Origin of the sequence: Acidisoma cellulosilyticum (genome assembly GCF_020621385.1) — a bacterium.
Taxonomy (GTDB): domain Bacteria; phylum Pseudomonadota; class Alphaproteobacteria; order Acetobacterales; family Acetobacteraceae; genus Acidisoma; species Acidisoma cellulosilyticum.
The window spans coordinates 113,382-156,169 of record NZ_JAESVA010000012.1; the positions used below are offsets into that span (position 1 = coordinate 113,382).

Annotated in this window: 40 protein-coding genes and 1 tRNA gene (1 of these 41 only partly in view); 22 read left to right on the forward strand and 19 right to left on the reverse strand. The window is 62.7% G+C overall.

The annotated features are described in order from the left end of the window. Positions 1–860, reverse strand: partial view of a transcriptional regulator FtrA gene (ftrA, locus tag ACELLULO517_RS23970; RefSeq protein ID WP_227309971.1) — the 5' portion only. The gene continues 106 nt to the left of window position 1, outside the view; only the first 860 of its 966 coding nucleotides appear in the window; the start codon lies at positions 858–860; the stop codon falls past the left edge of the window. 87 nt (positions 861–947) lie between these two features. Between ftrA and ACELLULO517_RS23975 the strand changes: the two genes are divergently transcribed. The 9 genes from ACELLULO517_RS23975 to ACELLULO517_RS24015 all read left to right on the forward strand — a co-directional run bounded on the left by ACELLULO517_RS23975 (position 948) and on the right by ACELLULO517_RS24015 (position 8,029). After that, the gene (locus tag ACELLULO517_RS23975; RefSeq protein ID WP_227309972.1) at positions 948–1,340 is read left to right on the forward strand and encodes a rhodanese-like domain-containing protein; all 393 of its coding nucleotides are present in this window, start codon (positions 948–950) and stop codon (positions 1,338–1,340) included. Positions 1,341–1,390: 50 nt separating this feature from the next. Beyond that, on the forward strand, positions 1,391–1,663 hold the full coding sequence (locus tag ACELLULO517_RS23980; RefSeq protein WP_227309973.1) for a BrnT family toxin: 273 nt from the start codon (positions 1,391–1,393) through the stop codon (positions 1,661–1,663). Next, entirely contained in the window at positions 1,629–1,922 is a 294-nt protein-coding gene (locus ACELLULO517_RS23985; RefSeq protein WP_227309974.1) for a helix-turn-helix domain-containing protein, read from the forward strand. The genes ACELLULO517_RS23980 and ACELLULO517_RS23985 overlap by 35 nt, the downstream gene beginning before the upstream one ends. 184 nt (positions 1,923–2,106) lie before the next feature. Further along, positions 2,107–2,310: a 50S ribosomal protein L35 gene (gene rpmI, locus ACELLULO517_RS23990; RefSeq protein ID WP_114729229.1), complete on the forward strand. Its 204-nt coding sequence runs from the start codon at positions 2,107–2,109 to the stop codon at positions 2,308–2,310. A 17-nt stretch (positions 2,311–2,327) separates the two neighbouring features. After that, positions 2,328–2,708: a 50S ribosomal protein L20 gene (gene rplT / locus ACELLULO517_RS23995; RefSeq protein ID WP_227309975.1), complete on the forward strand. Its 381-nt coding sequence runs from the start codon at positions 2,328–2,330 to the stop codon at positions 2,706–2,708. 100 nt (positions 2,709–2,808) lie between these two features. After that, complete coding sequence (pheS, locus tag ACELLULO517_RS24000; protein WP_227309976.1) at positions 2,809–3,876, forward strand: phenylalanine--tRNA ligase subunit alpha; 1,068 nt, start codon at positions 2,809–2,811, stop codon at positions 3,874–3,876. Positions 3,877–4,055: 179 nt separating this feature from the next. Then, positions 4,056–6,518 carry a phenylalanine--tRNA ligase subunit beta gene (gene pheT / locus ACELLULO517_RS24005; RefSeq protein ID WP_227309977.1) on the forward strand — a complete coding sequence of 821 codons (2,463 nt, stop codon included), beginning with the start codon at positions 4,056–4,058 and terminating at the stop codon, positions 6,516–6,518. 75 nt (positions 6,519–6,593) lie between these two features. Then, on the forward strand, positions 6,594–7,400 hold the full coding sequence (locus tag ACELLULO517_RS24010) for an SDR family NAD(P)-dependent oxidoreductase (RefSeq protein WP_227309978.1): 807 nt from the start codon (positions 6,594–6,596) through the stop codon (positions 7,398–7,400). Further along, positions 7,397–8,029 (forward strand): TetR/AcrR family transcriptional regulator, encoded by a 633-nt coding sequence (locus tag ACELLULO517_RS24015; protein ID WP_227309979.1) that lies wholly within the window; start codon positions 7,397–7,399, stop codon positions 8,027–8,029. The genes ACELLULO517_RS24010 and ACELLULO517_RS24015 overlap by 4 nt, the downstream gene beginning before the upstream one ends. A gap of 205 nt (positions 8,030–8,234) precedes the next feature. On the opposite strand, the gene ACELLULO517_RS24020 is transcribed toward ACELLULO517_RS24015, so the two are convergent. The 3 genes from ACELLULO517_RS24020 to ACELLULO517_RS24030 all read right to left on the reverse strand — a co-directional run bounded on the left by ACELLULO517_RS24020 (position 8,235) and on the right by ACELLULO517_RS24030 (position 10,708). Then, positions 8,235–8,414 carry a hypothetical protein gene (locus ACELLULO517_RS24020; protein WP_227309980.1) on the reverse strand — a complete coding sequence of 60 codons (180 nt, stop codon included), beginning with the start codon at positions 8,412–8,414 and terminating at the stop codon, positions 8,235–8,237. 307 nt (positions 8,415–8,721) lie between these two features. Next, a complete protein-coding gene (locus ACELLULO517_RS24025) occupies positions 8,722–9,231 on the reverse strand; it encodes a DUF1993 domain-containing protein (RefSeq protein ID WP_227309981.1) in 510 nt (169 codons plus the stop codon). 184 nt (positions 9,232–9,415) lie between these two features. Further along, positions 9,416–10,708 carry a DUF2254 domain-containing protein gene (locus ACELLULO517_RS24030; RefSeq protein ID WP_227309982.1) on the reverse strand — a complete coding sequence of 431 codons (1,293 nt, stop codon included), beginning with the start codon at positions 10,706–10,708 and terminating at the stop codon, positions 9,416–9,418. A 128-nt stretch (positions 10,709–10,836) separates the two neighbouring features. Between ACELLULO517_RS24030 and gshB the strand changes: the two genes are divergently transcribed. The 4 genes from gshB to ACELLULO517_RS24050 all read left to right on the forward strand — a co-directional run bounded on the left by gshB (position 10,837) and on the right by ACELLULO517_RS24050 (position 15,463). After that, positions 10,837–11,781: a glutathione synthase gene (gene gshB, locus ACELLULO517_RS24035; RefSeq protein ID WP_227309983.1), complete on the forward strand. Its 945-nt coding sequence runs from the start codon at positions 10,837–10,839 to the stop codon at positions 11,779–11,781. Between the two features lie 17 nt (positions 11,782–11,798). Next, entirely contained in the window at positions 11,799–12,641 is an 843-nt protein-coding gene (locus ACELLULO517_RS24040) for a lysophospholipid acyltransferase family protein (protein ID WP_227309984.1), read from the forward strand. A gap of 78 nt (positions 12,642–12,719) precedes the next feature. Continuing rightward, positions 12,720–13,874 carry a mechanosensitive ion channel family protein gene (locus tag ACELLULO517_RS24045; RefSeq protein WP_227309985.1) on the forward strand — a complete coding sequence of 385 codons (1,155 nt, stop codon included), beginning with the start codon at positions 12,720–12,722 and terminating at the stop codon, positions 13,872–13,874. A 215-nt stretch (positions 13,875–14,089) separates the two neighbouring features. Next, positions 14,090–15,463, forward strand: a complete 1,374-nt coding sequence (locus ACELLULO517_RS24050) for a sugar porter family MFS transporter (RefSeq protein ID WP_227310012.1) — start codon at positions 14,090–14,092, stop codon at positions 15,461–15,463. A gap of 121 nt (positions 15,464–15,584) precedes the next feature. Here the strand turns inward: ACELLULO517_RS24050 and ACELLULO517_RS24055 are convergent, their stop codons facing one another. From ACELLULO517_RS24055 to ACELLULO517_RS24105, 11 genes are all read right to left on the reverse strand, one after another. Beyond that, positions 15,585–16,508 (reverse strand): LysR family transcriptional regulator, encoded by a 924-nt coding sequence (locus tag ACELLULO517_RS24055; protein WP_227309986.1) that lies wholly within the window; start codon positions 16,506–16,508, stop codon positions 15,585–15,587. 63 nt (positions 16,509–16,571) lie between these two features. Continuing rightward, the gene (locus tag ACELLULO517_RS24060) at positions 16,572–16,988 is read right to left on the reverse strand and encodes a RidA family protein (RefSeq protein ID WP_227309987.1); all 417 of its coding nucleotides are present in this window, start codon (positions 16,986–16,988) and stop codon (positions 16,572–16,574) included. 11 nt (positions 16,989–16,999) lie between these two features. Further along, positions 17,000–18,256: a flavin-containing monooxygenase gene (locus tag ACELLULO517_RS24065; RefSeq protein WP_227309988.1), complete on the reverse strand. Its 1,257-nt coding sequence runs from the start codon at positions 18,254–18,256 to the stop codon at positions 17,000–17,002. A 243-nt stretch (positions 18,257–18,499) separates the two neighbouring features. Then, positions 18,500–19,255, reverse strand: a complete 756-nt coding sequence (locus ACELLULO517_RS24070) for an anti-sigma factor (RefSeq protein WP_227309989.1) — start codon at positions 19,253–19,255, stop codon at positions 18,500–18,502. After that, on the reverse strand, positions 19,252–19,932 hold the full coding sequence (locus tag ACELLULO517_RS24075; protein WP_227309990.1) for a sigma-70 family RNA polymerase sigma factor: 681 nt from the start codon (positions 19,930–19,932) through the stop codon (positions 19,252–19,254). The genes ACELLULO517_RS24070 and ACELLULO517_RS24075 overlap by 4 nt, the downstream gene beginning before the upstream one ends. A gap of 54 nt (positions 19,933–19,986) precedes the next feature. Further along, on the reverse strand, positions 19,987–21,471 hold the full coding sequence (locus tag ACELLULO517_RS24080; protein WP_227309991.1) for a cobyric acid synthase: 1,485 nt from the start codon (positions 21,469–21,471) through the stop codon (positions 19,987–19,989). 180 nt (positions 21,472–21,651) lie between these two features. Further along, the gene (gene parC / locus ACELLULO517_RS24085) at positions 21,652–23,874 is read right to left on the reverse strand and encodes a DNA topoisomerase IV subunit A (RefSeq protein WP_227309992.1); all 2,223 of its coding nucleotides are present in this window, start codon (positions 23,872–23,874) and stop codon (positions 21,652–21,654) included. Positions 23,875–23,940: 66 nt separating this feature from the next. Further along, the gene (recO, locus tag ACELLULO517_RS24090; protein ID WP_227309993.1) at positions 23,941–24,705 is read right to left on the reverse strand and encodes a DNA repair protein RecO; all 765 of its coding nucleotides are present in this window, start codon (positions 24,703–24,705) and stop codon (positions 23,941–23,943) included. 24 nt (positions 24,706–24,729) lie between these two features. Further along, positions 24,730–25,254, reverse strand: coding sequence for a molybdenum cofactor biosynthesis protein B (gene moaB / locus ACELLULO517_RS24095; protein WP_406566291.1), 525 nt, complete (start codon positions 25,252–25,254; stop codon positions 24,730–24,732). A gap of 10 nt (positions 25,255–25,264) precedes the next feature. Next, positions 25,265–27,124 (reverse strand): lytic transglycosylase domain-containing protein, encoded by a 1,860-nt coding sequence (locus tag ACELLULO517_RS24100; protein WP_227309994.1) that lies wholly within the window; start codon positions 27,122–27,124, stop codon positions 25,265–25,267. A 111-nt stretch (positions 27,125–27,235) separates the two neighbouring features. After that, positions 27,236–28,117, reverse strand: a complete 882-nt coding sequence (locus tag ACELLULO517_RS24105; RefSeq protein ID WP_227309995.1) for a uracil-DNA glycosylase — start codon at positions 28,115–28,117, stop codon at positions 27,236–27,238. A gap of 150 nt (positions 28,118–28,267) precedes the next feature. Between ACELLULO517_RS24105 and ACELLULO517_RS24110 the strand changes: the two genes are divergently transcribed. The 7 genes from ACELLULO517_RS24110 to ACELLULO517_RS24135 all read left to right on the forward strand — a co-directional run bounded on the left by ACELLULO517_RS24110 (position 28,268) and on the right by ACELLULO517_RS24135 (position 35,432). Then, positions 28,268–29,995: a tetratricopeptide repeat protein gene (locus ACELLULO517_RS24110; protein ID WP_227309996.1), complete on the forward strand. Its 1,728-nt coding sequence runs from the start codon at positions 28,268–28,270 to the stop codon at positions 29,993–29,995. A 13-nt stretch (positions 29,996–30,008) separates the two neighbouring features. Continuing rightward, entirely contained in the window at positions 30,009–30,902 is an 894-nt protein-coding gene (locus ACELLULO517_RS24115) for a 4-(cytidine 5'-diphospho)-2-C-methyl-D-erythritol kinase (protein WP_227309997.1), read from the forward strand. 34 nt (positions 30,903–30,936) lie between these two features. After that, a tRNA-Gln gene (locus ACELLULO517_RS24120) sits at positions 30,937–31,011 on the forward strand. A 1,264-nt stretch (positions 31,012–32,275) separates the two neighbouring features. Beyond that, positions 32,276–32,410 carry a hypothetical protein gene (locus ACELLULO517_RS28775; protein ID WP_264481641.1) on the forward strand — a complete coding sequence of 45 codons (135 nt, stop codon included), beginning with the start codon at positions 32,276–32,278 and terminating at the stop codon, positions 32,408–32,410. Next, the gene (locus ACELLULO517_RS24125) at positions 32,403–32,813 is read left to right on the forward strand and encodes an MbcA/ParS/Xre antitoxin family protein (RefSeq protein ID WP_227309998.1); all 411 of its coding nucleotides are present in this window, start codon (positions 32,403–32,405) and stop codon (positions 32,811–32,813) included. The genes ACELLULO517_RS28775 and ACELLULO517_RS24125 overlap by 8 nt, the downstream gene beginning before the upstream one ends. A gap of 750 nt (positions 32,814–33,563) precedes the next feature. Beyond that, complete coding sequence (locus ACELLULO517_RS24130; protein ID WP_227309999.1) at positions 33,564–34,169, forward strand: hypothetical protein; 606 nt, start codon at positions 33,564–33,566, stop codon at positions 34,167–34,169. A gap of 357 nt (positions 34,170–34,526) precedes the next feature. After that, entirely contained in the window at positions 34,527–35,432 is a 906-nt protein-coding gene (locus ACELLULO517_RS24135; RefSeq protein WP_227310000.1) for an alpha/beta fold hydrolase, read from the forward strand. A gap of 136 nt (positions 35,433–35,568) precedes the next feature. Here ACELLULO517_RS24135 and ACELLULO517_RS24140 read toward each other — a convergent pair whose 3' ends face one another. The 4 genes from ACELLULO517_RS24140 to ACELLULO517_RS24155 form a co-directional block, all read right to left on the reverse strand. Further along, positions 35,569–36,774: an MFS transporter gene (locus ACELLULO517_RS24140; RefSeq protein WP_227310001.1), complete on the reverse strand. Its 1,206-nt coding sequence runs from the start codon at positions 36,772–36,774 to the stop codon at positions 35,569–35,571. Next, positions 36,774–37,595 carry an exodeoxyribonuclease III gene (gene xth, locus ACELLULO517_RS24145; RefSeq protein WP_227310002.1) on the reverse strand — a complete coding sequence of 274 codons (822 nt, stop codon included), beginning with the start codon at positions 37,593–37,595 and terminating at the stop codon, positions 36,774–36,776. The genes ACELLULO517_RS24140 and xth overlap by 1 nt, the downstream gene beginning before the upstream one ends. 1,560 nt (positions 37,596–39,155) lie before the next feature. Further along, entirely contained in the window at positions 39,156–40,235 is a 1,080-nt protein-coding gene (gene dinB / locus ACELLULO517_RS24150) for a DNA polymerase IV (protein WP_227310003.1), read from the reverse strand. Between the two features lie 87 nt (positions 40,236–40,322). After that, positions 40,323–41,291 (reverse strand): 2-dehydropantoate 2-reductase, encoded by a 969-nt coding sequence (locus ACELLULO517_RS24155; RefSeq protein ID WP_319796449.1) that lies wholly within the window; start codon positions 41,289–41,291, stop codon positions 40,323–40,325. An 84-nt stretch (positions 41,292–41,375) separates the two neighbouring features. On the opposite strand from ACELLULO517_RS24155, the gene ACELLULO517_RS24160 reads away from it, so the two are divergent. Together ACELLULO517_RS24160 and ACELLULO517_RS24165 are read left to right on the forward strand one after the other, a co-directional pair. Beyond that, positions 41,376–42,110 carry a hypothetical protein gene (locus tag ACELLULO517_RS24160; protein WP_227310005.1) on the forward strand — a complete coding sequence of 245 codons (735 nt, stop codon included), beginning with the start codon at positions 41,376–41,378 and terminating at the stop codon, positions 42,108–42,110. Further along, the gene (locus tag ACELLULO517_RS24165; RefSeq protein WP_227310006.1) at positions 42,107–42,682 is read left to right on the forward strand and encodes a hypothetical protein; all 576 of its coding nucleotides are present in this window, start codon (positions 42,107–42,109) and stop codon (positions 42,680–42,682) included. Before ACELLULO517_RS24160 ends, ACELLULO517_RS24165 begins: the two co-directional genes overlap by 4 nt. The last annotated feature ends 106 nt before the right edge of the window (positions 42,683–42,788 follow it).

The following is a 42,788-nucleotide window of genomic DNA, read 5'->3' on the forward strand; positions in this document are numbered from 1 at the left end:
GCGGCCACCTCCTCGATGGGCAGCGGCGTCGTTTCCAGCAGGTCGCGCGCGCGGATCAGCCGGGCGGCGAGCAGCCAGGCGCCGGGGCTTTGGCCGGTCGTCTCGATGAAATGCCGGTGCAGGGACCGCAGGCTGAGCGCCGCTTCGGCGGCGAGACGGGAGATCGGCCAGTCTTCGTCCAGCCGGGCGAGAACGGCATCGAGCAGGGGCGCGATGCGGCTGCCGCTGTGGCGCTCGGCTGGCATCGGGGCCTCGACATATTGCGCCTGCCCGCCCTGGCGATGGGCGGGCAGCACCAGGCGCCTTGCCACCTGATTGGCTTTCGCCGGTCCCCAATCCCGCCGCACCAGATGCAGGCAAAGGTCCAGCCCGGCGGCGCTGCCGGCGGCCGTCAGCAAAGACCCTTCATCGACATAAAGCACGTCCGGCATGAAGCGGATCGTGGGATGCTTTGCCTGTAACGCGCCCGCATAGCGCCAATGGGTGGTGGCCCGCTTGCCGTCGAGCAGGCCGGTCGCGGCCAGCACGAAGGCGCCGGAACAGAGGGAGAGCAGGCGCGCGCCGCGCTGATGGGCTGCGACCAGGGCGTCGCAGAGCGCTGGCGGCACAGGTTCATCCACACCGCGCCAGCCGGGGATGATGATGGTGCCGGCCTGTTCCAGCAGGTCGAGCCCGCCATCGACGTTGAGCGATAGGCCGCCCATCGCCCGCAATGGCCCAGGCTCGATCCCCGCGATCGCGAAGCGGTACCAGTCCGCCCCGAATTCCGGGCGGGGCAGACCGAAAACCTCGACCGCGCAGCCGAATTCGAAGGTGCAGAGCCGGTCATAGGCCAGCACGACCGCAAATGTATTTGGCATGAATTCGATGGTCATAGGCAATTCTGCCAATCACGGCGTCTTTCCGCCAGTGGCAATCTAGGGGCCGAGAGAGAAGGAGATACCGCCATGAATGCCGTGACCGAAACCCCCGCTGCGTCGTCAGCCGAGGCCGCCCGCCATTTCGCAGGGCGGCTGGCGCTGGAGACCGATTGCGCCGATGTCGAGGCAGCACTGCGCAGTGGCGCGCCCGGATTCGTGCTGCTGGATGTGCGCGGGCCGCAGGCTTTCGCGAAGGCCCATGTGCCGGGAGCCGTGAATCTGCCGCATCGGGAAATGACGGCCGAGCGGATGGCCGCCTGGCCTGACGGCATTCTGTTCGTGGTCTATTGCGCCGGCCCGCATTGCAACGGGGCTGACCGGGCCGGCTTGCGGCTGGCGCAGCTGGACCGGCCTGTGAAGCTGATGCTGGGCGGCATGACCGGCTGGGTGGATGAGGGGTTTGCTTTTGGAGCGGGTTAGGAGGGGGTTGCTCTTCTTTCAATTTATACGGAAATTCCGTATATAGTATTATGGCAGATCGCTTCGATCCCGCGAAAAATAGCGTCAACCAAGCCAAGCACGGACTGCCGCTGAGTTTTGGCGATGAGATATTGAAGGACGAGAGCCATCTGATCCTGCCCTCGATTCGTCCGCAGGACGGGGAGGAGCGGTTCAAGGTGATTGGGCTGGTGGGGGATCGCCTGTTCACGGCGGTCTTTGTTCGGCGAGACGATGTGCTGAGATTTATCTCCGTCAGGAGGAGCAATAATGCAGAAGAACGAGCCTATCGCTTTGCCGGCTGACCCGAAGGATGCAGACGATTTCGACGTGAGCGTCGAAGCTATGGAGCGCGGCCAGCGCGCCCGGCTGATCCGCGTGACGCGAACAAAGCTGGGCCTGTCCCAGTCAGAATTCGCGGCGCGCTTCAAGGTGCCGGTCGGCACGCTGCGCGATTGGGAGCAGGCGCGCGTCACGGCGCCGGATTTCGCGATCGCTTATCTGCGCGTGATCGCCAGACACCCGGATATGGTGGCCGAGGTCTTGGCTGGAGAAGCAGCCTAGCGGCCGTCCCGCCCGCGCAATCCAGCCGCCCGAGCCTCTCCGCTTGCGGCAGGAACGGGGGTTCGCTATACGCCGCCCCTCGTTCGTCTGTGGTCCGGGCCTGAAATGGGCATGCCCGGCCGCGACGCCTGATCGACGCCGCAGATCGCGGTCCCTCGGCCAGGGTAATTTGAAGGAGACCAAAATGCCCAAGATGAAGACCAAGTCGTCGGTCAAGAAGCGGTTCAAGATCACCGCGACCGGCAAGGTTCTGGCTGGCCCCGGCAACAAGCGCCATGGCCTGATCAACCGCTCTCAGAAGATGAAGCGCACCAACCGCGGCTCCCAGACGCTGACCGAAATGGACGGCAAGACGGTGAAGCAGTGGGCCCCCTACGGGCTGGCGTGAGAGAGGGAATCAGATAAATGGCACGTGTTAAACGCGGCGTAACTACCCACGCCCGCCACAAGAAGGTCCTGGATCAGTCCAAGGGCTTCGTTGGCCGCTCCTCCACCAACTATCGCATCGCGCTTGAGCGCCTGGAGAAGTCTCTTCAGTACGCTTACCGCGATCGCCGGAACAAGAAGCGCGAATTCCGCGCGCTTTGGATCCAGCGTATCAACGCTGCCGTCCGTGAACAGGGCATGACCTACAGCCAGTTCATCTTCGGTCTGAAGCAGGCGAATATCGAGCTGGACCGCAAGGTTCTGGCCGCGATTGCCTTCGACGACGCCGTGAGCTTCGCTGGCATCGTCAGCCAGGTTAAGGCCGTCCTCGAAGCGGCCCCCGCCGCCGCCGCTGCTTGATCGCAAACGCCCCCTGGCGGGGCGTCGTGTGACCCAAGTGACTTGAATGAGAGGGCTGCCGCAGCAAACGGCAGCCCTTTTCTTTTTTTCGGAGCCTTCCATGTCCGACGATCTCCTCGTCCTGCAAGCGGAAGCCGAGGCAGCCATTGCCCAGGCGTCCGACCCCCGCGCGCTTGATGCGGTGCGCGTCGCCTTTATGGGCAAGCAGGGGCGGATCACCGGCCTGCTGCGCAGCCTGGGTCAGGTCGCGGCTGAGGATCGCAAGGCGCGGGGTGCCGCCGTCAATGCGCTGCGCGACAGGCTGGACGGCGTGCTGTCCGCGCGCCAGGGCGTGATCGACCAGGCGGCGCTCGCGGCCCGGCTGACGGCCGAGCGCATGGACGTGACGCTGCCGCCGGCGCCCGACGCGCGGGGCAGCATCCACCCGATCAGCCGGACGATGGAAGAGATGGCGGCGATCTTCGGCGCCATGGGTTTCACGGTCGCCGAGGGGCCCGAGGTCGAGGCCGATTGGTATAATTTCGGGGCGCTGAACATCCCGGCGCACCACTCCGCGCGCAGCGACATGGATACCTTCTATCTGCCGGGCGACCATGAGGGTTACCCGCTGGTGATGCGCACGCATACCAGTTCGGTGCAGATCATCTCCATGCTGTCCGAGCCGCCGCCGCTGCGGCTGATTGTGCCGGGCCGCACCTATCGCGCCGATCACGACGCGACGCATAGCCCGATGTTTCATCAATGCGAGGGGCTGGTGATCGATCGCGGTATCACGCTGGCCCATCTCAAAGGCTGCCTGACGGATTTCCTGCGCAGCTTCTTCGGCATTTCCAACCTGCCGGTGCGCTTCCGCGCCAGCTACTTCCCCTTCACCGAGCCCTCGATGGAAGTCGATATCGGCTGGAACCGCCGCACCGGCGAATTGGGCGGCGGCGGCGATTGGCTAGAAATTCTGGGCAGCGGCATGGTGCATCCGAAAGTGCTGGCCAATTGCGGTATCGACCCGCGCGAGTGGCAGGGCTTTGCCTTCGGCATGGGCATCGAGCGCGTGACGATGCTGAAGCACGGCATTTCCGATCTTCGTCTCTTCTACGAAAGCGATATCCGCTGGCTGAAGCATTACGGGGCCTCGCCCTTCCAGCCGGCCACGCTGCACGAGGGAGTGTGAGGTTATGACCACGACCCTGTCTCCCAATAAAGCCGTCATCCGCACACTCGTTGCACGGACCTACCCGTTCGGGCGCCCCGACGCCGTTCGGGCGCCGCAGCGGGTAGATGCGCGTGACGAGCACGCGCACGACAGTAAAAAATGCGCGCGCGGCGAATCTGGCGGGGAGCGATAAGACCATGAAATTCACCCTGTCCTGGCTGCGCGAGCATCTGGATACCGATGCGTCCTTGGAGACCATCACCGACAAGCTGACCGGCATCGGGCTGGAGCTTGAGGGGATCGAAAACCCCGGTGCGGCGCTGGCGCCCTTCCGGATCGGCCATATTATCGAAGCCGTGCAGCACCCGAACGCCGACCGTCTGCGCGCCTGCGTGGTGGATGCGGGTGAGGGGCCGGTCTCGGTCGTCTGCGGTGCGCCGAATGCCCGCACCGGCATCAAGGTTGTGTTCGCACCGGTCGGTGCCACCATCCCCACATCAGGGCTGGTGCTGAAGGCCGGTGAAATTCGCGGCGTCGCCTCCAACGGCATGCTGTGCTCGGCCCGCGAACTCGGCCTCGGCGACGATCATGACGGCATCATCGAACTGCCCGAGGATGCGCCGGTCGGCGCGCGTTTCGTGGATTACAAAGGTCTCGACGAGCCGGTGATCGAAATCGCCGTCACGCCCAATCGCGGGGACGCGCTGTCCGTGCGCGGTGTCGCGCGCGATCTGGCCGCCGCCGGTATCGGCGTGCTCAAGACCTGGGTGCCGGATGCCATGCCGTCCAACGGTCCGAGCGCGATCACGTGGAAGATCGAGGGAACGGAAGCCTGTTCCTGGGTTCTGGGCCGCACCGTGCGCGGCGTGAAGAACGGGCCGAGCCCGGCCTGGCTGCAGGATCGTCTGCGCGCCATCGGCCTGCGCCCGATCAGCGCGCTGGTCGATATCACCAATTTCTTCACGATCGACCTCGGCCGTCCGTTGCATGTTTTCGATGTAGCCAAGGTCAAAGGCAATCTGCTGACGCTGCGCAGCGGCGCGGGCGAGAGCTTCCTGGCCCTCAACGGCAAGGAAGTGACCGTCACCGCCGAGGACTGCGTCATTGCCGATGCCGAAGGCGTCGTCTCGCTCGCCGGTATCGTCGGCGGGGAAGCCAGCGGCTGCACCGAAACCACGACCGACGTCTTCATCGAATGCGCCTATTTCGATCCGATTGCCGTCGCCCTCTCCGGCCGCCGCCATCAGGTCGCGAGCGATGCGCGCGCGCGCTTCGAGCGCGGTATCGACCCGGCGCTGATGCCCTCCGCGCTTGAGGCCGCAACCCAGATGGTGATCGAACTCTGCGGTGGCGAGGCGTCCGAGCCTGTCGCGGCCGGTGCTGAACCCGCATGGCGGCGCACGGCGAAACTGCGCTTCGACCGTCTGAAAAACTTCGCGGGCGCCGATATTGCCCGCGATGAAGCTGAGGGGATTCTCCGCCGCCTCGGTTTCGGTCTGGCCTCGGGCGATGATGACAGCATCACTGTGCATGTTCCGTCCTGGCGCAATGACATCGCCGGCAAGGGCGTTTTGGAGCCCGCGCGGGTGCTGAGCGCCGATGTGCTGGCGCGGGTTTCGGCCGGTGTGCTTGAGATCGAACCTGAGGTCGATCTGGTCGAGGAAGTGCTGCGCATCTGGGGGATCGACCGGGTGGAACCCGTCTCCCTGCCGCCGCTGGGCGCGGTGCCGGCGGCGTCCTTCACGCCGCGCCAGGGCCGTGCGCTGGCGATCAAGCGCCTGTTCGCCAGCCGTGGTCTGAACGAGGCCGTGACCTTCAGCTTCGCCGATCACAAGGTTGCGGCATTGTTCGGCGAGGCGCCGGAAAGCCTGCGGCTCGTCAATCCAATTGCCTCCGATTTGGATCAGCTGCGCGCAACGCCGCTGATCACTCTGTCGCTCGCGGCCCAGCGTAACGCGGCGCGGGGTTTCGGCGATCATGGCCTGTTCGAAGTCGGACCCGCCTTCCATGAGGGCGTGCGAGGCGGGCAGCAGGTGGTGGCCGCCGGGCTGCGTCTGGGGGAGACGCCGCGCCATTGGCTGGAACCCGCGCGGGGTGTGACGGCCATGGACGCCAAGGCCGATGTCTGGGCGGCGCTGACCGCGCTGAGCCTGCCGCTGGAAGCGCTCAGCGTCACGACAGACGCGCCGGGCTATTACCATCCCGGTCGTTCCGGCGTCGTGCGCCAGGGGCCGAAAGTGGTGCTGGCACGCTTCGGCGCGCTGCATCCGACCCTGATCCGCGCGCTTGATCTGCCGCAGCATGCTGTCGCCTTCGAGATCTTCCTGGATGCGATCCCCGAACCCAAGCGCCGCAAGAAGGCAGCGCCCGAGCTCTCCGCCTTCCAGCCGGTGCGGCGCGACTTTGCCTTCGTCGCGGCGAGCGACACAGCCGCCGAGACCGTGTTGCGCGCGGCCCGTGGGTCGGTGCGCGATCTGGTCACCGGTGTCACGCTGTTCGACGTCTATGAGGGCGAGAAGATGGAGCCCGGCCGCAAGTCCTTGGGTGTGGAAGTCGTCTTCCAGCCAAAGGACCGCAGCCTGACGGATGCCGAGATCGAAGAGGCCTCGGCCAAGGTTATCGCGGCCGTGACCAAAGCGACTGGCGCCACGCTGCGCTAAACGCTGGGGCGGTAGACCTTCACAAATGACCGGCGGTCACTTATGGTGACCGTCAGTCATGATTGTGAGGCGGCGATGAATTCGGACAAAATCAATCCGGGAAAACTGGCGCTGATTACCGGCGCCTCCAGCGGTCTGGGTATTGCGCTCGCCGAAGATCTGGCGCGGCGCGGCTATGACCTTATCCTGACCGCGCGGTCTGCGGCGCCGATGCAGGCGCTGGCCGCGCGCCTGCGACAAAGTCACTCTATTGCTGTGACGGTGGAGACGGCTGACCTCTCCCAGCCCGGCAGCGTGCAGTCTCTGGCGACGAGGCTGAACGGGCAGGGGCTTCAGCCGACGATGCTGATCGCCAATGCCGCCTTCGGTCTGAATGCGGCTTTCGTCACCCATGACGCAGACCGGCTGAACGCTATGCTGCACCTCAATATCGTCTCCCTCGCCGAACTCGCGCATCTCTATGGCGGGCGCATGAAGGCGGCGGGGGCAGGACATATCATGTTCGTCGCCAGTATCGCTGCCTTCCAGGCGACGCCGCTGCTGGGCGCCTATGGCGCGTCCAAGGCCTTCGTCCTGTCGCTAGGGGAATCCCTGCATGTGGAACTGGCGCCGACGGTGGGCGTGACGGTCCTTTGCCCCGGCTACATGGAGACGGGCTTCGGCGCGGTCGCGGGGTTCGAGCCGGACGGCATGGCGCGACGGACGGCGCTGCCGGCTGGCAAGGTCGCGACGATCGGGGTGGATGCCATGCTGCGGGGCCAGCCGGTGGTCGTCGCGGGCGCGGCCAATAAGGCTCTGGTCGGGCTCGCGCGTCATATTCCGCGGATGACGGCGGCGCGGATCGCCTATCGCGCCAGCGGCGGGGCTGCGCACAAGGCATGACGCGCCGCGCCTATGACATCGCCGCCAAGGAACAGCGGCGGCAGACGATTCTAGAGACGGCGGCGACCCTGTTCGAGACGATGGGCGGCGGCTTGCCCTCCGTCGCGCAGATCGCGGAAGCGGCCGGGCTCGGCAAGGGGACGATCTATATCTACTACCGCACCAAGGAGGAGATTTTCGCGGCCCTTTTGCTGGAATCCTGGACGCCGGTCCTGGCGCTTCTGAACCAGGAGATGGTGCGGCCGAACCAGACCCTGGCGCAGCGGGTGGAGGGGTTCGTGACCCGCTTCGTGAGGTATGTCGATGCACATCCCGCCTTGCTACGCCTTGATGGTCTGAGCAAGGAGGTGCTGGAGCGGAACATGACCCGCGACGCGCTGATCGCCCATAAGCAGGCGTTTTTGGAACGTTTGGACGCGGCCAGCCGCGACCTTGAAACAGCGCTTGGCCTGCCGTCAGGGCGGGGCTTTCAGCTTCTCACCCGTTGCCACGCGCTGACGCGGGGCCTGTGGCAATCCTTCGGCGATCCGATCGCCGATTGCGCGACGGATGGGCGGCCGAACCCCGTCTTCGCCAAGGAGCTATACGAGGCGCTGCTGGAATATTGGCGCGGCGCTCTGTGGGTTTAGATCTGGCAGTTTAGAGTCCGTCAGGTTTAGGTGGAAACGCCACCAAATCTGTCGTGCGCGGGCCTAGCCGGCCGCACCCCGACCCGCGCATCTACCCGGCGGAGCAAGCGATCGGCCGGCTGGCGCCGCGGCGGGTAGGTCCGGGGCGCGTAGCCCGCGCAACAAGTGCGCGGATGACAAATTATCTATTAAAACCTGACAGGCTCTAGAATGGACGTCTGACGGTGCGCGGTTGCGGTACTTGCCGCGCATGCTGTCGGGCGCGGTCATGCCGAGCGCGCGATCCCAGCATGTTATGCACGGCGACCCAGCATAGAATGCCCAAACCGGCGGGAATGCCGAAAAAGGCAATCACGCCGTACCAGTTTCCCCCAAGCCAGCTCATGTCCTGTGTCCTTCCAAAACGGGCAAAAGCAACCGGGGCAGGTATCGACAGCAAAGCGAGCGACGTCTTTTTATTGTGACGAGTGTGAACCGTTTTCCGGGGCAGGGGAAGCAAATTGCCCGTGAAGCGGCGGCTTCACCGCTTCGGTCGCGGCAATGTCGAAAGCTTGGCCGGCCAGTCGCGGCCGGCCGCAACCCGACCCGCGCATCGACACTGCGTGAAGGCAAGCGGCCGTCCGGGCGCCGCGCCGGGTAGGTCCGCGCAACGCGTGCGCGGATGACCAACTATTTATTGAAACCTACCAGGCTTAGATGCCGGCGAGATAGGTCATCTTGCCGATTTCGACGCCCTGCTGCCGCAGCAGGCCATAGGCCGTGGTGACATGGAAAAAGAAATTCGGGATGGCGAATTGCGTCAGATAATCCCCGCCGGTCTTGAAGACATGCGGTTCGCCCCTTGTGGGAATGGTGACGCTACGACCCTCGCTGGCATTGATTTGCTCCGGGGTGAAGCCCTCCACATAGGCGATCACTTTGGCGATGCGACCTTTAAGCTCGTCAAAATTGGTCTCGGTGTCGGGATGGCTCGGGGGCGTTTCGCCGCTGAGGCGGGCGGCGGTCGCCTTCGCAGCATCCGCTGCGCTTTGCACCTGGCGCGCCAGATTGAACATGTCGGGCGCCAGCCGCGCTTCGATCATCGTCGCCGGGTCGATACCTTTCTCAGCCGCATGGGCGGCGGCCTTGTCCAGGATGCTGGACAGATTGTGCAGCATGCGGACCATCATGGGGATGGACGCGTCGTAGATTGAGAATGCCAAGAGACCTGCTCCGTTACGAGCGGCTGGTTTAGTCTCAAACGCCGCTGCCGGAAAGCGCGGCCCAGGCTGCAACGCGGCCGACGAAAAGGGGGAAAGATGCGCGACCTCGCTGCTAGGACAGCCTTCGTCACGGGCCCTATAGGCTTCGGCCCTGCTTGATCGCGCGCTGAAGGGTGGATTGGCTCTATCCGGCCATCCTGGCCGCCGCCGTGACGGCCGCTTCCTCCCCCACCCGGCGGAGGCGCAATTTCTCGGCGTCCAGCGTCAGCACGGCCTGCGCACGGCTGGCGGCCTGTTCGGCCTGATGACGCGCTGCCGCCTGGAAATCCGCATCGCCGATGCGGCCGAGGGCATTCAACCCCTTCTGCAAGCGCAATTGCACTTCGATCATGCCGGCGCCGTCACGGCCGATTGCCATGAAGGCGTCCTCGAACAAATCGGCTGTCGCCAGCGGCGGCACATGCACGCGGGGATGTTTGATCGCCTCATCCGCCGTCTCGTCCGGGTTCTTGGACCAAAGCGTCATCAGCCGTACCAGGCGGCCGATGACGTCGATCGCGGTTCCCGGATCATTGACGGCGGGCGACAAAGCGCGGGAGGCGACTTCGCTGAGCACGACAAGGCCAAAGCGCGGATCCTGGTCGAAGCTCCGCTCATGACCGATGGAGAAAGCCTGGGTGATGCTATGGATATGGCCCGCGACCGCGTCGCCTGGCTGATGCGCATTGACCCAGGCGAGAACCGTGTCCGCGTAGATGAAGGCGCCGGGATTGGCGCGGACATAGATCTCCGCGTCCAGCGCTTCCGCCGCATGCGACAGAGCCAGCATGTCGATATGCAGGAGATAGCCGAGGTCATCGGTGCAGATGGCGATGGCGCCTTCCGGCACCGCGCGCTCGGGGGCCGCCAATCTCTGGCCGCCGAGATAGGGATTGTCGAGACGCGCCTGCAATGCCGCCCGCGCGGCCTTCTCCACCCGGCTCGTCGTCTCCCCGACCCGGCCGAGCCCGGTCAGATGGTCGATCCAGCGCAGCAGCGAGACGACGACCAGGATGATGACGCCGATGGTGACGATGAACAGGATGGCGCGACCGCGATCTCCGTAAGCCCCCGTCTGCAGGACGATGATGCCGACGATGCTGAACAGGAAGGAACCCATGAAGGCCGAGAGCGCGTTCTGCGTGACGCTATCCTCCATCACCAGCTTGGTCGCGCGCGGGGAGACATTGCTGGTGGCCGAGCCATAGGCCGAGGTCACGACGCTGAGGGAAAAGGTCGTCACCGACAGCATGCTGGACGCCATGATGTTGAGGATCGTGCCGACGGAGCTTGCGCCGATATTGGGCAGGTTAAAGGGCACGAAGCGCTGTGCGACGGCGCCAAGGATCGCCGCCAGAACGCCGAGCACACCCAGCAGTGTCGCGCGTAGCCAAAGCCGCCGCAGCATGATGGTCAATATCCAGAGCCAGCGGGGCATCGTCTCTCCTTCATCGCTGCCGTCCGTTTCTCACTGGCACGGATCGCGCAGTCGCGCGAAGGGCGCTCCTCTAGGCGGCCGGGCGGCTGCAATCTATGCTGCCATTTCCTGTCCCGAGGTGAGTGCCTATGCCGAGCGCGCTGAAAGTTGCGGTCCAGATGGACCCCATCGAGTCCGTCAATATCAATGCCGATTCGACCTTCGCGCTGATGCTGGAGGCCGAGCGTCGCGGCCATCAGCTTTGGCATTACGAGGTGCGGCATATGGCCCAGCGCGGCACCCGCATCTCGGCCCGCGCCCATCGCGTCGCGGTGCGCCGCACGCCCGGCGACCACTTCACCTTCGGGCCGAGGGAAGACCTCGATCTTTCGACCATGGACGTGATCCTGATGCGCCAGGACCCGCCCTTCGACATGGCCTATATCACGGCCACCCATATGCTGGAGCATATCCACCCCAAGACCCTGGTGGTGAATGACCCGGCGGCCGTGCGCAATGCGCCCGAGAAACTGCTGGTGACGCATTTCCCGGACTTGATGCCGCCGACGCTGATCACCTGGGACCGCACGGCGATCGCCGAATTCCGCACGGAATTCAAGGACATCATCATCAAGCCGCTGTTCGGCAATGGCGGTATCGGCGTCTTCCGCGTGCGTGAGGATGACGAGAATTTCGGCTCCATCCTCGACAGCCATTTCGTCCGCACGACCGAGCCGTTGATGATCCAGCGCTACGAGCCGGCGGTGCGTCAGGGCGATAAGCGCATCATCCTGGTCGACGGCCAGCCGGCGGGCGCCGTCAATCGCGTGCCGGCGGCCGGTGACGCGCGGTCGAATATGCATGTCGGCGGGCGCCCCGAGAAGTCGGTGCTGACGGTGCGCGAGCAGGAGATCTGCGCGCGGATCGGGCCTTATCTGAAGGAAAACGGCCTGATCTTCGTCGGGATCGACGTCATCGGCGACTATCTGACCGAGATCAACGTGACATCCCCCACCGGATTGCAGGAAATCGCCCGCTTCGACGGCGTCAAGATCGAAGAGACGATCTGGGACCGGATCGAGGCGCGGCTTTAACCGGCCCTGACCAGACCATGGCCGAAACGCCGGGCCGGGCTGGCCGCACGGTAGAGTTGGACGGGGTTTGGCCCGCATGGCCGCGGGTGGCGGGGGCGGTGCGCGTGGTGCTGCGCGTGCTGGCTATCCTGATCTGGACCGTCATCTGCGGCCTGCCGCAGGCGGTGCTGATCTTTCTGCCGGGCCCCGGCAAGGTTCGGGTGCCGCTGCTCTATTGGCGCGGCTGCTGCTGGTGCATGGGAATGACGGTGCGGGTGACGGGCGCGCCGATGGTGCATGACATGCCGGTCGTCTTCGTCGGCAATCATACTTCCTGGCTTGATATCCCGGTGCTTGGCGCGGCTTTGCCGGCCTGTTTCATCGCCAAGGGCGAGGTCGGGAAATGGCCCGTCATCTCCATCATCTCCCGCCTCGGCCGCACGATTTTCGTCAGCCGCAAGGTGGCCGGCGCCGCGCGGGAGAATGCCGATATTCGCGGCCGGCTGACGCAGGGCGACAGCCTGATCCTGTTCCCGGAAGGGACCACGTCGGACGGTGCGCGCGTTATGCCATTCCGCTCGGCCTTTCTGGCGGTCGCGGAATCCGAGGTGCCGCATCGGCTGCAGCCCTTTACGCTGGTCTATGACCGGTTGGATTTCCTGCCGGTGCGGCGGGCCGACCGGTCGCTGTTCGCGTGGTTCGGCGACATGGAGTTGGCGAGCCATTTCAACCAGATCGCCCGTCACCGCGGCCTGCGGGCGACGATCGTGCTGCATCCGCCGATCGACCCCAAAAGCGGGCTGAGCCGGAAGCGGCTGGCGCAGCAGACCTGGCATCAAGTGGCAGTGAGTGCGGCGGAAATCCGCCGCAACAGGGATTAGCAGCCCTCCCTATCCCGCCATGTTTGCCGTCGATACCTCACGTCTGACCATGCTTCAGGCCGGCAAAAAGGAGTGACGATGGCAGACGCATCCGGCGCAAGCAGCTTGGCACCGCACGAGGAAACGCTGCGCCAGGTTTTTGACCAAAGCATCGCGATCGGTCCTGCCTGGATACCGGGCTATGTCTGGAGCACGATCATTCTCGTGCTTGCCGGATTGCTGGGCCTGGTGCTGCATCGGATCACGCTGAGGCTGTTCAAACGCTTTCGGGCGCCGCGCAAGGTCCGCACCTTTTTCGAAGTCTTCATCGAACACACGACCGGGCCAAGCCAGGTCGCCTATGTGCTGTTCTTCATCGGCGCGGCGCTGCCGTCTCTCAGCTTTTCAACGCGGACGACGCTGACGATCGCGCATTTCCTGTTGATCGGGTTCGTGCTTCTCGTCGGATGGACCTCAATCCGGGCGCTTGAGATCTTCGCCTCGCTTTACCTCGGTCGTTTCAAGACCGATGTGGACGATAATCTTCTGGCGCGAAAACACCTGACGCAGGTGCGCATTCTGAAACGCGCCGGCGATATCCTCATCGGTGTCGTGACTGTCGGCATCGCGCTGATGACTTTCGATCAGGTGCGGCAATATGGCATCAGCCTGTTCGCTTCTGCCGGCGCGGCGAGCTTGGTGCTGGGTCTTGCCGCGCGCCCGCTGCTGACCAACCTCATCGCCGGCGTGCAGATTGCCATAACCCAGCCGATCCGCCTGGAAGATGCGGTGATCGTCGAAGGCGAATGGGGATGGATCGAGGAGATTACCAGCACCTATGTCGTCGTTCGCCTGTGGGACTGGCGGCGCATGGTGCTGCCGATTTCCTATTTCCTGGAAAAGCCCTTTCAGAACTGGACGCGGGAATCATCGGCGCTCATCGGCTCTGTCTATCTCTATGTGGATTATTCCGTGCCTGTTCAAGCCGTTCGCGATAAGCTGGCGGAAGTCGCGGCGGACAGCGCGCTCTGCGATGGGCGGGTCGTCAATCTTCAAGTCAGCGACGCGAAAGAACACGTGATTGAGCTGCGGGCCTTGGTCAGCGCGCGCAATGCGCCGCAGACCTGGGATTTGCGATGCGAAGTGCGAGAGAAACTGATCGCCTTTTTGCAGGCTGATTATCCGGGTGCGCTTCCGCATATGCGTGTGCAGTTGGATCGTGACGCAAGTCATGTTGCAGTGCAGCAAAAGTAATTAACGGACCATGCTGCAGTGCAGCAAATTGTGCGATGCCGCAAAAGCTAAGTGGTCACAATACCTTAGCAATTATTTGTGAGAGCAACCCCATTCGCCCGCATAGGTATATTGTCCGCGCAGAGATTGGGAGGCTTCTTGACTGGGTCTAGAGCCTAAAGTTCGTATCTTTGAGGGATGGGAATCGTAGCATGAGTGTAGCGACATCCCCCGCAATGGCGGCGAAAGCCGGCGGCGGGGATCATAGTTTCTTTACGGCCGGCATGGCCGCTTTGGCCGGTTTGATGTTCGGCCTCGACATCGGCGTTATTTCCGGCGCTCTCGACTTCATCGGCAAGGCCTTCGGCGCCGATGACAGCGCCAAGGAATGGATCGTCAGCAGCATGATGTTCGGCGCCGCCGTCGGCGCGCTTGCTGCCGGCGTTTTGTCCTTCCGCCTCGGCCGTAAGGTTTCGCTGATCCTGGGTGCGATCCTTTTCGTCATCGGCTCGCTGTTCTGCGCCGCCGCCTGGTCGGTCGAAAGCCTGATCATCGCCCGCGTCGTGCTGGGCCTGGCCATCGGCATCGCGACCTTTACCGCGCCGCTGTATATTTCCGAGATCGCGCCGCCGGAGAAGCGCGGCTCCATGATCTCGACCTATCAGCTGATGATCACCATCGGCATTCTGGCCGCCTTCGTCTCGGATACGCTGTTCAGCTATTCCGGTGCCTGGCGCTGGATGCTGGGTATCGTCGCCGTTCCCGGTGCGCTGTTCCTGATCGGCGTGACGCGCCTGCCGAACAGCCCGCGCTGGCTGCTGATGCGCGGTAAGAACCGTGAAGCGCGCGAAGTGCTGAACCAGCTGCGCGGCAGCCAGGCCGTCGTCGATGCCGAATACCGCGACATCGAGGAGCAGCTGCGCCGCCCGCAGGCCGGTTGGTCGCTGTTCCAGCAGAACCCCAACTTCCGCCGCTCGGTCTTCCTCGGCGTCGTGCTGCAGGTCGTGCAGCAGTTCACCGGCATGAACGTCGTCATGTATTACGCGCCGCGCATCTTCCAGGCGGCCGGCTTCCAGGGCCATATGGCGCTGTGGGGCACGGCGATCGTCGGTCTGGTGAACGTGCTCGCGACTTTCATCGCCATCGGCTTCGTCGATCGCTGGGGCCGCCGTCCGGTGCTGCTGACCGGCTTCGTCGTCATGTTCGTCGGCATGGGCGTGCTCGGCTATATGCTGCATATCGGCACGACCACGCTGCCGGCGCAGATCTTCGCCGTCGTCATGCTGCTGATCTTCATCACCGGCTTCGCGATGTCGGCTGGTCCGCTGATCTGGGTGCTCTGCTCCGAAGTGCAGCCGACCAAGGGCCGCGACTTCGGCATCGCCGCGTCCACGCTCACCAACTGGGTTGCCAACTTCATCGTCGGCATCACCTTCCTGACCATGCTCAACAGCTTCGGCTCGGGCCTGACCTTCGGTATTTATGCCGCGCTCAACCTGCTCTTCTTCTTCTTCACGATCTTCTTCGTGCCGGAGACCAAGGGCGTGACGCTGGAGCATATCGAAGCCAACCTGATGGCCGGCAAGCCGCTGCGGAATATCGGCGCATAAGCAGCACCGCTTAAACCAAGACGCCAGGCCGGCGGCGCAAAGCCGGCCTACGAAAATCCTGTTGCCTTGGGAGGGCCGGCTCAGAAAAACTGGGCCGGCTCTTTTTCTTGGGCGGTCGCCGTCAAGGTGATGTCATGCCCGGAATATAGGAATCGGAAATACAGGCCCGGCAATGCGCTTCGAATTCGGATAGCAGCCTGGTCTTGCGCATCGTCGCAAGCACGGCCGTGCCCATGACCATCGGCTGGTGGTCCCCCGTCAGTCGCAGACGCAGGAGCCGCCGCCCGTCGAGTGCCAGGTCCGAGCGCGGCCGGACATTGGCCAGCGTATAGCCATAGCCGTTGGCGACCATGGTTCGCACCACGTCCTGCTGCGCCGACCGGGACTGGATGCGCGGCACCAACCCGCGTTTCGTGAACAAGGACAGGAAGTAATCGCGGCTGATCGGCAGATCGAGCAGGATCAGCGGTAGATCGGCCAGTTGCTCCAGCGTGACGGTCGATTGCTCTGCCAAAGGATGCATCGCGCCGACCATGACGTAGGGCGGCAAACGCGTGAGCGGCGTGAACGTCACCCCGTCCGGAATCTGCAGATCGTAGGTGACGGCTATATCGATCTCGGCCCGCAGCAGAGCGTCCAGCAACCATTCCAATCCAGCCTCGATCTGCTGGATTTCGGTCTTTGGGAAGGCCGATAGAAAGGTCTGGGCAAGCTCGGGCATGATCATGGGGGCCATGGTGACCATGCAACCGACCGCGAGTTTGCCCGCTACCTGCCCTGCCGCTTCAGACGCGACGGCATAGAGCGCTTCCGCCTGCGTCAGCAGGTGTTTCGCTTCGACGAAAAGACGCTGTCCGACAGCCGTCAGGGACAGACCCTGCGCATGATGGCGGATGAACAGCTGCACGCCGAATTCCCGTTCGAGCGTGCTGATGGCAGCCGAGATCGACGGCTGCGAAATGCCGATTTTCTCGGCGCCGAGGGTGATGGACCCGGTTTCGGCCGCCGCCGCGAAATACTGCAATTGCCGGAGCGTGTATCGCATGTCGTCTGGCTTTCTCCGCTGGCCGCCATCCGCCATATCACGCCCCGGCCAAGCCAGCCTGCGTCAGTCGTCCGGCAGGACGGCGGTGGCGTCGATTTCGACCAGCCAGGTCGGGCGGGCGAGGGCGACCACCACAAGCCCGGTGCAGACCGGATGCACACCGCGAATATACTCGCCCATGGTGCGATAGACCGGCTCGCGGTGACGGATATCCGTCAGATAGACGACGAGCTTGCAGACATGCTCCATCCCGCCGCCGGCTTCCTGCATGAGTTGGCGGATATTCTGCATGACCTTGTGGGTCTGCGCGACTGGATCGCCGATGCCGACATCCTCCGCCGTATCGAGATCCTGCGGGCATTGGCCGCGCAAAAACACCGTGGCACCGCGCGCCACGACGGCCTGGGCCAGATCGTTGTCGAGCTTCTGCTCCGGATAGGTCTTGGCCGTGTTGAACGGACGGATGCGCTTATGAATCATGATTTGTCCTTTCAAGCCGTCTGCGGCGCCGCGTCGTTACCGGCGCGGTCCGCAATATGCTGCGCCAGATAGGCCGCGTCATTCCATACGCCCCAGATGAAGGAGGAGGAGCGATGGGACAGCCAGGGCAGACCAAGCACATAGAGGCCGGGAATGGCGGAGACGCCGCGCTTATGGATCGGCCGACCGGTTTCCGTGGCAAAACCCTCGACCTGCGCCCAGCTGAAATCCAGCGCATAGCCCGTGGCCCAGATGATCGTTGTGATACCCGCATCCGTCAGCGACATCGCCCGAACAGGATCGGTGACGCAGTCGGGATCGGGACCGATCTGACGCGCCTCCGGTTCCTCCGGCAGATCCAGCCCCTCCCGCTGCGCATAGGCGTCAGCCTCGTTCAGGACAGAGAGATAGTCGGCATCGCCGCGCGCGATATTCTGCGCGAGATCGTCCGCGAAATGCATCACGCCCTGCGCGAAATGCTGGGCGCGACCGACCAAGGTCATGCCGCGCTCGGCCAGGCGCCGGAAGTCTATCGTCTGCCCGCCATAGGCGCCGCTGACCGCGATGGTGACATGTTCCATGCCCGGCGTCGGCGTCTCGGCGCTCCATTTGCCGAGCGCGCCCAGCCACCAGCAGAAATCGCGGCCCCGATAGCCGCGCGGCGGCCGGTTATGCGGCCCGACGGAGAGATAGACGCGCCGGCCGGAGCGCTGCAGTTCATCCGCGATCTGCGTGCCGGATGACCCCGCCCCGATGACGAGTACGGCGCCCGCGGGCAATTGGTCCGGGTTGCGATAGCGGCTGGAATGCATCTGCAGAACCGGCACATCGGCCGGCACCAGGCCAGGGATGAGCGGCCGCTGGAAAGGGCCGGTCGCCGCGACGACGTTTCTGGCCGCGATGGTGCCCGCCGAGGTTTCGACCGTGAAACCTGGGCCGTCGGCCTTCCTGTGCAGGGAAGTGACGGCGACATCGTCGCGGATCGGGGCTTTGATGGCCTGGGCATAGGCGACGAAGTAATCGACGATCGCCTGTCGCGGCGCGAAGGCGTCCGGATCGATGTCAGGGAAGGTCATGCCCGGAAAGCGGTCATGCCAGGCCGGGCCATTGGCGACCAGCGAATCCCACCGTTCCGACCGCCAGCGCTCCGCGATCCGGTGACGTTCGAGAACCAGATGGGAGAGGCCCTGCTTGCTCAGATGCTCGCTCATCGCAATGCCGGCCTGGCCGGCCCCGATGACGAGTGTGTCCACAGTCTCGACGGACATGAGCTTGTCCCTTTGGGATGGCTTGGGGTTCAAGGCGCGATGATCGCGAGGTTTGTCCCATAGCGCGGAAGCTCATCAAAGTATTAGTTTTTGTCGTTCTGCTTCGGTTTTTCTGAGGCAGGGCGCGGGGCGCCTTTTGCCTGGGCGGGTTTTGCCCGCTCCATCGGGTAGGTCCGCGCAACGAGTGCGCGGATGACTATCTAAACGGCCGACTTTTGCGTCGGCCGCGCCGGCGTTGCTACGTCAACCGTTGCCGGTGGCGGCATAGGCCGCCATGTGACCCAGCCAGAGCACCGGGCCCTGTGGCAGGCCGGTGGGTGAGCCGCCCTTCTGTTCCAGGCTGACCATGATCTCCATCGGTGCCTTGACGGTATTGGGCAGCGTGATGGTGCGGCCGTCAGCCGTGATCAGGCCCAGCGGCCTGGGCACTTTCTCGCCGTCCGGCAGGCCCCAGAGTTCGAGATCCTTGCCGCTGGCGACGGCGATATGCTGCAGCGGCTTGAACTGGACGGAATTATCCGGCCCGGCCGAGGCCAGCCATGTCGGCGCGCCACCATTCGGCGCCACCAGCACGGCGGCGGCCAACGGCACGTTCGGGGCAGGGGTCTGCAAGGCCGAATTGCGCACCACCACGACGATCGCCAGGGCAGCGGCCAAACCGAAGCCCAGCGCGGTCGTCGTCCGCCAGAAATCGAGACGGCGCAGCAGTCTGGCACGCGTATGTACGGCCGCGCGCGGTGCGACAGCCGGCGCTTGATCCGCCAAGGGCGAAATGCCGCAGCTGGCGGCGACGCGCGGCCAAAGACCGGCAGGCGGCGCCAGTGGCGACACCATGGCGGCCAGCGGGCTCAGCCGGTTTTCCCATTCGGTGATGGCGTCATTCAGCACGCTGTCCTCATCGGCGCGGCGCTGAACCGCCTCCCGCTCGGCGCCGTCCAGGACGCCCAGCACATATTCGGCGGCGAGGAGATTGCGATCGTCGTCCTGAAAACCGCTCATGTCTCAAGGCACCGCTTGAGGCTGGCCAGCGAGCGTCTGATCCAGGACTTGATGGTGCCGAGCGGCGTGCCGGTTTTTTCCGAGATGTCGTTATGGGTCAGGCCATCCGTGAAAGCCTGAACCAGAAGCAAACGCCGGTCGGGCTCCAACTCCCCCAGACAGCGATGCAGGGCAGCGCCCTCATCGCTGCTGACAAGCCGGGCCAGCGCGTCGGGGCTGTCGTCTTCCTGCTCCGGCGGCTCATAGCCCGGCTGTTCCCGCACGCGGCGCCGCGTGATGTCGAGCGCGCGGTAGCGGACGATGCTGGTGAGCCAGGCGCCGGCGGCGCCACGGGCAGGGTCGAAACGCACGGCCTGATTCCAGACCTGCACGAAGGCGTCATGCGTGGCGTCCGCGGCCAAGGCCGGGTCACGCGTGATGCGCATCGCCAGACCATGCAACCGAGAAGATTGGGCATCGTACAGGGCGCGAAACGCCGTCCGATCGCCGGTGGCGCAACGCAGCAGCAGCGCCGTCAGCATATCATCGCCCCGGTCAGCCGTTTCGCTAATCTGGGTCGACAGAGGATGCCACTCCCGCACAGGCCGCGCTTGATGCGCGTATTGCCAGGGGCGACTATTGCCAGTCCGGCTGCTGGACGCAAGCCGGCTGCGCGCGTCGAGGGCGAGTAAGGCCATAGGCCGGGACATCCTTCGCGTATTCTTCCAGGCCGAAGCGGGCCTTCCCTTGTGTTACGAAGGGAGCAGCGTGCCGGATGCCGCGAGGTTCTGTATCTTCGGAATATCGCAATGCTGTGCGAGATGGTCTGCAAGTGCATCCAAAACCGCCTCAACCGACGAGGCATGGGCGCGGTCTGAGGGCGGGGCACCGAAACGCGTCAGCCAGGCCGATCGCTGCCGGTCATCGGCGAAAAAGCCGTGGACGTAGCTGCCGATCACACGTGCGTCATCGGAGATGGCGCCGTCGCTGCGACCGTCTGTGAACGTCAAAACGGGATGCGCGGTCGCGGGACCGGTGGTGACACCCATATGCATCTCGTAGCCGGATAGCGGCAGACCATCTGCGACCGTGTGGCCGGCGATGCTACGCAGCTGCTTCGGGCCTTGCAGCACCGTCTCGACATCAAGCAGGCCGAGACCGGGAACCAGTGCCGGCGGCCCTTCGATCCCGTCCGGGTCAGCGATCGTCCGGCCCAGCATCTGATAGCCGCCGCAGAGACCCAGAACATGGCCGCCGCGCCGGGCATGGGCCAGGATATCACTGTCCCAGCCATAGGCGCGCAGGGCCGCGAGATCGCGGATCGTGGTCTTGGAGCCTGGCAGGATGACGAGGGCGATATCGGGCGGCAGGGGCGCGCCGTCCCGCAGCATGAGCAGCGTGACTTCGGGTTCTGCCGCCAGCGGATCGAGATCATCAAAATTGGCGATGCCGGGCAGGACGGGCACGGCGATGCGCAGCTTGCCGCCTGTGGGGGTGAGGCTGGCGCGGCTGCCGAGGTCGGCCGCGTCTTCCGCCGGCAGGCGATGCGCGGCCGTGAAATGCGGGACGAGGCCGAGCGGCGCCCAGCCGGTGCGATCGGCGATGAAGCGCATGCCGTCGTCGAACAGGCTAAGGTCGCCGCGCATACGGTTGACGATGAAACCGCGGATGAGTGCGCGGTCATCCTCGTCCAACACGCTGTGCGTGCCGACAAGACTGCCGATGACACCGCCACGATCGATATCGCCGACCAGAATGACCGGCAAGCCGGTGGCGCGGGCGAAGCCCATATTGGCGATGTCATGGGCGCGGAGATTGACCTCCGACGCGCTGCCCGCCCCTTCGACCAGAACGATATCGGCCTCGGCGCGGAGTTTTGCGAAACTGTCCAAAACATAAGGCAGAAGCTGCGGCTTCAGCGCCTGATAGTCCCGCGCGCGGGCCTGACCCCAGACGCGGCCCTGGACGATGATCTGCGAACCGGTCTCGCTCTGCGGCTTAAGCAGGATCGGGTTCATATGGACCGAAGGCGGCACCCGGCAGGCGAGCGCCTGCAGCGCCTGGGCACGCCCGATCTCGCCGCCATCCGCCGTCACGGCCGCGTTGTTCGACATATTCTGCGGTTTGAAGGGCCGCACGCGGAACCCCTGGCGCGTCAGCAGACGGCAGAGGCCGGCGACCAGCGTGGATTTGCCCACGCTCGACCCCGTGCCCTGGATCATGAGGGCAGCGGTCATTGAAACCACAACCATAAAAACATCGTCATGCGCGGGCTTGACCCGCGCACCTACCCGTCGCGGCACCCAGACGGCGTGAGGGCGCCGCCGCGGGTAGGTCCCCGGGACAAGCCCGGGGATGACGGAGGAAGGAGGCGCGGGCGACCAAGGGGAGGGGCGAGGATGACGGTGTCTTTACCCTCACGCGCCGAAGCGGCCATTCTTCGGGAAGCCCACGGGCGGCTGACGGCCGGTCTGCGCGCGACCGCCGAGCCAATCCTTGAGATTGGTCTCGGTCCGCGTGCGCTCGCCCGATTTCCAGGCGAGGCCGTCCGCCAGCTTGAAGATGCGGACATCGGCGACCCCGCCGTCCTTATATTTCTGCAGCTGCACGCCAAGGCCCTTGGTCATTTCCGGAACCTCAGCGAGCGGGAAGACCAGCATCTTGCGGTTTTCGCCGACGATGGCGAGGTGATCGCCGCCACCCACCGGTATGGCGAGCGCCAGTTCCTCGCCCGGTTTCACGGTCAAAACCTGCTTGCCGGCCTTGCGCTCGGACAGAAGGTCGTCGGCGCCGACAATGAAGCCACGGCCGGGGGTGGAGACCAGCAGGAAGCGGTTGCCGGCATTATGCGCGAACAGGGTGACAACCTCATCCTCATTGCCGAATTCGGCGAGCAGGCGGATGGGCTGGCCGTCGCCACGGCCACGCGGAATCTCATTCGCCCGCAGCGTATAGGCGCGGCCGTTGGTGGCGAGCAGACAAAGCTTGTCGGTCGTATCGCAGGGCAGCATCAGCCGCAGTTCGTCGCCTTCCTTGAAGCGCAGTTCGGCATCCGGCGCGACCGAGCCCTTCATGGCCCTGATCCAGCCCTTCTGCGACAGGATGACGGTGATCTGCTCCTTTTCGACCAGCGCCGCGTCGTCGATGGTGATGGCGGCGGGCGCATTGCCGATCAGGCTGCGGCGCGCGCCGAGCACGCCCTGTCCGTAGGTCGAGCGGATCTTTTCGAGTTCGGACACGATGCGGTTCCAGCGCAGCTTCTCGTCACCGAGCAGCGTGCGAAGGTCCTTTCCTTCCTTGGCGAGATTTTTGTGCTCTTTGCGGATCTCGATCTCTTCCAGCCGGCGGAGGGAGCGGAGGCGCATATTGAGGATGGATTCGGCCTGCAGGTCGGTCAGCGTGAAGGTCTTCATCAGGCTGGGCTTGGGTTCGTCCTCCTCCCGGATGATGCGGATGACCTCATCGAGATTGAGATAGACCGCCAGATAGCCGTCGAGGATTTCCAAACGCCGCTCGATCGCGGCCAGACGATGCTGCGAGCGGCGGACCAGGACTTCATGCCGGTGATCCAGCCAAGCGCGCAGCACGTCGCGCAGCGACATCACGCGCGGCGTGCGCGTGCCGTCCAGCACATTCATATTGAGCGGAAAGCGGGTTTCCAGCGCCGAAATGCGGAACAGGCTTTCCATCAGCATCGCGGGCTCGACCGTGCGGACCTTGGGCTCCAGCACGACCCGCACGACGTCGGTGCTTTCGTCGCGGATATCGGCCAGCAGCGGCAGCTTTTTGTCTTCCATCAGCTGGGCGATCTGCTCGATCAGCCGGGATTTCTGCACCTGATAGGGGATTTCGGTGACGACGATGGTCCAGGTGCCATGCTTGCCCTGCTCCACCGCCCAGCGGGCGCGAATGCGGAAGCCGCCGCGACCCGTCTCATAGGCTTGCAAAAGGGCGGCCTTTTCCTCGACGATCTCACCGCCCGTCGGGAAATCGGGACCCGGCATGAAGGTCAGCAGATCGGCGGTGGAGGCGTCCGGCTTCTGGATCAGCAGGATGGCGGCCGCACAGACCTCGGCCGCGTTGTGCGGCGGGATGGAGGTTGCCATACCGACCGCGATGCCGGCCGCGCCATTGGCGAGAAGATTGGGGAAATTGCCGGGCAGGACCAGCGGTTCCTGCTCCTCGCCGTCATAAGTCGCGCGGAAATCGACCGCATTTTGGTCGATGCCTTCCAGCAGCGCCTGGGCGACTTCCGTCAGCCGCGCTTCCGTGTAGCGCATGGCCGCCGCGTTATCGCCGTCGATATTGCCGAAATTGCCCTGGCCTTCGATCAGCGGGTAGCGGACCGAGAAATCCTGCGCCAGACGGACCATCGCCTCATAGATCGAGGCATCGCCATGCGGATGGAACTTACCCATGACGTCGCCGACGACGCGGGCGCATTTCTTGAAGCCCGAGGTCGGGTCCAGCCTGAGCTGATGCATGGCGTAGATCAGCCGGCGGTGGACGGGTTTCAGACCGTCCCGCACATCCGGCAGGCTGCGGGACATGATGGTCGACAGCGCATAGGCGAGGTAGCGGTCGCTCAGCGCGTCGGCGAGCGGCGTATTCTCGATATGGCCAGCGAAGTCGTCAGGCATGGAAGTCTCCGGGCAGGGACGAAATTTGTCCCCGGGCGCGAACGATACAAGAACAAAATCCGGCTGTCAGCCCGCAGACCGGTTTGCGTCTGCGGTATCCGCCAAAGTCTCGATCATCTGATAGAGATGACGGCGGGCTTCGGGAAGCGGCTGATGATGATGGCCGAAGGCATCCCGCTCCAGAAAATGTCCGGTCAGCCGCAGCGCATCCCGCCATTCCGCCGGTTCCTCGCCTGCCATATTGGCGCCGGGGCGCAGGAATGCGGGCAGCGGCAGCAATTTACCCGCCCAGGCGCCGGCGGCCTCCACTGTTACCGCGCGGCCGGTGCGAGGCGAGACGAAGGCGAGACCCTGGGTTGCGCCCGTCACCGCGCAGGATGAGAGATCGAGCCCATAGCCGAGATCGGTGAGAAGGGTGAGTTCGAACCGCGCCAGATCGGCCGGCGAGGCGAGCTGTGCCGCGATACGCGGCAATAGGTTGAGGAGAGCGGAAAAGCTGGCCGCGTGGGGTTCGCGCTCCGGCAGCGCGCCGGCAGCGGTCGCACAGGCGGCGCGCAGCAAAGCGAGCGAGAGGGCGTCATCCATGGCACCGGGTGCCATGGCCTGCACCATCTCCCCCGACAGATGGCCGAGCTGTTCGGGCAGGCGCCCAACCCAGCGCAGCGCCACCAGATTGCCGCTCTGCCAGAGGGCGACCTGCCGGCGCGAGGCGCCGCCGCGCACCAGGCCCTTATGCAGACCCTGCCCGGCGGTAAAACTCGACACGATGAGATCGGCCTCGCCATAGGCGCGCACGTTCAGGACAATGCCGGGTTCTTCCCATTCCGCCATGTCAGCGCGCCCAGATGCTCCGCCCTAGAGATGTTCCCGCAGGCGCGGCATCAGCTCGACCAGATTGCAGGGGCGCTGGCGGATATCGAGCTGGGTCGAGAGAATGCCCTCCCACCCGTCTTTCACCGCGCCGGGGCTGCCGGGCAGCGCGAAGAGGTAAGTTCCGTTGGCAACCCCGCCGATCGCGCGGGATTGCATGGTGGAGGAGCCGATCTTCGCATAGCTCAGCATGCGGAACAGCTCGCCGAAGCCGACGATCTCCTTCTCCAGCACGCGCATGAAGGCTTCCGGGGTGACGTCGCGGCCGGTGATGCCGGTGCCCCCGGTGGAAATCACGACATCCACATGCGGGTCAGCGATCCAGGCGCGCAACAAGGCCTCGATAGCGTCCGCATCGTCGCGCACCAGCCGGCGGTCGATGAGATTATGGCCTGCGGTCTTGACGCAATCGGCCAGCACATCGCCGGAACGATCCTCCGCCAGGCTCCGCGTATCGGAGACGGTCAGGGTGGCGATATTGACCGGCAGGAAAGGGCGAGAAAGATCCATGGCCTTCAGCCTAATGGATCGTGGCTGTGCTGGCGATAGTGGTGGAAGCAGCCTTGTTGCTGGCCAGACGCGGGAACTCGCCCTGCGCCAGCGCATCCAGGCTGGGCACCGGCAAATTCAATTGCGCCGCATAAGCCCAGGAATATCGTAACACACTGAAAACAAATTGCCTTGTCTCGGTATTTGGAATCATTTCGATATAGAGCAGAGGGTCATGCTCGGCCGCTTGCGCGTTGCTCCATGTCGAAGTTTCAGAAGGTCCTGCATTGTAGCTCGCGAGAATACGAATCAGATCGCCATCGATATTTGACTGCGACCCCAGATAGTTGATGTATCTCTGGCCCATTTCGAGATTGTAGGCAGGATCGGCCAGACCATCGGCGCGGCGCTTGAGTTGCGTAGCCCCCCATTTGTTCATGAAGGCGGCGGTGGCCGGCATCAGCTGCAAAAGACCGCGTGCGCCGACGCCTGACACCGCGGTCGGATCGAAATTCGATTCGACGCGCACCAGCGCATAAAGCAGCGCGGGATCGATATGCAGCCCATGCTGCGGGAATAGCGACAGCGGTGGGATGACGACGGTGCTGCCCTGCGGACGCGACGGATCCAGCGCCGCGATCTGGCTGGCAAGCGTCGCCATGCCGGCTTTCCAGGAGATCAGCATGATCGCGCGGCTGAGCCCGGCTTTCTTGGAAACTTCCGGGTACAGATGGCGGAATTCTTCCTCCGCCAGATGGTTCTGGCCGACCTGCAGCAAAGCGAAGGCGCGGGCGCCGGCCGGCAGGGCCGCGACCGCTTCCAGATCGGCCAGGCCCAGTAACTGCTGGTTCAGACCGTCCGGCGCATCCTGTCCGAGCATGCGCTGGGCAAGCGTCGCGTAGAAGCCGGCACCGCTATTGGCGGCGCGCCGCATCCAACTCAGATAGATCATGTTCTGGCCGGATTTGAACGCCGCGCGGGCTGCCCAGAAGGAGGCGGCTGCGATGAGGTTCGGGGCGGCCTGGGGGGCGACAGCCGCATCCATAAAGAGATCGAGCGCTTGCGGGCTGCCATCCCGCCAGGCCGCGAGGCCGGCGACGAAAGACGGCAGGCCGAGCTTGCCATGCGCCTCGTCGATCGCGGTCTTCGCCAGATTGCCGGCAAATTTGTTCTTGCCGCTGGCGAAGGCGAGGCGGGCGACTTCCGCCCTGAGCGTCGCGCCATAGGGCTGGTCGATATGCGCGGCCGCAATGGCCGCGACCGCGGCATCGAACCGGCCCGCTTGGGCAAGGCCGAGGACGCGCGCATCCAAGCCCGGCTGGCGCGCAATCCCGGTATCGGACGGGCCGATATCGAGATCCGCGCTGTCCGACGGGTTGGGTGGCGCCAGATAGGGACGGGTCGGCAGCGGCGGCATTTTGCCGGTTTTGCTGCCCTTCAGGCGCAGTTGCAGGACATGAGCGACGGCCGGCGCCTGGGGCTGATCGCCGTATTGGGCCAGCCAATCCTCAAGCTCCGGCACGCCGGGCTTGTCATAAGGCCCGATATAGCGGTCGGCCAGGATCGGCCCGAGTAGAATTCTGTTGGAAAGCTGGGCCGTCGCCTTCTGGGCGTCGGCGATTTTGCCTTGCGCCTGAAGGGCAAAGATCTGGCGCACCAGCACGGCATCGCTGGGGTTCAGCGGCTGCGGAAATGCAAAACCATTGCCGCTATCCGGGTCCGATCGCGGCACCGCATAGGCAGTCTGGTCGCTAAGCTTTGTCTCAGAGCCGGCCTTTTCCTGAGCATCTGCATGCAGGCCGGGTGCGGCCGTTCCAGCAAGAAGCGCGGCCCCGGCAAGAAGTGCTTTGGGGCTGAAAAGACGGGAGAACGAATTGCCGATCCCTCGCATGGGTGGTTGGCTACAACACCTTCGTTAACGAGTGCAACCTCACGGAAAGGATAGCTGCTGTAATCACGCCAGTGAATCCGCAAAAAGCCTTAGTTGCCGTCGCTTTTCGCCCTATGACTTTTTTGTAAGGGAGAGCTTTTGCTGCAGTTGCAGCAAGTCTGACCAGGCTTCTCTTTTGGCCAAGCTTGTCCGCAGCAAGTAAGCAGGATGGTAGGTCGGCAGCGTTGGAATGGGTCGATCCATACGCGGAACGGTCAGGGATTGCCAGCGGCCGCGGATACGGCGGATGCCTTGCGTATGGCCGGTGAGAGCGCGAACGGCGGTCGCCCCCAGCAGCAGCAGAAAATCAGGCGCCACCAGCGCGATATGCCGCTGCACGAAGGGCAGGCAGGTCGCGATCTCGCCCTCGCTGGGCGTGCGGTTGCCGGGCGGCCGCCAGGGCAGGATATTGGTGATCAGCACCTGTGTGCGGTCGAGGCCGATCGAGCCCAGCATGCGGTCGAGCAATTGCCCGGACGCGCCGACGAAGGGCAGGCCGGCGCGATCCTCCTCCGCCCCCGGCGCTTCGCCCACCAGCATGACGCGGGCTTCGGGATTGCCATCCGAAAAGACGAGATTGGTCGCCGTGTCGCGCAGCGCGCAGCCTTCGAAACCGGCGATGGCCGCCCGCAATTCGTCCCGCGTCTGGCATGCGGCCGCGAGGGCCGCGGCCTGGGCGGCGGCGGGGCGGGGCAGGCCGCGACCGACGGGCAAGGCGGCTGTCGCTGGCGCGGCGGCGGGGGTCTCGCGCGCAGGCGCGGCCGGACGCTCTGCCCTTGTCGGCGCGGTCAGCGGCAGCGGCGCCGGGGGCAAGGCAGGCGGCTGGGCCGACAGCGCGAAACGATCGACAGGCTCCGCGCTTAAACCCTCATCGGCGCCCCATTCCACCTGCAGGGCGAGCAGAGCCAGCGCCGCCATCTCTGCCGATGCGGCGCCGCGATCGCCATCGGTCATCGGTCATCGGTCCTTGTATTTATTTAATCTGGGCAGGACGCATGAGGCTTGCCGGGCTGTCAAGGAAAGCAGCGGGTGTCGATCCCGCTTCCCCCGGATGGCGCAGCCGCAGCTTGGCTGATAGCATCCCTGCCCATGAGAAATGCTCCGATGCTTGGCCGCTCCGTGCTGCTTGCTTTGACCGCTTTGTCCGCCTGTGCGGCGACGACCCCACCGGGCTCCGCCCAGACGGGGTCGTATCAGCCCGAGCAGGCCGGGGCTTACGGCAGTTTTCTGGTCGGCCAATATGCCGCCAGCCGCTACGATTTTCCGCGCGCCGCGACGGCCATGCGGCAAGCGTTGAGCGATGACCCCGCAGCCGCGCCGGCTTTGTCGGGCGAAACCTTCCTGCTTGAGCTATTGGCCGGCAATGCCGGCACGGCGAGCGCCATCGCTGCCACCCTGCCCAAGGATTCGCTTGCTCAGCTGCTGCTCGCCGGGTCCGACGCGCGGGCCGGCCATTGGCAGGATGCGCTGCGCCGCTATCAGGCCCTGCCGACCCCTGATCCGCTGACCAGCGTCCTCAAGCCGCTGCTGGTCGCCTGGGCGCAGCAGGGCAGCGGCAATACCCGCGCCGCGCTGGCGACCCTGCAGACCGGCAGCATGGCGCAGGCACGCAGCATCGTCGCGCTGCATACCGCGCTGATCGCCGACCAGGGCAAGATGATCGCGATCGCCGCGCAGAATTACGGCATCGTCCAGGGCGGGATGAATGTCACCAACCTGCGGCTTTCGGAAGTGTTGGCAAGCTGGGACGCGCGCACCGGCGACATGACCAGCGCCAATCAGGTCCTGGACAGCCTCTCGCCGGACCTAGCCATGGCGATGACGCTGCCGGCGATCAAGAAACAGCTGATGACGCCGCCGGTGGCCAATGCCGCGCAGGGTCTGGCCGAGGTCTATGTCAATCTGGCGGCGGCGCTGGAGGATGAACTGGCCAATAGCCCGCAGCGCGGGGAGCATCCGGCGGCCCAGCAGACCGTGATGACCATGCTGCAGCTTGGCCTGCAGCTGCGCCCCGATCTGTCTTCGGCGCGCCTGCTGCTGTCCGAGGTCGTGGACAAGGGCAATAACGCGGCCGTCGCGCTGGCGCCGCTGCAGGCGATCGACACCAGCGATCCGCTTTATCCGCTGGCAGCGTTGCGCGAGGCGGTGCTGCTGACGCGATTGGGTCAAGGCGATCAAGCGCAGAGCCTGTTGCAGCAACTGGCGCAAGCCTATCCCTGGAGCCCGGAGCCGATCCTGGCGCAGGCCGATCTGCTGCGGCAGAGCAGCCAATTCACCGATGCGATTGCCCTTTATACCAAGGCGCTGCCGCTGATGCCGCCGAATAGCCCGGCCGGCTGGGTGGTCTATTACGACCGCGCCATGTGTTACGATCAGGCCAAGGACTGGCCGCGGACGCAGGCCGATTTGCAGCAGGCGCTGACGCTCTCGCCCGGTCAGCCCTATGTGCTCAATTATCTGGGCTATAGCTGGGCCGTGAAGAAAGAGAATATGCCCAAGGCGCGCGCGATGATCGAGCAAGCGCTGCAGCTGGTGCCCAATGACGGTGCCATCATCGACAGCCTGGGCTATGTGCTGCTGCAGCAGGGACAGGCGCAGGCAGCGGTCAGGACCTTGACCCAGGCGGTGAAGCTGATCCCCGAGGACCCGACCATCAACGCGCATCTGGGCGACGCCTATGCGGCGGCGGGCGAGCATCTGCAGGCGGTCTTCCAGTGGCGCCGGGCGCTGCAGCTTGATCCCGCGCCGGATCTGACGACGGAGCTTCTCGCCAAGCTGCAGATCAAGGCCGCGAGCCTGCCGGCGGCGGCCCAGCCGGCAGCGAGCAACTGAGCTTTCGCCGGTCATGCTGTCCAAGGCTGAGGCGCTGGGCTTCGCCCCGGCGAAGGTTAATCTGACGTTGCGCGTCACCGGCCGGCGGCCGGACGGCTATCACCTGTTGGACAGTCTCGTCGTCTTCGCCGATGTCGGCGACCGGCTGTCGGTCGCGCCCGGAGACGGGCTGTCGCTGGCCGTCACGGGTCCTTTCGGCGGGCCGTTGGCGGCCGAGCCCGATAACCTGGTGCTGCGGGCTGGGCGGCTGTTGGCCGAGGCCGCCGGCGTCGCGCCCAATGCCGCTTTGGTGCTGGAGAAGAACCTGCCGATCGCGTCCGGCATCGGCGGCGGTTCCGCCGATGCGGCGGCGGCCTTGCGGCTGCTCTCCGATTTCTGGGGGGTCGCTTTGGACGCGGCGATGCTGCAGGCGATCGCCCTGAAACTTGGCGCCGATGTCCCGGTCTGCCTGGGCTGTGCGGCCCTGCGCATGGCGGGAATCGGGGAGGTTTTGTCGCCCGTGCCGGTGCTGCCGCCTTTGGGCCTGGTGCTCGCCAATCCTGGCCTGCCTTGTCCGACCCCCGCGATTTTCCGCGCGCGTGCGGCGGCGGGGGCAGGGTTTTCGCCCGCCGACGGCGTGCCTGAGCAAGGCTTCTCGGCGCCCGCGGATTTTGCCCGCGCCTTGGCCGCGAGCGGCAATGACCTGGAAGACGCGGCGATTGCCGTCCAGCCCGCCATCGGTACCGTGCTGGCTACGCTGCGCACGGTCCCTGACCTGCTGCTGGCCCGCATGAGCGGTTCGGGTGCGACCTGCTTCGGGTTGTTCCCGACGACGGCGGTCGCCGCCCAGGCGGCCGCTGCTATGCGTCGCGACGGTTGGTGGGTTTGGGGGGGAGGGCTTTACGAGCCGCCCCTTCGCGCCTTATGAGCTTGCGCGTCGGCTAGCCGGCGGCTTCGGATTTTGGGGCGTAGCCAAGCGGTAAGGCAGTGGATTTTGATTCCACCATGCGGAGGTTCGAATCCTCCCGCCCCAGCCAGATTTTCTCGACACATCCAGCGGCGGGGCTGTCATCCAAGCCATAATCTTGGGCTACCCCCGAATCTTTGAGATTGCCCTCTGAAGTCCTGGCAACAAATTCGTTGCAGCCGCCCACCCCCTCGGCAATCTCCCCATAGTATAGACACCGCAGGTTTCGGGCGCCTGCAATTCCTTGGCGACTAAGTCAAGTAGTCATCTGGCCTCATACTTAAATAACTTCAAAATTGTAGAAACCCGCCGATTCGCAGGATTGCGACCTCGTGCGGGCTGCCAGCTGACGATACCAGATGCCCAAAGGTCGGGCGCACCGATCGGGCGTCATGCGTTTGCTCGAGGTTCAAACGCGCCAGCGTGCTCGCCCCGATGCGCGGCTCCAAACTGGTCTTCGGTACCTGTCGTCATGCTCGGGCGGCACCCACGCAGCGCCGCAATCCATGGTTGTGTTTCGATGGCGGCCGACGACTAGCTGCCGCATGGTTTCTCGGCGGCGGAATCATCCCCGATGCCATCGAAAGCTCGCGACCTGGCGCCGCATGCCCTTTCGCCTGGTCGTCACCCACCATGACGAAAGCCCTGCCTTTGTTCACGGCACCGTGATGGCCCCGAGTTCTCCAGCGGAAGCGATGGTGTCGGCAGGTCGTGCCAAGCGGTGACCCAGCGAAGGCATCTGAGGGCGCGAGGCAATTCAATCATGGGCGCTAAGATTGGGCTCGAGATGCCTATCATTGCCCGTATAGTATTACCGTGCTTAACGTTCGGGACGAAGGCACTCGCCTCATTTCGATTTGCCCCACCCACCGGAATTTCGGCTTTCGACGTTGGGCTGGCATCCCGCGAGTGATCTGCGCGGGTGTGCTCATGCGCTCCTGGGCGGGGCCTTTATTTCCGTGGATGTGGGCGGACAGGCGGGGCCTTTGGCTACGAAGGGCAGGGCTTGCCTGTGGTTGCCGTCCGTCAACGGCGCGTGGGCGAGATACCCGGGGGTCTCATGCATCTCTCGCCATTACACTCTCCTGAACCAGGAGGGTGCGATATGGACGAGGATCAAATCCTAAAGGCCGAGGCGGAATTTTTTCTCGACGAGCTCGAGCATTCATATTCGCTGTTGGCAACGACGCCGCGACGCACATTGCCTATGATTTCTTCGAATACACGTATGCGGGCAATCTCAGTGAAGAACAGTTAGTTCGATTGCGGGCGGTGCCTATGCGGCGGCTTTGGCCCTCATGGACCTTGGGCGGCGGTCAATTGAATCGATTTCCATGAAACTGGACGAGAGGCTCGTCCTGGCCGGGGCGGAGGTCGAGCAGATCATCGCGCATGCGGGTGGAAAGCCAGATGGCGACAAGGTCTCTGCCCTCATGAACGTCCAGGTCCAGGGAGGTGGTCATGTCTGAGAACAGTGGCACAGACGACGATGGCGGCGCTGAGTTCACTGGGTCCTCTCTGACGACCGAGCAACTCGGAGCGACCGTCCGGGCAGTCCTCATGCTCCTCTCTCTGTGGAAACTTTCTGGGCCAGAAAAGGACAACCTACTGGGAGCGTTTCCGGAGATGCTTGCCGCCTGGGAGAAGGGACCTGTGAGGGAACTACAGCCCGAGACGCTCTCTTGGATGGCCAATCTTCTGGCTATCCACCACGCGCTCCGGAACCTCGTCATCGGCACCGAAATCTTCCTGTGGGTTCAAAAGCCCAACTCAGCTTTCGACGGTCAGTCTGCTTTGGATGTCATGCTCGAGGACGGTATGGCCGGGGTGGTGAGGGTGCGGCGGTATTTGGAGGCAGAGCTCCACGCCTGACCGGCATCAGCTATGCGCGCACAAAAGTGCCGTCAGCAGGTAAATGTGCTTGCTGACGGCATACGAAGCGCCTATTGTCTTTTTATCAGCAGCGACGGCGGTCCACGATCGTGTTGCTGCTTTCTTGGACGTTTCCTCCCTAAACTTGGCGATGCTTCGGCATCGCCTTTTCTTTTTGTCTAGGGTTGCGTTTTTTACAGCACTTTCCGCTTCGCCTCGCAATATGGACGCCAGTTAACGTTCTCGTGCGTGCAACAAGGTCTGACCTATCGCTATTGCGAACCCTCGCGAAATCCTGACTACTGCACCGCACTATAACTGTTGCGTTGAACTGTAACGACGTCTCAATTTGCGTTGCGGCACGCCGATTTTTCTCCGTGCTGCTTTCTTGGACGTTTCCTCCCTAAACTTGGCGGCGCTGCGGCGCCGCCTCTTTTTTGTTGCCTGATAACCAGGATACAGAGGCTCTTACTCTCTGAAACCATGAGAGCTAGCCCGAAGAGACTACGATTTTCCGGCTGTCTATTGAGGGTCGCAGTTGTTTAACAATCATCCTCGATCCTAACCTCTATAAATCAGATCTATCAAAAAGATTGCCGGATAAGCGCGCCGATTTTCTGTTGGCAGGTTTTGAAAAGACGACGGTGCCCACCGGTCATAACTGAACAATATCCGCTGGAAATCAAAATTGGGGTTGGGATGGTGAGGGTTATTCGCTGGGCATGCATCGTCCTGGGTGGGATATGCTCGATGGCAACGTTACCAGCCTATGCAGAATTGTTGCAGGCTAGTCGGGCAAGCATCATGTGCTCATCGGCGAGCGCTCTCGCAAAACTTGCGTTGCCCCATGGTGGAAGCCGGGATGCTGGCGACGCTGTCCCGGCGGCGATTAATCAGATTGCCCGAGATGGTGACTGCAATGAATTCCCCAAAGGCCACCTTGTCATCTTGGAGAAGGCCCGAAAACACACCAGCCTGGTCCGCACCGATAGTCTAACGGGCGATGGAGTCATGGTCGAAAAGCTAGTCGCGAACATTGACTTCCAACCTTACGACGCGCCGCATGATGCGTTTTCTGATACCGTGCGCCAAAAATGCCCCCAGCTGCTGGATGGCCTTACCGCAGAAGACCCTCCCAAGAACCAGTTTTTAAACTCGCTGGCACCTTCACTCAGGGCGAGTATCAACAAGGTTGTTGTGGCAGATGCTGGTGATTCTTACACTCTGATTCAAAATACCCTGGAATCAGAATTTTATCGACGCCAGCTAGATGCCCGATGGGCTGCGTTTCTTTGCGCCAATCCCAAAATAGCGATTGAGCCCAACGATGTTAATACTGGCCCGGTTCGCAACTGACGTTCACAGATTTCAGGCCGAAACCAAAAAATCGGGCTTCGAGGATTTCGGCTCGGCGTATTTTCTTCGTCAGCCATTGGACAACAAATTGTGGCAGTCTTGATGAGACATTGTGGGTGAATGACCGTGCGCCCGGATCCAGTTCCGGGAATTTTTTTTTGTTGGCGGTTGCGACGAACCATGGCGGTTTCGGGAGCCCGAGCGATGCCAATCATGGGGAATGGCTTGCCATTTAGGGCTCGGTCAGATCCGGCAGGTCCATTTTACCGCCACGCTGACCGCTACCGTGAGACGCCGACAAAGTGACCGGAACAGCGATCCGTGCTGTACTCCAACTTCGACCAAGGAGGCCTGCGCATGGACCAGGATATTCGCTACGTGTTCGTCGATACGCCGGTCCTCTCAATCGCCATTGAAGAGCGCGGCCCGGAAGATGGCGCACCGGTCGTCCTCCTTCACGGTTTTCCCTACGATCCCCGGTGTTTCGACGAGATAGCGCCACGCCTAGCAGAGGAAGGCTATCGAGTTATTGCGCCCTACCTCAGGGGCTATGGAGCCACTCGATTCCTCAATGAGGACACCATGCGCTCTGGCCAGCAGGCGGCCCTGGCAAAGGACCTACTCAACCTCCTGGACGCAATGGAACTCCCGTCTGCCGCTCTGATGGGGTTCGACTGGGGCGGTCGGGCGGCCTGCATTGTCGCCGCCCTTTGGCCTGAACGGGTCCGGTGTCTCGTGACGGGTGGCGGATATAACGTCCAGGATATCGCGACCGCCGGAAGGCCTTTATCTCCGGCCGAGGAGCATGGTCTCTGGTATCAATATTATTTCCAATCCGAGCGGGGTCGCGCAGGTCTTGAAATCAACCGTCGGGATTTCTGTCAGCTTCTTTGGCGGCTATGGTCTCCAACCTGGTCGGAAGGACCAACCCTGTTCGGTGTTACTGCGCCTTCCTTTGATAACCCCGACTTCGTGGACGTCGTCATTCACTCCTACCGGCACCGGTTCGGCCTCGTGCCTGGCGACCCAAACCTAGAGGAAATCGAGCGCCAGATTGCGCTCCAACCGCCTATTGGGGTTCCTACGATCTCTCTCTGGGGCTCTGACGCTGGTATCCGGATGGCCAAACCGGAAGACCTCGAGGCGGTAAAATTTACCGGTTATTATAAGCGCCGCGTTCTCGCTGGGGTCGGACACAACATCCCGGGTGAAGCACCCGATGCGGTTGTCCAAGCGATACTTGAGCTATTGAAGCCGCATTGAGCTCGCCACTCAGGAGACACCGCAACTCCACGGTTGGGCTCTCTGAGTCTCCAGATACTGGTCAACGTAAGGTTCCCAAATAGCGGACCCTCCCGCCTTCGCTTCGACTGACACCGAGGTATATCTTGGAGGATATTCACCTTTCGCATACAGGCTTCATCCATTTCGCCGTGGAAAGCCATATGGCGATTGACGCAAGTGCGAATGATCCCAAAGTGACGAATGTGACCCGGTAACCAAGTCCTTCAGCAATCCAGCCACCGAGCATGGGGCTGATCGAGGCGCCCAAACCCTGAATAGTCATCACCGCTCCCTGGCCGACATTGACGCGCCCTGTCCCGTTGAGGACGCGCGCGACGAGGCCTGGAACCGCAACACTTTGGAGACCTGCACCGATGCCGTCCAGGGCTTGCACCGGAAAGACACCCCAGTGGACGACCAGGATTGACGCGACTACACCGCGAATGGGGAGGGCGAGGAACGTAACGAGCAGGATCCACCAGTAGCCTTGTTGCTGCGCCATGCGCGTCGCGATGATGGACGCGAGGATCATCACCGCCTGGGCTACCGCGATCGTCTCGGCAACGAAGATCGTCGGATTACCAGGATGAGCAGATACGACTGCCAAGCCGTAAAGAGGCAGCAAGGCACCATTGCCGAGGTGGAAGCAGGCAAGCGCCCCTGCTAGAATAAGGAGAGGGCGGCTCTGCACGAGAACCTTAAATCCACTTGTTGTCTTTTCATCCTGCCTGTCCTCTTTCATCCCTCGAGCGGCGTCATCATCAATCGCATCGCGTGGAATGAGAAATACCGAGATAATCGATAGCCCCCCAAACACCACCGCCAGCCAAAATACGGCAGTGTAGCCGTAGCGCCAGCCGAGATATCCAGACAGGCTCGCGCCTACCAGGTTTCCAGCATGATTGAACACTTGATTGCGACCATTCTGACGGGGAAAGCCAGCCTGCCGTACTATACCGAGGCTCATACCGGATACTGCGGGTCCGATCGCGGCACCGGCGATTGCGGTTGCTACTTGTGAAAGGGCGATGACCCAAAAATTCTGCGAAAGCAGAACCAGGAGCGATGCCAGAACCGCGCACGCACCGGGTATTGCAACGTAAGCGCGCTTCCGCTTCGTCGCATCTATTAGCGCACCGAAAGGTGCCGTCATGAGCATGCCGGAAATGCCACCCAGCGTCATAACGGTCCCAATGGCGCCGCTATGCCAGTGGTGGGCGAGCAGAAAGATGCCGAGAAAGGGTCCGATGCCCGACTGCATGTCGGCCATGAAGAAGTTGAGCGCTTCGAGAGGAACAATGATGCGCTTCTTCACAGCCATCAGCTTTGTCTCCGTGTCTTGACCCTTGGAGCACGCTTCTTTTTGCTGCTGCTTCCAAGCTCGATCCACGTCGGAGCATGGTCACTGGCTTTTTCCCAACCACGTACTTCGCGGTCGACGCCGGAACCTACCAACCGCCCAGCAATGGCCGGGCTCAAAAGAAGGTGGTCGATACGTAGCCCGGCGTTGCGACCGAACGCATTTCGGAAATAGTCCCAGAATGTGAATATCTGTTCGTCGAGATGCATCGACCGTAATGCGTCCGTCCACCCTTGCTCTAGCAATCGATAAAAAGCCTGTCGGACTTCCGGCCTGAATAGCGCATCGTCGACCCACCGCTCGGGTTTGTAGACGTCCAGGTCCGTTGGCATGACATTGAAATCACCCGCCAACACAACGGGATGGTTTGCAGAAATCAAGGTTTCTGCATGAGCAATTAGCCGCTCAAACCAACGCATTTTGTAGTCAAACTTTGGTCCAGGAGCGGGGTTGCCGTTAGGCAGGTAGAGGCATCCGATCAGAACACCTTCTACGGCACCCTCGATATAGCGACTGTGTAAATCGTCAGGGTCACCCGGTAGGCCGATGCGAGTTTCGATTGGCTTACCGCCGCGTGCCAACAGGGCGACGCCGTTCCAACTCTTCTCGCCATGCCAAATTGCGCCATAGCCAGAATCTTTGATCGCCGATTCGGGGAATTTATCCTGCGGGGCTTTCAATTCCTGGAGGCATACAACGTCAGGTTTCGCACTCTCCAGCCATTTAAGGAGAACAGGAAGACGACCATTGATACCGTTGACGTTAAAGGTGGCGATTTTCATTTCCGTCTTTCGGTACAGGACGCTTCGATCGTAGCGCTTTTATTGACCTTCTCTTTCGCTTTGCGGATAGAGCGCGCAAAGCGAAGCTTAGTCAGAACGCCTAAGGTCTGCTGCCACTAATGGTTTGTTGAGTATGCATACCTTGAATTTCAACACGCACACCATTTCCAAATCCCCATCCGCCGCTCGCGCTTTGGGTGCTACCTAGACTGGAGTTGAGCTCTTTGTTGGCGTTTGCAGATGGCGATATGACGCCTACGTTCGTGCCGGGATTCGGAGCGTCGGACGGCTCTGCTTGAGATGATGGCAGCGCCAGCCCGGCACTGCCTGAGACATAGGGGCCCTGGAGCGGCTGCGCCATCGCCACTGGAACCGGTGCCAGAAGGGTGGCTGCAAGCCACAGCAATCTCATAGAAACATCTTCAGGTTAACCGAACAGTTGTCTGGATTTCAGCTTGGCGGCGGCGACCATACCCGAGGTCTACTGGGCTGGTGTCGCTGTCGCCGGTGACCATGGTCTGATGGTTGGATGACCCATCGCGGCCCAGGCAACGTTGTCCACCGACATTGGCTCGTGGAGCAGGCGCGAGCGGGTTGCGACATATCGGCCTGAATGGTCGAAGTGAAGAGCGACGACCCAATCAAAGGTGTCAGACGGCCACCTCCCTCCAGGAATCATACTGTCTGGTGCAACGCCCAACGCCTCCAACAGTCCTTCTATTTGCGAGTGATGCCAGGAGATGACCGTCGTCTCGTTCGCGGGCTGCTGTCGAAGCCAGGCAACCTGGCAGGCTGCATCCTTATCTAGGCATGGCTGCATAATGGGGAGGCCGGTGAATTCACTCAACGGCGTCAGCGTCAGACGCGGGCGGTTGCTTTTAGTACTATCCTGAGCGGCTACCAGGGCGCTGATCCGCACGGCTTCACCGTCGAATTTCAGATGCTCAAGATAGTGGGCATAAGCCTCAGCCCGTAGCGAGCCCGCCGGACTCAGGCCGGTTCCGGAGCCAGTTTTCTCAGCATGGCGAATGATAAAGACGGTTGCACCACTCAGACCACCGGCCGGAGGCACTGCCGCCGTTGAGGAGCCCCCCTGGGCAGCATCCGCGCTGGAGACCCCAGGCGAAAGGGCCGCAAGGACAAAAAGACATGAAGCCATCCGCGTAAGCATAGAACTTTTGGCTCCGCATTACGGGCAGTCTCTAGGGACTACCACTCCCAGGTGGGAGATAGTGTTACCCACGGTAGTTTCCAATATTCTACTTTGGCGGCTTGGCTGAGACGGAGCTGAGCTAGCTGCGCCCTTTGGGAAAAGGCCCCCCTTTGACCTGGGCTTAGTAACCAAGGCCAGCAGGCCATTTTGGAGGTGGCCTGGTGTTCACCGGCCAAGCCAATGATATGTGCCCTGTGGCGGAAGACGCTCTCGACTTGGTCATAAGGAAATGTGGGCTAATTCCTGGACAAGGGCAGTTTAGGCTGACGCCATTGGCGGCAGAGATCTCATTAATGCGATCATCCGGAATGTCCGTTTAAAGCCCGATCCTGACCGACGTGCCAATGCTAGCTCGCGGCCTGACTAAAGAGGCTGGCCTCTGGCTCATCATGGCGCCTGAACTGGGACAGCGTGACGCCCACCAGCCGGATCCCGGTTCTGATGGGGTAAACGCTCCTGACCAGGGCGACGCTATGTTCGCGGAGGCTGCCACGATCGGCGAATGGGTTCGGCATGGTGCGGCTCCGGGTGCAGATCTCGAAATCCTGCCACTTCACCTTAACCGTCACCGTCTTCCCTCGGGCGCCAGTTTTCTCACACCAATCCCAGACGTCATCGGCCATCCTCAGGACGCCTGCCTCGATGTCAGCGGGCTCGGTCAGGTCTCTGTCGAAGGTGGTTTCCGAGCCGGATGATTTGCGCTCCCGGTTCGGGACCAAGGGGCGGTCGTCCTCCCCCCGGGCGATGTCATAATACCAACTGCCGGAACGGCCGAAATGCTGGGTCGGGAAGGCCAGGGATTTGGCCCGAAGATCCGCGCCTGTGATTATGCCCAGGCTGGTCATCTTGGCGGCCGTGACCGGACCCACACCGTGGAATTTTGCCACCGGCAATTCCTCAACCCATGCCGCACCCATATCCGGGGCGACGGCGAACTGTCCATTGGGCTTCCGATGGTCTGAGGCCAGCTTCGCCAGGAATTTGTTGTAGGAAATCCCGGCCGATGCGGTCAGCCCGGTCTCTTCCAGGATCCGCCGACGAATCTCCTTCGCAGTCAGCCAGGCTGTCGGGAGGTTTCTGAGATTGTCCGTGACATCCAGATAGGCTTCGTCCAGGGACAAGGGCTCGATAAGAGGCGTATCGGCAAAAATGGCGTGAATTTGCCGGGAAACGGAGCGATAGACCTCAAACCGAGGGGGCACGAAAATCAGCTCTTCGCATCGGCGCTTGGCGATTGTGGATGGCATGGCGGAACGGACGCCGAAGACCCGTGCCTCATAGCTGGCCGCCGCAACGACGCCGCGCTTTTCGCCGTGGCCGACAGCAAGTGGGCGCCCGCGTAATGCCGGATTATCCCTTTGCTCGACTGAGGCATAGAACGCGTCCATGTCGATATGGACCACTTTGCGGATGGGAGATGCCTCCATCCGCACTGGCTACCATGCCAAGAACGAAAAAGGAACATGGGCCGGGCCGGAAGCCAGTTTGATCTGGGCGCTCTGGCTCGGCCTGCCTCATGCGGACCCGTCAGGCTTATGACCGCTTGCGGCCGAGAGAAGCGCGGAAATGGTCCTGTTCACGGGAACCGCGATACCGTGGCGCCCCGCCGCTTCGACAACGGCCCCGGTGATGAATTTGTGCTCCAATTCCCTGCCGAGCAGGCGATCGTAGAGCATGGACGTCCCACCGTTCGATATCCGGTCGTAGCTCTTCAGGATGGCGTCCCCATCCTCTCGCGTGACTGCGGCACCCTCGGCCTGCGCAACTGCGATGACCTCCTCCAGAAGCTCACCGGCAAGCTGGCGGACGGGCTCCTCCATGAACACGGACATCCGGCGCAAAGTCAGAGCGGTGATGGCATTCGCGACAGCGTTGCTCAGCAGCTTGCGCCAGGCGACCGTCTTGAAATCGCTGTCCTGCACGATCTCGAAGCCGGACCTGTCAAAAAGGGTGTCGAAAGCGGCGCCTTCCGAGCCTTCTGGCACCTGGATACGGGCCGCCCCATGGTGGACGATCAGCCCGGGCGCTTTCCGCTCAACGGCGCAGTAGATGACGGCCGGGAGCACTGTTGTGCCTTCGGGCACATAGGGCAGCACGCGCTGTTCCTGGTTCACCCCGTTCTGGACGACCACAACCGTCGTCTTATCGTCCACCAGAGCTTTGAGCCAAGGCTCGGTGCTCGGTGTGTCATTTGCCTTGGTCGTGATCAGGACCCAGCGTGCCGGACCCGCTACCCCAGCCGGATCGCTGACGATGGGCAGGTCAACCGTGTAAGTGTTTCCCTTCTCTTCGATACGGAGAGTATCGAAAGCCGTCCGAACGCACAGCATGGGCTTATGACCACCCCGGACAAGGGAAGCTGCGAGATAACCTCCAATCCCGCCGCTGCCAATGATAGCAATCTTGTCTGTCTGTGTCATAGGGACCTCCGTGGCGTGCTTGATGAGCCAATTCCGACGCCATCTTAGGTTGGAACTAAACATGATGACAAAATTGGCATGCTCTCGGTAAAAAAACTGTCATTATCAGGTGGTTGCAGAACCAAGCACTGAGCTCATAATTCCTAAATGGCGAAACCGGTCGCTCAGAATGATGACAAGAAAAATGCTGCCACCCTAACTTGGGTGGCGCCAATGGCCGGTGTGGCCTGGGCAACCGGTGTCGCGAGCAAAGTGCTTATTCCGGTGCCTTTCACAAAGTTGCCCAATCTGCCCAAAGGGCTTTTGCTGTCTCTATATCCCCCGCCTGACTACAAGGGATCGACCTGCACCATCTTCATCCGCAATCCAGAGGATGCCCATCATGGGAGCCCAGGTTTGAGGCTCGACTACGACTACAATAAATCTACCAAAAAGGTCGATTATCATTGGAACGTAGATGGTGGTGGCCGTGCTCGTGCGCGGTTTCCAAATATCACCAATCATATGCCGGTCGGTCTGAAAGGCGCCGTGATCTACAAGGCTGCCAAGGCCTTTCGGATTGGGGGGAAGATTTTCTTCTTAAGCGGTGCGCTTCTCGATGGAATATCAATCCTGACGGCGGACAGACCGTTCCGCCGATCATTTCAAGTGCTTTCCGCTTGGGAATTGTCGGAGTATCTCGCCGTTGAGGCCGGGCAGATTGGAGCTGGGTTAGGGACCATGGTTGAACCAGGCTTCGGCACTGCAATTGGTGGCGGCATCGGAGCACTAGCCGGTGGCTTCTTCGGCTACTTTACGGCGGAAGCGGCTGCCGGTTACGTTTATGATTTCGCCGAGGGAACCCGCTTCAAATCCATGCCCGAAGTCTTTACACAGCCATGATCGCAGACATCACCGTTAACAGAGAGATCTCTTCGTCTCTAGGAGAAGTCGGCAGGACGCTACTCGCCCCGCAGGCAGTCTGGGCGACCATCGAATGGCCTCAAGTAATCGATGACAATGATGAAGAATATATTCAACCCGATGTCATCCAAGCTGTGAGCGAAGCGTTGGCCAGTTGCGGGACTGTGGCATTCCGACATCCCGGTCCGGTTTCTGGCACGCTAGAGTTTCATCCAGAACCCAAATCAAGCGTGCTCGACCGCATTGCGAGTATCTACAAGTTGGAACATTCGTGGTCTTGCGGAGTTGCTGTTGCGACAGACGCCAGCGTAGTCTCAAAGCTCTTTGAGTACCCAGGTTGGTATTGGGGAATGCAGCGGGTTCTGGTTTTTGACCCAAACATTGAGCCCGCCCCAATCATCAAAGCTCTGAACGGGTTCACAGATTGGAACACGCATCCGCTGCCTACAGGCGTTCGCCTATTCCTTGGCTCTGCTGACACACCAAATTTGGCTGTTCTTGGAGCTTCGAAGGAACTTTGGCTCAATCGGTTTACGAGCGCACTTCCGTGACGGCTAGAGGGTGTCATGTACTTTCCGGTGGCGATGTCGTAATCGAGGGCATGAGCAATTCCCGGGCCCGCAAGCCTTATCCATCTGATGTCAGCGACGAAGAGTG

Excerpts from the sequence above, each read along its gene's own strand:
- ACELLULO517_RS23975 (WP_227309972.1), top strand. The coding sequence starts at position 948 with ATGAATGCCGTGACCGAAACCCCCGCTGCGTCGTCAGCCGAGGCCGCC.
- ACELLULO517_RS23980 (WP_227309973.1), top strand. The coding sequence starts at position 1,391 with ATGGCAGATCGCTTCGATCCCGCGAAAAATAGCGTCAACCAAGCCAAG.
- ACELLULO517_RS23985 (WP_227309974.1), top strand. The coding sequence starts at position 1,629 with ATGCAGAAGAACGAGCCTATCGCTTTGCCGGCTGACCCGAAGGATGCA.
- rpmI (WP_114729229.1), top strand. The coding sequence starts at position 2,107 with ATGCCCAAGATGAAGACCAAGTCGTCGGTCAAGAAGCGGTTCAAGATC.
- rplT (WP_227309975.1), top strand. The coding sequence starts at position 2,328 with ATGGCACGTGTTAAACGCGGCGTAACTACCCACGCCCGCCACAAGAAG.
- pheS (WP_227309976.1), top strand. The coding sequence starts at position 2,809 with ATGTCCGACGATCTCCTCGTCCTGCAAGCGGAAGCCGAGGCAGCCATT.
- pheT (WP_227309977.1), top strand. The coding sequence starts at position 4,056 with ATGAAATTCACCCTGTCCTGGCTGCGCGAGCATCTGGATACCGATGCG.
- ACELLULO517_RS24010 (WP_227309978.1), top strand. The coding sequence starts at position 6,594 with ATGAATTCGGACAAAATCAATCCGGGAAAACTGGCGCTGATTACCGGC.
- ACELLULO517_RS24015 (WP_227309979.1), top strand. The coding sequence starts at position 7,397 with ATGACGCGCCGCGCCTATGACATCGCCGCCAAGGAACAGCGGCGGCAG.
- ACELLULO517_RS24020 (WP_227309980.1), bottom strand. The coding sequence starts at position 8,414 with ATGAGCTGGCTTGGGGGAAACTGGTACGGCGTGATTGCCTTTTTCGGC.
- ACELLULO517_RS24030 (WP_227309982.1), bottom strand. The coding sequence starts at position 10,708 with ATGCCCCGCTGGCTCTGGATATTGACCATCATGCTGCGGCGGCTTTGG.
- gshB (WP_227309983.1), top strand. The coding sequence starts at position 10,837 with ATGCCGAGCGCGCTGAAAGTTGCGGTCCAGATGGACCCCATCGAGTCC.
- ACELLULO517_RS24040 (WP_227309984.1), top strand. The coding sequence starts at position 11,799 with ATGGCCGAAACGCCGGGCCGGGCTGGCCGCACGGTAGAGTTGGACGGG.
- ACELLULO517_RS24045 (WP_227309985.1), top strand. The coding sequence starts at position 12,720 with ATGGCAGACGCATCCGGCGCAAGCAGCTTGGCACCGCACGAGGAAACG.
- ACELLULO517_RS24050 (WP_227310012.1), top strand. The coding sequence starts at position 14,090 with ATGGCGGCGAAAGCCGGCGGCGGGGATCATAGTTTCTTTACGGCCGGC.
- ACELLULO517_RS24055 (WP_227309986.1), bottom strand. The coding sequence starts at position 16,508 with ATGCGATACACGCTCCGGCAATTGCAGTATTTCGCGGCGGCGGCCGAA.
- ACELLULO517_RS24060 (WP_227309987.1), bottom strand. The coding sequence starts at position 16,988 with ATGATTCATAAGCGCATCCGTCCGTTCAACACGGCCAAGACCTATCCG.
- ACELLULO517_RS24065 (WP_227309988.1), bottom strand. The coding sequence starts at position 18,256 with ATGTCCGTCGAGACTGTGGACACACTCGTCATCGGGGCCGGCCAGGCC.
- ACELLULO517_RS24070 (WP_227309989.1), bottom strand. The coding sequence starts at position 19,255 with ATGAGCGGTTTTCAGGACGACGATCGCAATCTCCTCGCCGCCGAATAT.
- ACELLULO517_RS24075 (WP_227309990.1), bottom strand. The coding sequence starts at position 19,932 with ATGGCCTTACTCGCCCTCGACGCGCGCAGCCGGCTTGCGTCCAGCAGC.
- ACELLULO517_RS24080 (WP_227309991.1), bottom strand. The coding sequence starts at position 21,471 with ATGACCGCTGCCCTCATGATCCAGGGCACGGGGTCGAGCGTGGGCAAA.
- parC (WP_227309992.1), bottom strand. The coding sequence starts at position 23,874 with ATGCCTGACGACTTCGCTGGCCATATCGAGAATACGCCGCTCGCCGAC.
- recO (WP_227309993.1), bottom strand. The coding sequence starts at position 24,705 with ATGGCGGAATGGGAAGAACCCGGCATTGTCCTGAACGTGCGCGCCTAT.
- moaB (WP_406566291.1), bottom strand. The coding sequence starts at position 25,254 with ATGGATCTTTCTCGCCCTTTCCTGCCGGTCAATATCGCCACCCTGACC.
- ACELLULO517_RS24100 (WP_227309994.1), bottom strand. The coding sequence starts at position 27,124 with ATGCGAGGGATCGGCAATTCGTTCTCCCGTCTTTTCAGCCCCAAAGCA.
- ACELLULO517_RS24105 (WP_227309995.1), bottom strand. The coding sequence starts at position 28,117 with ATGACCGATGGCGATCGCGGCGCCGCATCGGCAGAGATGGCGGCGCTG.
- ACELLULO517_RS24110 (WP_227309996.1), top strand. The coding sequence starts at position 28,268 with ATGCTTGGCCGCTCCGTGCTGCTTGCTTTGACCGCTTTGTCCGCCTGT.
- ACELLULO517_RS24115 (WP_227309997.1), top strand. The coding sequence starts at position 30,009 with ATGCTGTCCAAGGCTGAGGCGCTGGGCTTCGCCCCGGCGAAGGTTAAT.
- ACELLULO517_RS28775 (WP_264481641.1), top strand. The coding sequence starts at position 32,276 with ATGAAACTGGACGAGAGGCTCGTCCTGGCCGGGGCGGAGGTCGAGCAG.
- ACELLULO517_RS24125 (WP_227309998.1), top strand. The coding sequence starts at position 32,403 with ATGTCTGAGAACAGTGGCACAGACGACGATGGCGGCGCTGAGTTCACT.
- ACELLULO517_RS24130 (WP_227309999.1), top strand. The coding sequence starts at position 33,564 with ATGGCAACGTTACCAGCCTATGCAGAATTGTTGCAGGCTAGTCGGGCA.
- ACELLULO517_RS24135 (WP_227310000.1), top strand. The coding sequence starts at position 34,527 with ATGGACCAGGATATTCGCTACGTGTTCGTCGATACGCCGGTCCTCTCA.
- ACELLULO517_RS24140 (WP_227310001.1), bottom strand. The coding sequence starts at position 36,774 with ATGGCTGTGAAGAAGCGCATCATTGTTCCTCTCGAAGCGCTCAACTTC.
- xth (WP_227310002.1), bottom strand. The coding sequence starts at position 37,595 with ATGAAAATCGCCACCTTTAACGTCAACGGTATCAATGGTCGTCTTCCT.
- dinB (WP_227310003.1), bottom strand. The coding sequence starts at position 40,235 with ATGGAGGCATCTCCCATCCGCAAAGTGGTCCATATCGACATGGACGCG.
- ACELLULO517_RS24155 (WP_319796449.1), bottom strand. The coding sequence starts at position 41,291 with ATGTTTAGTTCCAACCTAAGATGGCGTCGGAATTGGCTCATCAAGCAC.
- ACELLULO517_RS24160 (WP_227310005.1), top strand. The coding sequence starts at position 41,376 with ATGGCGAAACCGGTCGCTCAGAATGATGACAAGAAAAATGCTGCCACC.
- ACELLULO517_RS24165 (WP_227310006.1), top strand. The coding sequence starts at position 42,107 with ATGATCGCAGACATCACCGTTAACAGAGAGATCTCTTCGTCTCTAGGA.